General features: G+C 73.3%; 49 protein-coding genes and 5 pseudogenes (1 of these 54 only partly in view). 35 read left to right on the top strand and 19 right to left on the bottom strand.

Going from position 1 to position 55,992, the window contains the following annotated elements; genetic code table 11:
- A protein-coding gene (locus tag AB0I68_RS18685) for a YcaO-like family protein (RefSeq protein WP_363178516.1) crosses the window boundary here: on the top strand, positions 1-280 show its 3' portion. Its footprint begins 260 nt before the window's first position; the window shows 280 of its 540 coding nt (coding positions 261-540); its start codon lies beyond the left edge, outside the window; the stop codon is at positions 278-280.
- Here AB0I68_RS18685 and AB0I68_RS18680 read toward each other — a convergent pair.
- Positions 240-647 (bottom strand): annotated as a pseudogene (locus AB0I68_RS18680) (penicillin acylase family protein); the annotation flags it as partial. The gene AB0I68_RS18685 and the pseudogene AB0I68_RS18680 sit on opposite strands and share 41 nt — an antisense overlap.
- Positions 648-872: 225 nt before the next feature.
- Between AB0I68_RS18680 and AB0I68_RS18675 the strand changes: the two are divergent.
- Entirely contained in the window at positions 873-2,435 is a 1,563-nt protein-coding gene (locus AB0I68_RS18675) for a fatty acyl-CoA synthetase (RefSeq protein ID WP_363178411.1), read from the top strand.
- 42 nt (positions 2,436-2,477) lie between these two features.
- Here the strand turns inward: AB0I68_RS18675 and AB0I68_RS18670 are convergent, their stop codons facing one another.
- The 3 genes from AB0I68_RS18670 to AB0I68_RS18660 all read right to left on the bottom strand — a co-directional run bounded on the left by AB0I68_RS18670 (position 2,478) and on the right by AB0I68_RS18660 (position 4,414).
- Positions 2,478-3,299 carry a YhjD/YihY/BrkB family envelope integrity protein gene (locus tag AB0I68_RS18670; RefSeq protein WP_363178410.1) on the bottom strand — a complete coding sequence of 274 codons (822 nt, stop codon included), beginning with the start codon at positions 3,297-3,299 and terminating at the stop codon, positions 2,478-2,480.
- Positions 3,300-3,404: 105 nt separating this feature from the next.
- Positions 3,405-3,611 (bottom strand): 4-oxalocrotonate tautomerase family protein, encoded by a 207-nt coding sequence (locus AB0I68_RS18665; protein WP_363178409.1) that lies wholly within the window; start codon positions 3,609-3,611, stop codon positions 3,405-3,407.
- Between the two features lie 47 nt (positions 3,612-3,658).
- Complete coding sequence (locus AB0I68_RS18660; protein WP_363178408.1) at positions 3,659-4,414, bottom strand: SDR family oxidoreductase; 756 nt, start codon at positions 4,412-4,414, stop codon at positions 3,659-3,661.
- A 144-nt stretch (positions 4,415-4,558) separates the two neighbouring features.
- On the opposite strand from AB0I68_RS18660, the gene AB0I68_RS18655 reads away from it, so the two are divergent.
- The gene (locus AB0I68_RS18655; protein ID WP_363178407.1) at positions 4,559-5,509 is read left to right on the top strand and encodes a LysR family transcriptional regulator; all 951 of its coding nucleotides are present in this window, start codon (positions 4,559-4,561) and stop codon (positions 5,507-5,509) included.
- On the opposite strand, the gene paaK is transcribed toward AB0I68_RS18655, so the two are convergent.
- Positions 5,475-6,776, bottom strand: coding sequence for a phenylacetate--CoA ligase PaaK (paaK, locus tag AB0I68_RS18650; RefSeq protein WP_363178406.1), 1,302 nt, complete (start codon positions 6,774-6,776; stop codon positions 5,475-5,477). The two genes, AB0I68_RS18655 and paaK, sit on opposite strands and share 35 nt — an antisense overlap.
- Before the next feature lie 102 nt (positions 6,777-6,878).
- On the opposite strand from paaK, the gene AB0I68_RS18645 reads away from it, so the two are divergent.
- Positions 6,879-7,751, top strand: a complete 873-nt coding sequence (locus tag AB0I68_RS18645) for an alpha/beta hydrolase (protein WP_363178405.1) — start codon at positions 6,879-6,881, stop codon at positions 7,749-7,751.
- Between the two features lie 143 nt (positions 7,752-7,894).
- Positions 7,895-8,110 carry a hypothetical protein gene (locus tag AB0I68_RS18640; RefSeq protein WP_363178404.1) on the top strand — a complete coding sequence of 72 codons (216 nt, stop codon included), beginning with the start codon at positions 7,895-7,897 and terminating at the stop codon, positions 8,108-8,110.
- Positions 8,111-8,314: 204 nt separating this feature from the next.
- Here the strand turns inward: AB0I68_RS18640 and AB0I68_RS18635 are convergent, their stop codons facing one another.
- Positions 8,315-9,988 (bottom strand): acyl-CoA synthetase, encoded by a 1,674-nt coding sequence (locus AB0I68_RS18635; RefSeq protein ID WP_363178403.1) that lies wholly within the window; start codon positions 9,986-9,988, stop codon positions 8,315-8,317.
- A gap of 188 nt (positions 9,989-10,176) precedes the next feature.
- Between AB0I68_RS18635 and AB0I68_RS18630 the strand changes: the two genes are divergently transcribed.
- From AB0I68_RS18630 to AB0I68_RS18610, 5 genes are all read left to right on the top strand, one after another.
- A complete protein-coding gene (locus tag AB0I68_RS18630) occupies positions 10,177-10,977 on the top strand; it encodes a crotonase/enoyl-CoA hydratase family protein (RefSeq protein ID WP_363178402.1) in 801 nt (266 codons plus the stop codon).
- Positions 10,978-11,409: 432 nt separating this feature from the next.
- A complete protein-coding gene (locus AB0I68_RS18625; RefSeq protein ID WP_363178401.1) occupies positions 11,410-12,387 on the top strand; it encodes an OB-fold domain-containing protein in 978 nt (325 codons plus the stop codon).
- Complete coding sequence (locus tag AB0I68_RS18620) at positions 12,387-13,457, top strand: thiolase domain-containing protein (RefSeq protein ID WP_363178400.1); 1,071 nt, start codon at positions 12,387-12,389, stop codon at positions 13,455-13,457. Before AB0I68_RS18625 ends, AB0I68_RS18620 begins: the two co-directional genes overlap by 1 nt.
- The gene (locus AB0I68_RS18615; RefSeq protein ID WP_363178399.1) at positions 13,454-14,629 is read left to right on the top strand and encodes a thiolase domain-containing protein; all 1,176 of its coding nucleotides are present in this window, start codon (positions 13,454-13,456) and stop codon (positions 14,627-14,629) included. The genes AB0I68_RS18620 and AB0I68_RS18615 overlap by 4 nt, the downstream gene beginning before the upstream one ends.
- A 120-nt stretch (positions 14,630-14,749) precedes the next feature.
- Positions 14,750-14,989 (top strand): DUF397 domain-containing protein, encoded by a 240-nt coding sequence (locus tag AB0I68_RS18610; RefSeq protein WP_363178398.1) that lies wholly within the window; start codon positions 14,750-14,752, stop codon positions 14,987-14,989.
- 544 nt (positions 14,990-15,533) lie between these two features.
- Here the strand turns inward: AB0I68_RS18610 and AB0I68_RS18605 are convergent.
- On the bottom strand, positions 15,534-16,739 hold the full coding sequence (locus AB0I68_RS18605; protein ID WP_363178397.1) for a low temperature requirement protein A: 1,206 nt from the start codon (positions 16,737-16,739) through the stop codon (positions 15,534-15,536).
- A gap of 26 nt (positions 16,740-16,765) precedes the next feature.
- Between AB0I68_RS18605 and AB0I68_RS18600 the strand changes: the two genes are divergently transcribed.
- The 5 genes from AB0I68_RS18600 to AB0I68_RS18580 all read left to right on the top strand — a co-directional run bounded on the left by AB0I68_RS18600 (position 16,766) and on the right by AB0I68_RS18580 (position 21,526).
- The gene (locus AB0I68_RS18600) at positions 16,766-17,185 is read left to right on the top strand and encodes an ACT domain-containing protein (RefSeq protein ID WP_363178396.1); all 420 of its coding nucleotides are present in this window, start codon (positions 16,766-16,768) and stop codon (positions 17,183-17,185) included.
- A 102-nt stretch (positions 17,186-17,287) separates the two neighbouring features.
- Positions 17,288-20,113, top strand: a complete 2,826-nt coding sequence (locus AB0I68_RS18595; protein ID WP_363178395.1) for an AAA family ATPase — start codon at positions 17,288-17,290, stop codon at positions 20,111-20,113.
- A gap of 33 nt (positions 20,114-20,146) precedes the next feature.
- Entirely contained in the window at positions 20,147-20,737 is a 591-nt protein-coding gene (locus AB0I68_RS18590; protein WP_363178394.1) for a maleylpyruvate isomerase N-terminal domain-containing protein, read from the top strand.
- Positions 20,701-20,835 (top strand): hypothetical protein, encoded by a 135-nt coding sequence (locus AB0I68_RS18585; protein WP_363178393.1) that lies wholly within the window; start codon positions 20,701-20,703, stop codon positions 20,833-20,835. Before AB0I68_RS18590 ends, AB0I68_RS18585 begins: the two co-directional genes overlap by 37 nt.
- A gap of 190 nt (positions 20,836-21,025) precedes the next feature.
- Positions 21,026-21,526 (top strand): hypothetical protein, encoded by a 501-nt coding sequence (locus AB0I68_RS18580; protein ID WP_363178392.1) that lies wholly within the window; start codon positions 21,026-21,028, stop codon positions 21,524-21,526.
- Between the two features lie 32 nt (positions 21,527-21,558).
- Here AB0I68_RS18580 and kstD read toward each other — a convergent pair whose 3' ends face one another.
- Together kstD and AB0I68_RS18570 are read right to left on the bottom strand one after the other, a co-directional pair.
- Positions 21,559-23,265: a 3-oxosteroid 1-dehydrogenase gene (gene kstD / locus AB0I68_RS18575; RefSeq protein WP_363178515.1), complete on the bottom strand. Its 1,707-nt coding sequence runs from the start codon at positions 23,263-23,265 to the stop codon at positions 21,559-21,561.
- Positions 23,266-23,602: 337 nt separating this feature from the next.
- Positions 23,603-24,727, bottom strand: a complete 1,125-nt coding sequence (locus AB0I68_RS18570; protein WP_363178391.1) for an aminoglycoside phosphotransferase family protein — start codon at positions 24,725-24,727, stop codon at positions 23,603-23,605.
- Positions 24,728-24,956: 229 nt separating this feature from the next.
- On the opposite strand from AB0I68_RS18570, the gene AB0I68_RS18565 reads away from it, so the two are divergent.
- Positions 24,957-26,438, top strand: a complete 1,482-nt coding sequence (locus AB0I68_RS18565) for a hypothetical protein (RefSeq protein ID WP_363178390.1) — start codon at positions 24,957-24,959, stop codon at positions 26,436-26,438.
- 124 nt (positions 26,439-26,562) lie between these two features.
- Here the strand turns inward: AB0I68_RS18565 and AB0I68_RS18560 are convergent, their stop codons facing one another.
- Positions 26,563-27,990, bottom strand: a complete 1,428-nt coding sequence (locus AB0I68_RS18560; RefSeq protein ID WP_363178389.1) for a SpoIIE family protein phosphatase — start codon at positions 27,988-27,990, stop codon at positions 26,563-26,565.
- A 219-nt stretch (positions 27,991-28,209) separates the two neighbouring features.
- Positions 28,210-28,458, bottom strand: coding sequence for an SCO4226 family nickel-binding protein (locus AB0I68_RS18555; RefSeq protein WP_363178388.1), 249 nt, complete (start codon positions 28,456-28,458; stop codon positions 28,210-28,212).
- Positions 28,459-28,781: 323 nt separating this feature from the next.
- On the opposite strand from AB0I68_RS18555, the pseudogene AB0I68_RS18550 reads away from it, so the two are divergent.
- The 4 genes and pseudogenes from AB0I68_RS18550 to AB0I68_RS18535 all read left to right on the top strand — a co-directional run.
- A pseudogene (locus tag AB0I68_RS18550) lies at positions 28,782-29,363 on the top strand (molybdopterin cofactor-binding domain-containing protein); the annotation flags it as partial.
- Positions 29,364-29,514: 151 nt separating this feature from the next.
- Positions 29,515-29,799: pseudogene (locus AB0I68_RS18545) on the top strand (2Fe-2S iron-sulfur cluster-binding protein); the annotation flags it as partial.
- A 300-nt stretch (positions 29,800-30,099) separates the two neighbouring features.
- A complete protein-coding gene (locus AB0I68_RS18540; protein WP_363178387.1) occupies positions 30,100-31,503 on the top strand; it encodes a helix-turn-helix domain-containing protein in 1,404 nt (467 codons plus the stop codon).
- Between the two features lie 51 nt (positions 31,504-31,554).
- Positions 31,555-32,058 (top strand): annotated as a pseudogene (locus AB0I68_RS18535) (amino acid permease); the annotation flags it as partial.
- 31 nt (positions 32,059-32,089) lie between these two features.
- Here AB0I68_RS18535 and AB0I68_RS18530 read toward each other — a convergent pair.
- Complete coding sequence (locus AB0I68_RS18530; RefSeq protein WP_363178386.1) at positions 32,090-33,328, bottom strand: helix-turn-helix domain-containing protein; 1,239 nt, start codon at positions 33,326-33,328, stop codon at positions 32,090-32,092.
- A gap of 159 nt (positions 33,329-33,487) precedes the next feature.
- Here AB0I68_RS18530 and AB0I68_RS18525 point away from each other — a divergent pair, with 159 nt between their 5' ends.
- The 9 genes and pseudogenes from AB0I68_RS18525 to AB0I68_RS18485 all read left to right on the top strand — a co-directional run bounded on the left by AB0I68_RS18525 (position 33,488) and on the right by AB0I68_RS18485 (position 41,893).
- Positions 33,488-34,051, top strand: a complete 564-nt coding sequence (locus AB0I68_RS18525; RefSeq protein WP_363178385.1) for a TetR family transcriptional regulator — start codon at positions 33,488-33,490, stop codon at positions 34,049-34,051.
- A gap of 52 nt (positions 34,052-34,103) precedes the next feature.
- Entirely contained in the window at positions 34,104-34,715 is a 612-nt protein-coding gene (locus AB0I68_RS18520) for a DUF6461 domain-containing protein (RefSeq protein ID WP_363178514.1), read from the top strand.
- A 166-nt stretch (positions 34,716-34,881) separates the two neighbouring features.
- Positions 34,882-35,091, top strand: a pseudogene (locus tag AB0I68_RS18515) (helix-turn-helix domain-containing protein); the annotation flags it as partial.
- A gap of 242 nt (positions 35,092-35,333) precedes the next feature.
- Positions 35,334-35,738, top strand: coding sequence for a hypothetical protein (locus tag AB0I68_RS18510; protein WP_363178384.1), 405 nt, complete (start codon positions 35,334-35,336; stop codon positions 35,736-35,738).
- A complete protein-coding gene (locus AB0I68_RS18505) occupies positions 35,735-36,520 on the top strand; it encodes a transcriptional regulator (RefSeq protein ID WP_363178383.1) in 786 nt (261 codons plus the stop codon). The genes AB0I68_RS18510 and AB0I68_RS18505 overlap by 4 nt, the downstream gene beginning before the upstream one ends.
- 92 nt (positions 36,521-36,612) lie before the next feature.
- On the top strand, positions 36,613-37,026 hold the full coding sequence (locus AB0I68_RS18500) for a roadblock/LC7 domain-containing protein (RefSeq protein ID WP_363178513.1): 414 nt from the start codon (positions 36,613-36,615) through the stop codon (positions 37,024-37,026).
- A gap of 92 nt (positions 37,027-37,118) precedes the next feature.
- Positions 37,119-37,493 (top strand): hypothetical protein, encoded by a 375-nt coding sequence (locus tag AB0I68_RS18495; RefSeq protein ID WP_363178382.1) that lies wholly within the window; start codon positions 37,119-37,121, stop codon positions 37,491-37,493.
- A gap of 179 nt (positions 37,494-37,672) precedes the next feature.
- Positions 37,673-41,251, top strand: a complete 3,579-nt coding sequence (locus AB0I68_RS18490) for a bifunctional glycosyltransferase family 2 protein/CDP-glycerol:glycerophosphate glycerophosphotransferase (RefSeq protein WP_363178381.1) — start codon at positions 37,673-37,675, stop codon at positions 41,249-41,251.
- Positions 41,252-41,407: 156 nt separating this feature from the next.
- On the top strand, positions 41,408-41,893 hold the full coding sequence (locus AB0I68_RS18485; protein ID WP_363178380.1) for a VOC family protein: 486 nt from the start codon (positions 41,408-41,410) through the stop codon (positions 41,891-41,893).
- On the opposite strand, the gene AB0I68_RS18480 is transcribed toward AB0I68_RS18485, so the two are convergent.
- Positions 41,890-42,627, bottom strand: coding sequence for a Sir2 family NAD-dependent protein deacetylase (locus tag AB0I68_RS18480; RefSeq protein WP_363178379.1), 738 nt, complete (start codon positions 42,625-42,627; stop codon positions 41,890-41,892). The genes AB0I68_RS18485 and AB0I68_RS18480 overlap by 4 nt on opposite strands.
- A 42-nt stretch (positions 42,628-42,669) precedes the next feature.
- A complete protein-coding gene (locus tag AB0I68_RS18475) occupies positions 42,670-43,200 on the bottom strand; it encodes a GNAT family N-acetyltransferase (RefSeq protein ID WP_363178378.1) in 531 nt (176 codons plus the stop codon).
- A 193-nt stretch (positions 43,201-43,393) separates the two neighbouring features.
- Here AB0I68_RS18475 and AB0I68_RS18470 point away from each other — a divergent pair, with 193 nt between their 5' ends.
- Together AB0I68_RS18470 and AB0I68_RS18465 are read left to right on the top strand one after the other, a co-directional pair.
- Positions 43,394-43,819, top strand: coding sequence for a hypothetical protein (locus AB0I68_RS18470; RefSeq protein ID WP_363178377.1), 426 nt, complete (start codon positions 43,394-43,396; stop codon positions 43,817-43,819).
- Between the two features lie 32 nt (positions 43,820-43,851).
- A complete protein-coding gene (locus AB0I68_RS18465) occupies positions 43,852-44,724 on the top strand; it encodes a GNAT family N-acetyltransferase (protein WP_363178376.1) in 873 nt (290 codons plus the stop codon).
- A 125-nt stretch (positions 44,725-44,849) separates the two neighbouring features.
- Here AB0I68_RS18465 and AB0I68_RS18460 read toward each other — a convergent pair whose 3' ends face one another.
- The 3 genes from AB0I68_RS18460 to AB0I68_RS18450 all read right to left on the bottom strand — a co-directional run bounded on the left by AB0I68_RS18460 (position 44,850) and on the right by AB0I68_RS18450 (position 46,466).
- Complete coding sequence (locus AB0I68_RS18460; protein ID WP_363178375.1) at positions 44,850-45,293, bottom strand: SSI family serine proteinase inhibitor; 444 nt, start codon at positions 45,291-45,293, stop codon at positions 44,850-44,852.
- A 236-nt stretch (positions 45,294-45,529) separates the two neighbouring features.
- Complete coding sequence (locus tag AB0I68_RS18455) at positions 45,530-45,991, bottom strand: cyclic nucleotide-binding domain-containing protein (RefSeq protein WP_363178374.1); 462 nt, start codon at positions 45,989-45,991, stop codon at positions 45,530-45,532.
- A gap of 172 nt (positions 45,992-46,163) precedes the next feature.
- Positions 46,164-46,466, bottom strand: a complete 303-nt coding sequence (locus AB0I68_RS18450) for a hypothetical protein (RefSeq protein WP_030864982.1) — start codon at positions 46,464-46,466, stop codon at positions 46,164-46,166.
- A gap of 401 nt (positions 46,467-46,867) precedes the next feature.
- On the opposite strand from AB0I68_RS18450, the gene AB0I68_RS18445 reads away from it, so the two are divergent.
- Entirely contained in the window at positions 46,868-48,787 is a 1,920-nt protein-coding gene (locus AB0I68_RS18445) for a cellulase family glycosylhydrolase (protein WP_363178373.1), read from the top strand.
- A 102-nt stretch (positions 48,788-48,889) separates the two neighbouring features.
- On the opposite strand, the gene AB0I68_RS18440 is transcribed toward AB0I68_RS18445, so the two are convergent.
- Positions 48,890-49,567: an HAD family hydrolase gene (locus tag AB0I68_RS18440; RefSeq protein WP_363178372.1), complete on the bottom strand. Its 678-nt coding sequence runs from the start codon at positions 49,565-49,567 to the stop codon at positions 48,890-48,892.
- 165 nt (positions 49,568-49,732) lie between these two features.
- On the opposite strand from AB0I68_RS18440, the gene AB0I68_RS18435 reads away from it, so the two are divergent.
- Complete coding sequence (locus AB0I68_RS18435) at positions 49,733-52,465, top strand: DNRLRE domain-containing protein (protein WP_363178371.1); 2,733 nt, start codon at positions 49,733-49,735, stop codon at positions 52,463-52,465.
- Between the two features lie 70 nt (positions 52,466-52,535).
- Here the strand turns inward: AB0I68_RS18435 and AB0I68_RS18430 are convergent, their stop codons facing one another.
- Positions 52,536-52,940, bottom strand: coding sequence for a DUF3224 domain-containing protein (locus AB0I68_RS18430; RefSeq protein WP_363178370.1), 405 nt, complete (start codon positions 52,938-52,940; stop codon positions 52,536-52,538).
- A gap of 106 nt (positions 52,941-53,046) precedes the next feature.
- Here AB0I68_RS18430 and AB0I68_RS18425 point away from each other — a divergent pair, with 106 nt between their 5' ends.
- Both AB0I68_RS18425 and AB0I68_RS18420 read left to right on the top strand, forming a co-directional pair.
- Positions 53,047-54,027, top strand: coding sequence for a WYL domain-containing protein (locus tag AB0I68_RS18425; protein WP_363178369.1), 981 nt, complete (start codon positions 53,047-53,049; stop codon positions 54,025-54,027).
- A 122-nt stretch (positions 54,028-54,149) separates the two neighbouring features.
- Positions 54,150-55,901, top strand: a complete 1,752-nt coding sequence (locus tag AB0I68_RS18420; RefSeq protein ID WP_363178368.1) for a hypothetical protein — start codon at positions 54,150-54,152, stop codon at positions 55,899-55,901.
- The last annotated feature ends 91 nt before the right edge of the window (positions 55,902-55,992 follow it).

Genomic DNA, 55,992 nt, shown 5'->3' with positions numbered 1-55,992 from the left:
GCGGCGCAGCAACCGCGCGAATCCCGAATCGTGGGCGATCAAGCCATCCGCCCATTCCGTCCGGCTCCAGGACGTCGCCTCGCACCCCAGCACGGATGTCATGGCCGACGTCCAGCTGCTGCTGCAACGGCTGCGGGCCCGCGGACTCGACCAGGCCATCGTCGTCGACCTCTCTGCGCTCGGCGTTCCCGCCACAGTCGTACGGGTCATCGTGCCTGGCATCGAGTCCTGGACGTGGCGAGGAGCTTCTCGGCGGTGCCGGACTCCCGCACCCCCTTGAAGTACAGGTCGCTGGACAGGTTCCTGGTCGCGGAGGAGAGCGAGCCGTCGGGCGCCGCGTCGGCGCCGAACCAGCGCGAGCGCTCGCCGGCCACGGTCACGAACCCGTCGGCGAGCACACAGACCTGGTCGGCGGCCTGGGCCCAGCCGGTGCCGAAGCCGAAGTGCGCGTAGTCCTGGGCCAGGATGTGCGGGATGCCGTTCTCGGTGTACCGGATGACGGCGGACAGGCCGCCGCCGGACGGCCCGCGGTCGGCGGCGGCCGCCCCCGCCCGCGGCCGCGGGGGCGCGGGCCCGGCGGCGCGCCCGAGCGGGGGGGCGGCCCCCCGGGCCGAGGCCTGCGGGGCCGCGGCCGTGGCGGCGAGCAGGGCCCGCCGGTGAGAGCGGCGCGCCGGAGCAGCGGGCGGGTGCGGAAGTGTCCGTCGAGAAAGCGCAACGTGCCTTCCAAGTAGCCTGCGGATGGGCGTGGTTGCCCGTGATGCAGGCGGTGCTTGCGTGCCCCCGCACTCATGCAGGCAGTCTGATGATCTGTCAACATCCCGTTTGGTATCCGGTTATTGACCTTGGGCGTACGCGGAGACGAGGATCGCGCCATGACGGCAGCACGGGCAGCGGTGCAGGCAGGGCAGGCGGTGCGGCGGAACACGGTCGACGGGCTGGTGCGCGACAGCGCGCTGCGGGTCCCCGACCGGGTGGCCGTCCGCTACCGCGAACGGACCTGGACGTACGCGGAGCTCGACGCCGCCGTCTCCACCGGCGCCGCCGTCCTGCGGGAGCGGTACGGGCTGGCCGCCGGCGACCGGGTCGCGACCTTCGCCCACAACTGCGACGCCTACCTGTTCGCCTTCCTCGCCTGCGCACGGGCCGGGCTCACGCACGTCCCGGTCAACCAGAACCTCACCGGCGAGGACCTCGCGCACATCCTGGACGACTGCACGAGTTCGCTGGTCCTCGCCGACCCGGACCTGGCCGCGCGGATCCCCGAGGGCCACGCCGTACGGCCGCTGCGCGACGCGCCCGGCTCCTTCCTGGCGGAGCTCGCCGATCCGCGGCCCTTCGCGGCGGACCGCGACCCGAAGGCCGTGGTGCAGCTGCTCTACACCTCGGGAACCACGGCGCTGCCCAAGGGCGCGATGATGACGCACCAGGCGCTGGTCCACGAGTACGAGAGCGCGATCGAGGCGCTGGACCTGGCCGAGGCGGACCGGCCGGTGCACTCGCTGCCGCTCTACCACTCGGCGCAGATGCACGTCTTCCTGCTGCCCTACCTGGCGGTGGGCGCGCAGAACACCATCCTGGACGCGCCCGTCGCCGAGGAGATCTTCGGTCTGGTGGAGGCGGGGCGGGCGGACAGTCTCTTCGCGCCGCCCACGGTGTGGATCGGGCTCGCGGGCCACCCGGACTTCGGGCGCCGCGAACTGGGCGCGCTGCGCAAGGCGTACTACGGGGCCTCGATCATGCCGGTGCCCGTTCTGGAGCGGCTGCGGGCGCGGCTGCCCGGGCTCGGCTTCTACAACTGCTTCGGGCAGAGCGAGATCGGGCCGCTGGCCATGGTGCTCGGACCGGACGAGCACGAAGGGCGGATGGATTCGTGCGGGCGGCCGGTCCGGCACGTCGAGGCGAAGGTCGTCGACGAGGACGGCGCGGACGTGCCGGACGGCACGGCGGGCGAGGTGGTGTACCGCTCACCCCAGCTCTGCCTGGGCTACTGGAACGACCCGGAGGCGACGAAGAGGGCCTTCCGGGACGGCTGGTTCCGCTCCGGGGACCTGGCGGTGCGGGACGCGCAGGGGTACTTCACCGTCGTCGACCGGGTGAAGGACGTCATCAACTCGGGCGGTGTGCTGGTGGCCTCCCGGCAGGTCGAGGACGCGCTGTACACCCACCCGGGGGTGGCCGAGGCGGCGGTGGTGGGACTGCCCGACGAGCGGTGGATCGAGGCCGTCACGGCGATCGTGGTGCCGCGCGGCGAGGTGACGGAGGCGGAGCTGCTGGCGTACGCCCGGGAGAAGCTGGCCCATTTCAAGGCCCCCAAGCGGGTGCTGTTCGTGGACGACCTCCCGCGCAACGCCAGCGGCAAGATCCTCAAGCGTGAACTCCGGGACCGGTTCGGGCAGCAGGACCGGCCGGAGCAGGAGGGCCGCCCGGACCGTTGACGTCGTTCGGCGGGCACGGTTTCCTGCTGCGTCCTGCGGGCTTCATCCGGGCCGCAGCCCGGTGTCCCGGAGCCGGCGGAGGGTGAGGTGTTCGTGGACCAGGCGGCCGACCAGGGCGCCGCCGTAGACGACGAAGCCGACGCCGACCAGCCAGGACTGGACGACCAGCAGGGTGCCGAAGGGGCCGTACGTGACGGCGTTGGACGCGATCAGCGGGGAGAACACCAGTTGGGAGAAGACCCGCAGGCCGAGCAGGCCCAGGCTGGTCGCCACCGCCCCCGGCAGCAGGGCCCGCCACCGGACCCGGCCCCCGAGCAGCAGCCGCTGGGAGCCCCAGAAGAACAGGCAGGTGCCGACGAGATCGCCGGTGGTGCCGAGGATCGTGCCGGACGCGTCGTGCGACGGCGCGGGGATCTCGACGAGCAGCGCGAGATAGCAGACCAGCAGGGCGAGCCAGACGACGTGCCGCCACATGGTGTGCCAGCGTGCGGTGGGCAGGTCCCAGACCTTCTCGTACCCGGTCTGTACGGCCGAGCCGAAGGTCAGGCCGAAGACGGCGAGGGCCGCGAGCCCGAAGGCCGTGGTCCGTTCGAGCGCCAGGTCGGCCGCACTGAACAGCATCTCGACCCGGGCCCGGGAGGACTCGGTGACCCCGAGTGCCTGGCCGAGCCAGCGGCCGAAGCCGGAGCCGCTGCCGGGGGCGGCGGCCGCGACGACCACCAGGAGCGGCACCAGGGTCAGGAAGCCGAGGGCGGCGAAGCCCATCGCCCGGTGCATGAGCTCCATCTCCCGCCCCCGGCTCCACGCCAGCCCGGCCGGGGAGGCCTGGAGCCGGTCGTGGAGCTGTCGGAAGATCGAGGTCACGCCTCATGAACTACCCGGACGGACCCGCCGGCTCTCGGAGGCTCCCCCGAAGTAGGCCCGAAGGGGTGGTTTCGCCTGCCCGCGCGGCAGCTTGCGCGGATGCGCTCAGCCCTTGGCGCGGCGGCGGCGCTCCCCGGTCGGGACGCCCCCGACACCCCAGTCCTCCAGGGCGACCTCGTCGATGAGGACGAAGGTGGTGGCGGGGTCCTTGTCGAGGACCCGGACCAGGAGATCGGTGACACCGGAGATGATCTCGGCCTTCTGGGCGGCGGTGGCGCCTTCACGGGTGATCTTCACGTTGACGTACGGCATGACGGGTCCTTCCGGGAAACGGGTGGGCGGGGCCGGGGCGGGCACGGTCAGGAGCGGCCGGTGACGTGGCCGCCGTCCACGCGCAGGGCGTGGCCCGTCACGAACTCGGCGTCCGCGAGGTAGAGGACCGCCTGGGAGATCTCGGAGACCTCGCCGACCCGGTTCAGGAGCGCGAGGCCGCCGAAGGAGTCCACATCGGAGCCCGCGTGCAGCGGCGTGCGGATGATGCCGGGCGAGACCAGGTTGACCCGGATGCCGTCGGCCGCGAGTTCGGCGGCGAGGCTCGTGGTCAGCCCGTGCACACCGGCCTTGCTGACGACCGGTGCGGAGGCCGGGAAGCCGGCCAGGCCGTGGTCCACCAGGACGGTGCCGATGTTGACGATGCCGGCGCCGCGCCCCTGCGCGCGGACGGCGCGCACGAAGGCCTGGGTGGTGACGTACGTGCCCTTGAGGTTGTGGGTCAGGAAGCCGTCCAGTTCCTCCTCGGTGACCTCGGTGAAGGGCTTCGGAGCGAAGGTGCCGGCGTTGTTCACGAGGACGTCGACGCTGCCGAACCGGTCCAGCGCGGTACGGACGAGGTCCTCGCCGGTGGCGCGGTCGGCGATGGTGCCCGCGACCCGGGCGACGCGCTCCGGATGGCCGAGCGAGGCCGCGGCCTTGGCGAGCCGGTCGGGGTCGCGGCCGTTCAGGACGACGTTGGCCCCGTCGGCCAGGAAGGCGCGGGCGATGTCCAGGCCGATGCCACTGGAGGAGCCGGTGATCAAGGCGGTGCGGGTGCGGGTACGGGTGCTGGTGTCGGACATGGTTCGGCCTTTCGGGCTCAGTCGGTTCGGCGGCCGGGCGGACGGTCCGGCCGCTTGCGTCGTTCGTCGAGCGACACCAGCAACGTATGAGCCCTGAACTCATAACACCACGACGGAGTTTGAAGCATGTGATAATCCAGTCTTATGGATGTGGATCTGCGTGACCTGGAGCTTCTGGCCGCCACCGCCGACGCCGGATCGCTGACCGCGGCCGCCGAACGGCTCTTCGTGAGCCAGCCCGCCCTCAGTCAGCGCTTGACCCGTCTGGAGGACCGGCTGGGCATGCAGCTGTTCGACCGGCAGGGCCGCCGCCTCGTTCCGAACGCGGCCGGCCGCAGGATGCTGGTCGCAGCGCACCGGATCCTCGGCGAAGTGGATTCGGCCACCCGCGATCTGCGGGAGATGCGTGACGGCCGGGACCGCCGGGTCCGCTTCGCCGCGCAATGCAGCACCACCTTCCAGTGGCTGCCTCCGGTGCTGCGCGCCTTCCGCGAGCGCGAGCCCGATGCCGAGGTGCGGATCGAGGCGGTCGCCGACGACGCCCCCATTCCTGCGCTGCTCGCCGACCTCGTCGACGTCGCGCTGGTCACCAAGCCGGACGTGCAGATGGACCGGGTGGACCTGATCCCGCTGTTCGAGGACGAGATGGTGGCCGTCGTGCCGGCCGGGCACCCCTGGGCGTCCCGCAAGCACGTGACGGCCGCCGACTTCACCGGTGTGGACCTGGTCCTCTACGACGTCTACGACCAGAGCCGGATCCCGTCGTTCCCGCTGCCGATTCCCCCCGGGGCCCGGCCCGCCCGGATCACCACCATGCCCCTGGTCACCGACCTGGTGATCGAGATGGCGGCGGGCGGCCAGGGCATCGCGGTCCTGCCGAACTGGGTGGCCGCTCCGTACGCGGCCTCCCACGGCCTGGCGCTGGTCCCGATCGGTGCCCGGCCCCTGACCCGCACCTGGTTCTGCGCCACCCGCCCCGGCCCCAGGCCGCCGCACGTGGACGCCTTCGTGCAGGAGCTCGTGGCCCGCCTCGGGCGTCCCGAGGCGGGTTCGCGGCGGGCTACCGGGCTTCTCGCAGGTCCACCAGCCGCTTGATCTTGCCCACCGAGCGCTCCAGGGTCTCCGGGTCGACCACCTCGACTCCCACGGAGACCCCGATGCCCTCCTTGACCGCCCGGACCACGGCGGCGGCCGCGGACTCCCGCTGACCGGCATCCGCCTCCCGGCGCGCCTCCACCCGTACGGTCAGGGCGTCCATCCGGCCCTCCCGGGTCAGCCGCAGCTGGAAATGCGGGGCCAGGCCGGGCGTGCGGAGAAGGATCTCCTCGATCTGGGTCGGGTAGAGGTTCACCCCCCGCAGGATGATCATGTCGTCGCTGCGGCCGGTCACCTTCTCCATCCGACGGAACGCCGGCCGGGCCGTGCCGGGCAGCAGCCGGGTCAGATCCCTGGTCCGGTAGCGGATGACCGGCATGGCCTCCTTGGTGAGCGAGGTGAACACCAGCTCCCCCAACTCGCCCTCCGGCAACACCTCGCCGGTGAACGGGTCGACGACCTCCGGATAGAAGTGGTCCTCCCAGATGTGCAGGCCGTCCTTGGTCTCCACACACTCCTGCGCCACACCCGGGCCGATCACCTCGGACAGGCCGTATATGTCGACCGCGTCGATGCCGAGCCGCTGCTCGATCTCCCGGCGCATCTCCTCGGTCCACGGCTCCGCGCCGAAGATGCCCGTACGGAGCGAGGTGCTGCGCGGGTCGATCCCCTGGCGCTCCATCTCGTCCAGCAGCGTGAGCATGTACGAGGGCGTCACCATGATGATCTCCGGCCGGAAGTCCTGGATCAGCCGGACCTGGCGGTCGGTCATCCCGCCGGACGCGGGGACGACCGTACAGCCGAGCCGCTCCGCGCCGTAGTGCGCGCCGAGGCCGCCGGTGAACAGGCCGTACCCGTACGCGATGTGCACGATCTGGCCCGGTCTGCCGCCCGCCGCCCGGATGGACCGGGCCACGACGTCCGCCCAGGTGGAGAGGTCCCCGTCGGTGTACCCGACGACGGTGGGGCGGCCGGTGGTGCCGCTGGAGGCGTGGATGCGGCGCACCTCGGAGCGGGGCACGGCGAACATGCCGAACGGGTACTGATCGCGCAGGTCGGCCTTGGTGGTGAAGGGGAAGAGGGAGAGATCGGCGAGGGACCGGCAGTCGTCGGGGTGCACTCCGGCCTTGTCGAAGGCCTGCCGGTAGTGGGGCACCCGGTCGTAGGCGCGGCTCAGGGTGGTGCGCAGCCGCTTCAGCTGGAGTGCGGCCAGCTCGTCGCCGCTCAGCCGCTCGCTGTCGTCGTGGACATCCGCGTACGCCGTCATGCCGTCACCTCATCGTGAGCCGAGCGAACCGACCGATCATTCGGTAGATTGCCTCAGCCCGGCGGCTAAATCAATGACTCGAACGAGTGATCGCATGATGGGATGGACCCCATGTCGATCTTCCACACCCACGACGGAACCGCACTCGCCTACCACGTCCGGGGGGAGGGCGAGCCGCTCGTCTGCCTCCCGGGCGGCGCCATGCGGGCCTCGTCCTACCTGGGCGACCTCGGCGGGCTGGCCGCCGGGCGCCGGCTGATCCTCCTCGACCTGCGGGGCACCGGCGACTCGGCGATCCCGGCGGACGAGTCCACGTACCGGGTCGACCACCAGGTCGCCGACGTCGAGGCGCTCCGGGTCCACCTCGGCCTGGAGCGCATGGACGTGCTCGCCCACTCGGCTGCCGGAAACCTCGCCCAGTTGTACGCGGCCGCCCACCCCGACCGTGTCCGTCGCCTGGTCCTGGTCACCCCGACCTGCTGGGCCGTGGACCTCGACGCGACCCCGGAGCAGCGCCTGGAGGTCGTCCGGGTGCGGTCGGGCAGCGAGCCGTACGACACGGCCATTGCCGCCTACGAGCGGATCCTGGGGGTCCTGGCGGACGGCGGCACCCCCACCCCGGCGGACTGGCGCCAGGCGATGCCCCTGGCGTACGGGCGCTGGGACGAGGAAGTGCGTGCCCACATCGACGCGAGCGACCGCGAGAAGAACGCCGCGGCCGCGGCCGCCTTCGCCGGCCCCGGAGCCTTCGACCCGCCCGCCACCAGGGCCGGGCTCCGCCGGGTCGCCGGAGAGGTGCTGGTACTGGCCGGGGAACTGGACAGCAACCCCACCCCCGCCCTGGCCGCCGAACTCGCAGGGCTCTTCCCGCAGGGCGTCGTCGACGTCCAGGCGGGCGGCGCGCACTTCCCCTGGCTGGACGACCCGCAGTGGTTCGCGGCCCGCGTGGAGCGCTTCCTGGCCACCGGGTCCTGAGCACCCGGCCTGGCCGGGCGGGCCGGGGCGGGGCGGGGCGGCGGCGGGGCTGCGCGGGCCGGGCGGCACGAGGCGGCCCGGCCGCCGGCGTACGGTCGAAGGAGACGTCCCCGCCGAAGGAGGCGCGAAGGGAGGCGGCGGTGATGTCCGTCATCGACCCCGCGGTATCGGTACGGCTCGGCGCCTCCGGTGCCCGCCGCCTGGTCGGGGTGCTGGCCGAGGTGGCCCTCCTGCTGGAACACCCCGGTCCGGTGCGGATCTCCGACGAGCAGGCCGACGTACTGGGCCAGGGCGCGGACCGCGACGAGCTCGCGGCCTGGACCCGCACCCTGGCGGCCGAACTGCGCGACCAGCTCTGAGCGGCCCGGGCGGCCCGGGCGGCCAGGGAAGGCTCGGGCGGCTCGGGATGGCTCGGGTCAGGACGGCCGCGGAGGGCCCGGAGGCCGAGGCCGCCGGCGCCAGGGCCGTCACGTGCCGGCCCGGGGCCCCGGAGCGAGCCGCTCCGGGGCCCCGGAGCGAGCCCGTACAGGTGGGTCCCGGTCCCGACGATCGCTGCCTGCGGGCTACCGGGCGGCGCTGCCTCCCGGAACCGTCCGGTGCTCCCCGCGGACTGCGGCGTCCGCCTCCGTCGCCACCGACTTCGCCCAGCGGTAGTCCGCCTTGCCGCTCGGGGAGCGCTGGACGGCCGGCGTGACGACCAGCTGGCGCGGGATCTTGTACCCCGCGAGCCTGGTCCGGCAGTGGCTCTGTATCTCCTCCAGGGTCGGTTCCGGGGCCCCCGCCCGGACCTGGACCACCGCCGCCACATGACTGCCCCACTTCGGGTCCGGCACCCCGGCGACCAGGGCGTCGTACACGTCCGGATGGGACTTCAGCGCCTGCTCGACCTCCTCCGGGTAGACCTTCTCGCCGCCCGTGTTGATGCACTGCGAGCCGCGCCCGAGGACCGTGACGATGCCGTCGTCGTCCACCGTCGCCATGTCCCCGAGCAGTACCCACCGCTCGGAGCCCTTCCGGAAGAAGGTCTCAGCGGTCTTCGCCGGGTCGTTGTAGTAGCCGAGCGGGACATGGCCGCGCTGTGCGAGCCGCCCCGGTACGCCCACCGGCACGGGCTCGTGCGTCACCGGATCCACCACCTGCGTACGGTCGTTGACGACGAGGCGGAAGCCCTTCTCGGGACTCGAGTCGACGGCCGCCCTGCCGTTGGACCCGGACTCCGAGGACCCGAAGTTGTTCAGGAGCAGCACGTGCGGCACCAGCCGCTGGAAGTCGGCCCGTACCGTCTCCGACATGATCGCCCCGGACGAGGAGACGCTGAACAGCGAGGACAGGTCGGTCCCCTCGAGCGGGCCGTTCAGGGCGTCGATGAGCGGCCGGAGCATCGCGTCGCCCACCAGCGACACGCTCGACACCTTCTCCTTCTCGATCGTGCGGAGCACCTCCTCCGGCACGTACTTGCGGTGGATGACCACCCGCTGGCCGTAGTTGAAGGCGATGAACGAGGTCAGCGTCGAGGTGCCGTGCATCAGCGGGGGAGCGGGGAAGAAGGTGAGCCCGGCGCCGCGCGCCGCGACCCGCTCGGCCAGCTCCTCCGGGCGCTTCACCGGCTCGCCCGAGGGTTCGCCGCCGAAGAGCCCGGCGAAGAACAGGTCCTCCGCGCGCCACATGACGCCCTTGGGCATACCGGTGGTGCCGCCCGTGTAGATGATGAACAGATCGTCGGGGGAGCGGGGCGCGAAACCGCGCGCGGGCGAGCCGGCCGCCTCGGCGTCCGCGTACGCGACCGGCGCGATCGAGGGCTCCGGAGCGCCCTCGGGGGCGGCCCCGACGCGGATCAGGTGGCGCAGCCCGGTCGTCTGCGGGAGGGCGGCGGCCACCCGCTCGGTGAACTCGCCCTCGAAGACGAGCGCCGCGAGGTCGGCGTCGTTGTAGAGGTAGACCAACTCCTCCTCCACGTACCGGTAGTTGACGTTCACCGGTACGAGGCGGGCCTTGAGGCAGGCCAGGACGGTCTGGAGGTACTCGATGCCGTTGTAGAGGTGCAGGCCCAGGTGCTCGCCGGGCTTCAGGCCGCTGTCCAGCAGGTGGTGCGCGATGCGGTTCGCCGCCGCGTCCAGCTCCGCGTACGTGAGGCGGCGCTCGGCGCCGGTCCCGGGGTGGTCCACGTACACGAGGGCCTCGCGGTCCGGGACCACGTCGACGACCGACTCGAACAGGTCGGCAAGGTTGTACTCCACCGTTCCTCCTCACCCCCGAGGTTGCCCGTTGCCGGGCCCATGACTGTTTCGCCCGGCGGTCATTAGAGCTCCGCTCAGCACAAGTGGGAAGGGTGCGGCCCAAGAAATCTGACTGTGTGTCAGGAAACTATTGAACTGCACCCGCCCCTCCTGCAACCTGTTCTAGGTCTTGAGACGGGAGGACGGCAATGGGTGGGACGGAACACCTCACCGTGGAGCGCCACGGCGCCACGCTGGTGCTCACCATGAACAGGCCCGAGGCGAAGAACGCGCTCTCGCTGCCGCTGCTGGTGGGGCTGTACGACGGCTGGCTGGAGGCGGACGCCGACGACACGATCCGCTCGGTGGTCCTGACCGGCGCGGGCGGGGACTTCTGCGCCGGGATGGACCTCAAGGCGCTGGCCGGGAAGGGGATGGCGGGCGCCCCGTACCGGGACCGGCTGAAGGCCGACCCCGACCTGCACTGGAAGGCGATGCTCCGCCATCACCGGCCGCGCAAGCCGGTGATCGCGGCGGTGGAGGGGTACTGCGTGGCCGGTGGGACCGAGATCCTGCAGGGCACGGACATCCGGGTCGCGGGCGCAGGCGCCACCTTCGGGCTGTTCGAGGTCAAACGGGGCCTCTTCCCGATCGGCGGCTCGACGGTACGGCTGCCGCGGCAGATCCCGCGGACGCACGCCCTCGAGATGCTGCTGACCGGCCGCCCGTACTCCGCGCAGGAGGCGGCGCGGATCGGACTGGTCGGGCAGGTCGTCCCCGAGGGGACCGCGCTGGCCAGGGCCTTGGAGATCGCCGAGCAGGTCAACGCGTGCGGGCCGCTCGCGGTCGAGGCGGTCAAGGCCTCGGTCTACGAGACGGCGGAGTTGACGGAGACGGACGGGCTGGCCGCGGAACTGGTACGCGGCTGGCCGGTCTTCGACACGGCCGACGCCAAGGAGGGGGCGCGGGCGTTCGCGGAGAAGAGGCCGGCGGTGTACCGGCGGGAGTAGCCGGGGCGGGGTGGTGCGGGGCGGTGCGGTGCGCTGCCGCTGCCTTGGCGGCTTCTGCCGGGCCCGCTGCGCCTGGCGGGCCCGCCGCGGCTGGCGGGTCGAGTGCCGGTGCCGCGCCGCTGCCGGGGGCTCTGCCCCCGGACCCCCGCGCCTCAAACGCCGGCGGGGCTGTGATGCCCCCCGCGCCTCAATCGCCGGCGGGGCTGTGATGCCCCCCGCGCCTCAATCGCCGGCGGGGCTGTGATGCCCCCCGCGCCTCCATTGCCGGCGGGGTTGGAGATGCCCCCCGCGCCTCCATTGCCGGCGGGGTTGGAGATGCCCCAAGCCGCGGCGGTGATGCCGGCGGGGCTGGGTTTCTGCCGGGCGGGCGTCGTCCCGGACTCTCGCTGGACGTGCACGTTTTTGACCGTTCTGGACATCGGAGAACCGCTCATGACAACAGCCGCGTCCCCGCCCGAGGTGCTGCGCGCACCCCTCGTCGTCGAGTTCCCCTTCACCCGCTCCCTCGGACCCGTCCAGAGCGCCTTCCTCACCGGGCTGCGCGAACGCGTCGTCCTCGGCGTCAGGACCACCGACGGCACGGTGATGGTCCCGCCCGTCGAGTACGACCCCGTCACCGCCGAGGAGATCCGCGAGCTCGTCGAGGTCGGCGCCACCGGCACCGTCACCACCTGGGCCTGGAACGGCGAACCCCGCCCCCACCAGCCCCTCGGCACCCCCTTCGCCTGGGTACTCGTCCGCCTCGACGGCGCGGACACCGCGATCCTGCACGCCCTCGACGCCCCCGGGCCCGAAGCCGTCCGCACCGGCATGCGGGTACGGATCCGCTGGGCCGGGGAACGCACCGGCGCCATCACCGACATCGCCTGCTTCGAGCCCCATGAGTTCGAGCCCCATAAAGGGGACGCGCCCGCGCAAGCCGCCCCGCACGACGGGCAGTTCGCCGACGCCGTCACCGGCATCGTCGCCGAGGCCCGCCTCGACTACACGTACAGCCCCGGCCGCGCCCAGACCGCGTACATCAACGCCCTCGCCGAGCGGCGGACCGTCGGCGAGCGCTGCCCCTCCTGCCACAAGGTGTACGTGCCGCCGCGCGGCGCCTGCCCCACCTGCGGGGTCGCCACCACCGACCAGGTCGAGGTCGGCCCGGCCGGCACCGTCACCACGTACTGCATCGTCAACATCAAGGCCAGGAACCTCGACATCGAGGTCCCCTACGTCTACGCCCACATCGCCCTCGACGGCGCCGACCTCGCCCTCCACGGCCGGATCGGCGGCATCCCGTACGACCAGGTCCGCATGGGCCTGCGCGTCGAACCGGTGTGGACCGAAGGCGGCCGCCACCCCGACCACTACCGCCCCACCGGCGAGCCGGACGCGGACTACGACGCGTACAAGGAGCTCATCTGATGCCCGGGACCGGACCCGTACGTGACGTCGCCGTCGTCGCCTTCGCGCAGAGCGACCACCTGCGCCGCACCGACGAACTCAGCGAAGTCGAGATGGTCATGCCGGTCCTGCACCGGGTGCTGGCCCAGACCGTTCTGAAGGCCGACGAGATCGGCTTCACCTGCTCCGGATCCAGCGACTACCTCGCCGGCCGCGCCTTCTCCTTCACCATGACCCTCGACGGCGTCGGCGCCTGGCCGCCGATCTCCGAGTCGCACGTCGAGATGGACGGCGCCTGGGCCCTCTACGAGGCCTGGGTCAAGATCCAGACCGGCGAGGCCGACACCGCGCTCGTCTACGCGTACGGCAAGTCCTCGCCGGGGTCCGTACGGGACGTCCTGACGCGGCAGCTCGACCCGTACTACCTCGCGCCGCTCTGGCCCGACTCGGTGGCCCTGGCCGCCCTTCAGGCCCAGGCGCTGATCGACGCGGGCGAGACCGACGAAGGCGCCCTCGCCGCCGTCGGCGCCCGCAGCCGTGCGGCCGCCGCCGAGGCCAACCCGCACGCCCAGCTGCGCGGCGCCGCCGTCCCGCAGGGCGACTACCAGGTCCGGCCGCTGCGGACGGGTGACTGCCCGCCCATCGGCGACGGCGCGGCCGCCGTCGTCCTCGCCGCGGGCGACACCGCGCGGCGGCTCTGCGAGCGGCCCGCCTGGATCACCGGCATCGACCACCGCATCGAGGCCCACAGCCTGGGCCTGCGCGACCTCACCGACTCCCCGTCCACCCGGATCGCCGCCGAGCACGCCGGGGTCTTCGCGCGCCCGGTGGACACGGCGGAACTGCACGCGCCGTTCTCCTCCCAGGAGGTGGTCCTCCGCAAGGCACTGGGACTCGGGGAGGGCGTCACCGTCAACCCGTCCGGCGGGGCACTCGCCGCCAACCCGGTCATGGCCGCCGGCCTGATCCGGATCGGCGAGGCCGCCGCCCGGATCCACCGCGGCGAGTCCGACCGGGCCGTCGCGCACGCCACCTCCGGCCCCTGCCTGCAGCAGAACCTGGTCGCCGTCCTGGAAGGGGACCGAGCATGAGCACATCGGGGAAGGAGCCCGTGGCCGTCGTCGGCATCGGCCAGACCAAGCACGTCGCCGCGCGCCACGACGTCTCCATCGCGGGGCTCGTCCGCGAGGCCGCGACCCGTGCCCTCGCCGACGCCGAGCTGACCTGGGCGGACATCGACGCGGTCGTCATCGGCAAGGCCCCCGACTTCTTCGAGGGCGTGATGATGCCGGAGCTGTACCTGGCGGACGCCCTCGGCGCGGTGGGGAAGCCCATGCTCCGCGTCCACACGGCGGGTTCGGTCGGCGGGTCCACCGCGCTGGTCGCCTCCAACCTCGTCGCGGCGCGGGTCCACCGCACCGTCCTGACCCTGGCCTTCGAGAAGCAGTCCGAATCCAACGCCATGTGGGGCCTGTCGCTGCCCGTCCCCTTCCAGCAGCCCCTGCTGGCGGGCGCCGGCGGTTTCTTCGCCCCGCACGTGCGGGCGTACATGCGGCGCACGGGCGCGCCCGACACGGTCGGCTCGTTGGTGGCGTACAAGGACCGCCGCAACGCGCTGAAGAACCCGTACGCGCACCTGCACGAGCACGGCATCACCCTGGAGAAGGTCCAGGCCTCGCCGATGCTGTGGGACCCGATCCGGTACTCCGAGACCTGCCCCTCCTCGGACGGGGCCTGCGCGATGATCCTCACCGACCGGGCGGGCGCGGCCCGTTCGCCGCGGCCGCCGGCCTGGGTGCACGGCGGGGCGATGCGCAGCGAGCCGACGCTCTTCGCGGGCAAGGACTTCGTCTCCCCGCAGGCGGGCAAGGACTGCGCGGCCGACGTCTACCGGCAGGCCGGGATCACCGACCCCCGGCGGGAGATCGACGCCGTGGAGATGTACGTCCCGTTCTCCTGGTACGAGCCGATGTGGCTGGAGAACCTGGGCTTCGCCGAGGAGGGCGAGGGATGGAAGCTCACCGAGGCCGGGGTCACCGAACTCGACGGCGACCTCCCGGTGAACCCCTCCGGCGGGGTGCTGTCCACCAACCCGATCGGCGCCTCCGGCATGATCCGCTTCGCGGAAGCGGCCCTGCAGGTCCGCGGCCAGGCCGGTGAACACCAGGTTCCGGGCGCCCGCCGGGCGTTGGGCCACGCGTACGGCGGCGGCGCGCAGTTCTTCGCGATGTGGCTGGTGGGGGCGCAAGAGCCCGGTTCCTGAACGGAATTCCTCTTCCGGCCGTGGTGCCGGACCGGCCACGGGTGACTCACCGTGGCCTGTGCGGCACCCCCCGCGATGGTTACTCTGGCCCCCGGACGACGTACCGGGAGGAGCACGCACGTGGCCGAGAGCATGATTTCGCAGCCTCTGGCCGGCTGGGGCAAGCCGGACCTCGATCTCAGCGAGGCGGACTGGCAGTCGAGCAGCCGGGGAGCGGGCGACGTCCAGATCGCCTTCGTCGAGGGGTTCATCGCGATGCGCAACAGCGAGCGCCCCGAGAGCCCCTCGCTGATCTTCGCGCCGGACGAGTGGCGGAAGTTCGTCATGAACGCGCGGGGCGGGGAGTTCGACCTGACGTAGCCGGACCTGGCCCGGTCCTGGCCGGGCCCGACCGGCACCGGCCACCGGTCACCGGCCGGCCGTGGGCGGTACGGGAATGGGCCGGGCATCCCTGCGGGTGCCCGGCCCTCCGTCTGTTCGGCCGGTGGGGTCCTGGGGTTCCGTCTGTTCGGCTGGTGGGGTCTGGTCTGGTCTGGTCTGGTCTGCTGTCTGTTCGGCCGGTGGGCGTCTGGGTCTCCTTCTGTTCGGCCGGTGGGGGCTGGTCTTCCGTCTGCTGGACTGGAGGTGCTCGGCCTTCCGTCTGGCCAGTCGGAGGCCAGGTGTCGAGCTTCTGCCGGACACCCGCCGCGCCGGCGTTGCCGGGTCGGTGGCCCGCTTTGTTGCCCGGCGGTGATGGCGCTGGTTCCGGCGGGCCGGTGCCGGTGGGGTGCGGGGCATGCCCCGCAGGCAGGCCCGCAGCCGCCGCTGCCCGCCGGGCCCGCTGCCGGATGCGGCCTGCGGCCCGTCGTCTGCGCAGGTCACGACGCCCACACCGTCGTCCTGCCCCATGTACCCGCCGTACCGGTCACTTCCATTCCCTGGCCGCCTCGTCGTGGCCGCTACCCGCCCCGCGGCGGCCCAGCAGTACCCGCGGCCACGCGGCCGCCAGCACCAGCAGCCACACCAGTTGCACGGCCGCGGCCTCCCGGGCCACCGTCCCCGCCACGAGCACGGCGGCCAGCGAAGGCCCCACCAGCAGCAGTGCCTCGCGCACCCCGCGGCCCGAGCCGGCCGCCGCCACTCCCGCGATCGCCAGGTACACCGCGAGGCTCCCGCACAACAGCCACCGCACCGACTCCGGAACCGGGTGGTCCGTGTACTCCACCGCATTGCCGAGCGCCGCCGCCAGCGCCGCCACCGAGCCCGCGACGAAGCAGTGCAGCGGCAGGATCAGCCGTACCGGGAGGACGTCCCACGCCAGCAGCGGTACGCCGTCCGCCCCGTGCCGCAGCGACAGCGACCACAGCAGGAGCAGCAGCAGGAACGCGCCGGTGCCGACCGCGTAGAGCGCCGCGTCCCACTCCACCTGCGACGCGGCGGCCACCACCTGCGCGATCGCCTCGCCCAGCACGATCAGCTGGAACAGGCCCAGCCGCTCCCCGAGATGCGGTGCGTCCATCAGCGCGGCCACCGGCTTGGGCGCGGCCCGCCTCCTGCGCGCCGCCTCCTGCGCGTACTGCGCGTCCACCCGGGCGGCCAGCCTCTTGCCGGAGACCGTGAACATGACCGCCAGATCGATGGCCAGCCCGAGCGCCCACAGCGCGTACCGGGCCGTCCCGTCGAACCACATCGACACGATCCACGGCGTCAGCCCCAGCCCCAGCTGCGTGATCGGCAGGTCCGGCACGTACTCCCCGCGCCGTTCCCACGCCTTGCCGGCGAGCGACCGCACCAGGATGTAGGCCAGCGCGAACGCCCCCGCCCGGTCCTCCCGTACGCCGTGCACCGAGGCCGCCATCACCGCCATGCCGAACATCCCCGCCAGCACCGTCCACGTGCGGGCCTCGTCCCCGCTGACGTTCCCGTACACCGTGAACAGCATCCAGCCCGTCCAGAAGGCCAGGAACATCACCACGTACAGCGCGACATCGTCCCAGCCGGGCTCGCCGCTCAGCAGATGAGCCAGCTGGGCGACACCCGCCACCGCCGTCAGATCGAAGAACAGCTCCAGCCAGGAGGCATGCCGTTCGCCCTCCGCAGGCGCCGACGCTGCCGGCACGGAATCGGTCATGACGGGATGATAGGTACCGTGGCCGCATGAGCGGCGAGAGCGACCTGAGGAAACTGCTGAGCGGCATGCGCCCCGAGCTGAACGAGGGGCGGTACGTCTTCTGCACCGTCCCGGGAGCCACGGCACCCCCCGCCGGAACCACCCCCGTCGCCACCGTCCTGGAAGCCGAGGGGCTCACCCTGGTCCTGCGCCAGGAGGACGCCGACGCCGCCGGCCTCGGCTACGCGTACACCGCCGGGTGGATCACCCTGCGCATCCACTCCGCCCTCGACGCGGTGGGCCTCACCGGTGCCTTCGCCGCCGAGCTCGCCGCGCACGGACTCAGCTGCAACGTCATCGCCGGGTACCACCACGACCACCTCTTCGTGCCCGCCGACCGGGCGGCCGAAGCCGTCGCCGTACTGGAGGAACTGGCGACCAGTTCGGCGCAAGAGGGGCACCCGTAAAGGCCCGATACCAAAGATTCCGATCTTTCGCGGCCGAGGGCCTTCCCCCGTGTGTGCGCGGGCGTACGCTGATGCCCCGAACAGGCCTGGGGGGTACCAGCCATGACGGAACGCCGGACCCGCAGACGGCGAAGAATGTTCGAACGCGAGGCGGAAATCGCCAGCGTGAACGAAGCCCTGGACCAGCTCACCGGTCCCGGCGCGGGCGGCACCCTGCTCGCCTTCTCCGGCCCCGCCGGCCTCGGCAAGACCACCCTCCTCGCCGAGGTGCGCCGCCGCGCCATCGTCCGCTCCTGCACCCTGCTGGCCGCCCGCGGCGGCGAACAGGAGCAGAGCCAGCCCTTCCACGTCGCCCGCCAGCTCATCCAGCCCCAGCTGGCCGGCCGCTCCGAGGCCGAACTGCGCGCCGCGCTCGGCAGCTGGTACGCCATCGTCGGCCCCGCGCTCGGCCTGTGCGCCCCCGAACAGGGCGCCCCGCCCGACCCCCAGGGCCTGCGCGACGGCCTCGACTGGGTCCTCACCCACCTCACGGTGCAGCGCGCCCCCGTCGCCCTCGTCCTCGACGACGCCCACTGGGCCGACCCCGAATCCCTCTCCTGGCTCGCCGCCTTCGCCCCGCGCGCCGAACACCTCCCGCTGCTCCTCGTCGTCGCGTACCGCCCCGAGGAACTGCCGGCGCACGCCGAGGCCTTCCGTACGCTGCCCGGCCGCGCGGGACACCGCCCGCTGGCCCTCGCGCCCCTCACCGAGGCCGCCGTCTCCACCCTGGTCCGCGAGGCCGTCGGCGTCCACGCGGACGACGCGTTCTGCCGGGAGGCCTGGGCCGTCACCACCGGCAACCCCTTCGAGGCCGTCGAACTCACCGCCAAGGTCCGCGACAAGGGCCTCGCCCCCACCTCGGTCAGCGCCCCGCTGCTGCGCGACCTCGCCGCCGCCCAGCGCGGCAGCGGACTCATCGCCCGCCTCGAACGCCTCGGCCCCTCCACCGTCCGCTTCGCCTGGGCCTGCGCCGTCCTGGGCACCGCCATCCCGCAGGAGCTCGCCGCCCGCGTCGCCGGAATCGGCCCCGAGGAGGCCGCCGACGCCACCGGGCGGCTGCGGGAGGCCCGCATCCTGTCCGGCCCCGGCGAAGAGCCCGACGCCGGGCTGGAGTTCGTCCACCCGCTCATCGCCACCGCCCTCTACCGGGCCATCCCCGACGCGCTGCGGGTCGCCCTCCACGGACAGGCCGCCGTGGCCGTCGTCGACGCCGGACTCGGCGCCTCCGCCGCCGCCCGGCACCTGCTGGAGACCCACCCCGAGAACGACCCCTGGGTGGTACGGACCCTGCGCGGGGCCGCCGCCGAGAACCTGCGGGCCGGCGCCCCCGAGGCCGCCCGCCGCCAGCTCGCGCGTGCGCTGCGCGAGCCCCCGGGCTTCGACGAGCGCGCCGCCGTGCTGTACGAGCTCGGCTGCGCCTCCCTGCTCACCGAACCCGCGAACACCGTGAACCACCTGCGGGCCGCGCTCGCCGAACCCTTCGACGACCCCGCGCTGCGCCAGGGCATCCTCATCAGGCTCGCCCAGGTCCTCGCCCACAGCGACCGCCTCGCGGAGGCCTCCGACTCGCTCGCGCGGGAGATCCCCCACACCCCGGACGTCCGGGCCCGACTGCGCCTGCAGTCCGAGCAGTTCATGTGGGACGCCTTCGACGCCGTCGAGCCCGACTCCCCGGCGCGCTCGCGCCGGCTGGCCCGGCTCGCCGACCGGCTGACCGGCCGCGACCTCACCGAGCGGTACATCATCGGGCTGCGCGCCTGGGACGCCTGCCTGCGCGGCGAGCCGGTGGACGTGGTCCTGCACCACGCCGTACGGGCCCTGGGCACCGAGTTCAGCTGGGCCCACGAGGACCGCGGCTTCGAGGTGCCGGTGCTCGCCGCCATGGTCCACATGTACGCCGACCGGCCCGGCCGGGCGGAGGAGCTGTTCGAGGCGGGCACCGCCGAGTTCGAGCGGCAGGGCTGGCGCGGGGCCCACCTGTCCTTCGCGTACAGCCTGCGCGCGTACATCCGCTACCGGCGCGGGCGTCTCGCGGAGGCCGAGGAGCTGGCCCGGGCCGGGCTGCGCCTGGCCGAGCGGGTGGGGCGCGGCACGCCCGTGCACTGGTACAGCATCGCCATCCTCGCCACGACCCTGCTCGCGCGGGGACGGGTGGACGAGGCCTGGGAGCTGGCGCGGGAGCACGCGCTCGGGGAGTCCGTCCCGGCCGCGGTGGTCTTCCCCGACCCCCAGACCGTCTACGCCGAACTGCTGCTGGCCCGCGGCCAGACGAAGGCGGCAGCGGCCGAACTGGAGGCCGTGGACCGCAGACTCAGCCCGCGCGGAATCCAGAACCCGTCCTGGTGCCCGTGGCAGCTGCACCTGGCCCGGGCGGTGGCGGCGGAGGACCCGGCCCGGGCGCGCGCCCTGGCCGCCGACGCGGTACGGCGTGCGCGCGCCTTCGGGGCCCCGTCCGGCATCGGGCAGGCGCTGCGGGTGGCGGCGGAGGTGGCGGCCCCGGACGAGCGGGTGGCACTGCTGACCGAGGCGGTGGAGCTGCTGTCGGCCTCGCCGGCGGGGTACGGGCTGGCGTGCGCGCTGGCCGCGCTGGGTACCGAGCTCGGGGACGCGGAGCTGCTGGCGCGGGCGGTGGTGACGGCGCGGGAGTGCGGGGCGGACGGGCTGGTGGCGAGCGCGACGGAGGCCCTGCTCGGCCTCGGCGGTTCCGTGCCGTGCGGCGCGATCCGGGAGGACAGGCTGACCGGCGAGGAACTCCGGATGGCGGAACTGGCCGTACGGGACGATCCGGCGGCGCAGGGCCGGGACCTGTCCCCGGTCTACCGGAAGCTGGGCACGGACCGGTCCGGACTGGCCGACGCGCTGGAGACGTTCGCCCGCAGCCCAAGGTGATACGGACGGTGCCGACGGGGGCAGGGTGACCTCATGGACCACAGCCGGAGCCTCTCCCACTTCCGCAACGAGACGCTGGCCTTCGAGAACGCGATCCGGCGTGCGATCGCCGAAGCCGGCGACGGACCGGTCCCGCTGGTGCCGTCCTGTCCCGGCTGGTCGGCCGCCGACCCCCTCGGGCACCTGGGTACGGTGCACCGCTTCGTCGGCCGCATCCTGCGCGACCGCCTGTCCGAGCCCCCGGACCACTCCGATCTCACGATCTTCGGCATCCCGGACGACCCGGCGGTACGGGCGGCCTGGCCGAAGCCGGAGACCGAGCCGAACCACATGCAGACCATCGAGCCGGCGGTACACCGGTGGGACGCGGAGTCCGCGACCGGGACGTCGGGGCCGATCGACGCGGAGATCGCCGTGGACGCGGTCCCGCAGACCTTCGAGACGATGGCCCCGTTCCGGCGGGCCGGGACCGGGCCCCCGGCCGGGGCAGGGGAGCGGTACGGCTTCCGGCGGACGGACGGCCCCGAGTCCTGGACGGTCACCTTCTCCGGGGAGCGGGTCCTGATGGAGTACGGGGTCACGGCCCGGTGGACGTCGAGGCCGCGGGCACGGCGTCGGACCTGATGCTGTTCCTCTGGCGGCGGATCACGGCGTCCGCCCTCCGGGTCACGGGCGACGCGGACCTGATGCCGCACTACTTCACCCTGGTCCCGCCGGTGTAGGCGGGTGCCGCCGCCGCGCGGAGCCGTTCCCCACCGCGCCCCTTCCCGCAACCGGGGCCGGCACCCGGGGCGCGGCCGGTCCCGGCCGCGCCGTCCCGGGGCCGGGTGCCGAGGGGGTGGCTCCGGGGGGATGGGGGCGGCGGGGCGGGCCCGGGACCGGAAAACGCGGGCGGGCACGTACCATGGCGGCATGTCCTTCCTCCGCCGCAACCGCGCCGCCACACCCGCCGGCCCGGACTTCGACGTCCTGGCCATGGACCCGGGGGACTGGCCGGGCAATCTCGGGGCCGGGCTGCTGCCCGCGCCCGACGGCAGCTGCCAGGGCGTCTTTCTCCGCTACGACCTGTTCGGCGGACGCGGCCCCGCAATGATCATCGGAAACCTCCCCGAGGGCTCCCCGGCCCGGGAGCTCGCCGAGGGCCAGGTCCCCTTCGAGGTGGCCCAGCTCCTCGACGCCCTCGAGAACGACGAGGACGTCGAGGTCACCGGTACCGAGGACTGCCCCGTCATGCAGGGCGACAACCTCCTCATCGTCCGGAAGATCAAGCTCTCCGAGGGCCGGATCAGCTGCGTGCAGTTCGACCGCAGCGACAACGTGCTGGTCACCATCGCCAGCTGGGACCGCCCCATCACCGACGACCTGTACGCCCTGCTGAAGCCGCTCCCCGCCGAGCTCTTCCAGCAGGGCTAGGCCCGGGCTAGGCCCGCAGGTACGGCCGGCGGTTACGCGTCCGCGATGTCGTTCGCCGCCACATGGCCGAACGTCATCGCGGGGCCGATCGTCGATCCCGCCCCCGCGTAGCTGTGGCCCATCACCGCCGCGCTCGCGTTGCCCGCCGCCCACAGGCCCCGGATCACCGAGCCGTCCGGCCGCAGCGCCCGCGCCCGCGCGTCCGTGACGATGCCGCCCTTCGTGCCCAGGTCACCCGGCACGATCTTGAAGGCGTAGAACGGCGGCGCCCAGATCGGGGCCAGGCACGAGTTCGGCTGCACCGCCGGGTCCGTGTAGTAGTGGTCGTACGCCGTGTCGCCCCGGTGGAAGTCGGGGTCGGTGCCGTTCCACGCCTGTGCGTTGAACCGGTTCAGGGTAGCCCGCAGCGCTCCCGTCGGCACCGCGATCTGGCCGGCCAGCGCGTCCCAGGTCCATGCCTTCTTCGCCGCACCCGCCTCGTACCAGGCGTCCGGGAAGACGATCGTCGGCAGGATGTCCTTGAACAGGTACTTGTTGCGGTAGTTCTGATCCACGATCAGCCAGGCGGGGATGTGCGAGCCGGCCGCGCCCCGGTCCTTCTCGTACATCACGTGCACCACATCGCTGTACGGTGCCGCCTCGTTGACGAACCGCGCCCCCGCCCCGTTGACGATCAGGCCGCCCGGCAGGGTCCGTTCGGCCAGGCAGAAGTACGGCTCCCCGGGCAGCGGGATCGACGGACCCCACCAGGCGTCCTCCATCAACGCCAGGGCCGCCCCGGCCCGCTGCCCCGCCCGGATACCGTCGCCCGTGTTCTCCTTGGCGCCCACCGACCACTGGGTGCCGATCGGCTGCTGCTGGTACTGCGCCCGCATCTCCGCGTTGTGCTCGAATCCGCCCGAGCCGACGACCACGCCCCTGCGGGCCCGTACCACCCCCCGCACGCCCTCCTTCTGCACCACCACACCGGTGACCGCGCCCGCCTCCTGCACCAGGTCGACCAGCGGACTGTTCAGCCACACCGGCACCCCCGCCTGCATCAGCCCGGCCCGCAGCCCGGCCGCCAGCGCCTGGCCCATGGTCAACGGCTTCTGCCCGCACAGCGCGGCCTTGGTGCCACGCGCCAGGCACTCCGTGGACACCGCCAGCCCCTTGGCGTTCACGGCCGCCAGGTTCAGCCACTTGTAGTCCTGGCTGAACACCACCATCCCCGCCGGGACCGGCATGTACGCCGGGTTCAGACGGGACAGTTCGGCGCCCAGGAGATGGCCGTCGAACTGGTCGGGCTCGATCGACCGGCCGTTCGGCAGCCCGCCCGGGAGGTCCGGGTAGTAGTCGCTGTACCCGTCCATGTACCGGAAGCGCAGCGGGCTGTTGGCCATCACGAAGTCCAGCATCCGAGGACCGTTGGCGAGGAAGGCCGCCTGCCGGTCCGCCGACGAGCCGTTGCCGACCACCGCCGCCAGGTACGCCGCCGCCTTCTGCGGGGTGTCCGGCACCCCCGCCGCCAGGATCACCGAGTTGTTCGGCAGCCAGATCCCGGCCCCGGAACGCGCCGCCGAACCGCCGAAGGTCGGCGCCTTCTCGACCACCAGCACGCTCAGACCCCGCTTGGCGGCGGTGAGCGCGGCGGTCATTCCGGACGCCCCGGACCCGACCACGACGACGTCGTACTCGCCGAGCGGAACCCCGTCAGCGGCCCGCGCGCCGGCCGGCGGCAGTACGGCGGCGGCGAGCACCCCCGCCCCGGCCCCGGCGAGGACCGTCCGGCGGGACGGCAGGGCAGGGCTCGCGGGACCGGCCTGCACGGGACCGGCCTGCACGGGACCGGGGCTCGTGGGACCAGGGGGTACGGGAACAGGGCTTGCGGACATGGGCGGGCTCCAACGGAGTGGGGAGGGCGGGGGCGGCGGCTCCAGCATTTCTGATGCTGAGTCAGAAAAGGTGTTCGGGGGATCATGTGATGTCAAGGCATGTGCAGGGGTGGCGAGAGGCCCCCGAACGCACGAAATCCCGTGGTACGCACAGCAAGTGCGTACACCACGGGATTTTCGTACGGGGTGCGGGCCGCCGGGATCAGCGGGTTCCGACCGCCGCGCGTACCGCCCTGCGGGCCATGCCGCAGTCGTCGTGCAGACGGCGGAGCAGCAGCCGCTGCTCCTCGCCGCAGGACAGGGCGCCCATCTGCAGGGGCTGGGTCGGGGCGGTCGCCAGCATGGAGCGCTGGACCGCCGTCTCACACATCCGGATCTCCCGGGTCAGCACCAGCATCAGGTTGACCAGGAAGGCGTCCCGCGAGGCCGGGCCGGCCGACTGGGCGAGCCGACTGATCTGGCTGCGGGCGGCCGGGGCGTCGCCCAGCACCGTCCACAGCGTCGCCAGGTCGTAGCCGGGCAGGTACCAGCCCGCGTGCTCCCAGTCGAGCAGCACCGGCCCGGCCGGGGACAGCAGCAGGTTCGACAGGAGGGCGTCACCGTGGTTGAACTGCCGCTGCACGCCGGACAGTTTCAGCCCGCACAGCAGCTTCTGCAGATCACCCAGGTCCCGGTCGGTGAGCAGTCCCAGCTCGTGGTAGCGCGCCACCCGCTGCGGGTAGTTCATCGGGTCCCCGAAGAGATCAGTCGGCGGACGCCACTGGTTCACCCGGCACACCGCGCCCAGGGCGGCTCGTACGTCGGCCCGCGGCGGAGCCTCCACGGGGTGCCGTTGCAATGCCGCGACCCGGCCCGCCATCCGTTCGACCACCAGCGTGCAGTTCTCGGGGTCCGCGGCGATCAGCCGCGGCACCCGGACCGGCGGGCGGTGCCGGACGAACGTCCGGTACGTCGCTATTTCGTGCCGGTACCGCTCGCGCCATTCCGGCGAGTGGTCCAATAACACCTTGGCGACGGCGGTCATCCGGCCCGTCGTTCCGACCAGGAGGACCGACCGGCCGCTGCGCCGCAGCACCTGGACCGGCGCGAACTCCGGACAGATCCGCTGCACCGAGGCGAGCGCTGTGCGCAACTGCGCACCCTGCGGCCCCGACAGGTCGATTCTTCCGCTGAGCGGCTGCGATCCGGCCCCCGGCAGCCGCCGCGCCCGTACGGCGCCCTGCGCCGGTGCCGCCGGGCGGCCGGGATCGAGGTAGGGGCCGCCGCCCGCCTGGAGCGTGCGGTGCGGCCGGACCGGGGCGGACACGGAGGTCGTTGCTGCGTACATGGCGTTACGGATCCCTTCGTGCGCCGACGAGTTGCGTACGCCACCCCGCCGATCCCGTACTTCACCCTGGGGAGTTCCGCCGGTGACCGGGTCGGGGAGGCGCATTCCTACCTGACACCCGGCCGTGGGTGGCGGACCATCTTGCGTGCCCTGGCGAAGCCTGGCGAATAGTCGCTGGGCATCTGACTGCGGGCTACTGTCAAATCAGCCGAGAACCTGGGGGCTTGACGTGAGCAAAGGACCAAACACCCGCCTGAACGACCTGTTCGGCCTGGCCGGCTGGTCGAAGGGTGAGCTGGCGAGGATGGTCAACCGGCAGGCGGCGGCCATGGGCCACCACCAACTGGCCACCGACACCTCGCGGGTACGGCGCTGGATCGACATGGGGGAATCCCCGCGCGAACCGGTGCCCACCGTACTGGCAGCCCTGTTCACCGAGCGGCTCGGTCGTGTCGTGACCATCGAGGACCTCGGGTTCGTACGGCAGCGGCGCACCACGAAACGGCAGCCGGACGGGGCGAAGGACAACCCCGACGGAATGCCATGGGCGCCCGAACGCACAGCCGCGGTCCTCACCGAATTCACGGGAATGGACCTCATGCTCAACCGTCGCGGTCTGATGGGCGCGGGTGTCGCGCTCACCGCAGGCTCCGCCCTCACCCACGCCATGAACGACTGGCTGCACACCGATCCCGCCCCCGCCAAGGATCCTCAGCGCTTCGGCGACTCCTTCCAGGCCGACCCGGCGGGCTACGACCGCTACGAGGCCGCCCCCATCGGCTCCCTGGAGATCGAGGCGCTCGAGCGCTCCGTGGAGGTCTTCCGGGCCTGGGACGCCTCCCGAGGAGGAGGACTGCAGCGCAAAGCCGTGGTCGGCCAGCTGAACGAGGTCGGCGGCATGCTCGCGTACCACCACCCCGACCACCTGCAGCGGAGGCTGTGGGGGGTCGCGGCGAACCTGGCGGTGCTGGCGGGCTGGATGTCCCACGACGTGGGACTCGAACCCACCGCGCAGAAGTACTTCGTCATCGCCGCGCACGCGGCCCGCGAGGGCGGGGACCGGCCGCGGGCCGGCGAGGCGCTGTCCCGGGCCGCACGCCAGATGGTCCACCTCGGCAAGCCGCACGAAGCCCTCGACCTCATGAAGCTGGCGCAGTCCGGCTCCGGCGAGCAGACCCTGCCCCGCACGCGCGCCATGCTGCACACCATCGAGGCCTGGGCGCAGGCCGCCATGGGCAAGGGCCAGGCCATGCGCCGCACCCTCGGCGAGGCCGAGGACCTGTTCGTGTCGGACACGGGCGACGTGCCCCCGCCGTCGTGGATGCAGAACTTCGACGAGGCGGACCTGCACGGCATGCAGGCCCTGGCCTTCCGCACCCTCGCCGAACACGACCCCTCGGCCGCGCCGATCGCCCAGCGGCACGCCCGCGAGGCGCTGCGGCTGCGGTCCGGCGGCCACCAGCGCTCGCAGATCTTCGACTACATCTCCATGGCGTCGGCCTGTTTCATCGCCGACGACCCGGAGCAGGCCGACCGCTACGCCCGGCTCGCGCTGGTCTCGATGAACGAGACCTCCTCGCACCGGACCTGGGACCGGCTGCGCGAGATGTACCGGCTCACCGGCCAGTACGCCGGGTACTCGCGCATCGAGGACCTGCGCGCGGAGATCAAGCTGGCCCTGCCGAACAGCCCGGCACAGCGCAGCGTCTAGGCCTTGCGCGTGCACCCCGCGCCGGTGCGTGCACCGGCACCGTCATCGGCACCCGTACGGAGACGAGAAAGGCCGCGCCTGCGGCGCGGCCCTGAAGCGGTACCTGTCGGCCGGTCGTCGGCGCTCAGCCCCCGACCCTGGCCACCAGGACGCAGGCGTCGTCCTCGCGTTCGTTCTCGCCGAACTCCTCGACCACCATCCGCACGCAGTCCTGCGCCGACCGCGCGGCCGTGAACCGCGGGGCGAGGGCCAGCAGCCGCTCGGTGCCGTCCGCCCGGCTGAACTCGATGCTGCGCGCCGTCAGTCCGTCCGTGTGCAGCACGAGTACGTCGCCGGCCTGCAGCCGTTCCTCGGCCTGCCCGTACGCCGCCCCGGAGGTCGCACCCAGCAGTACGCCCTCCGGCGGCTGCAGGGTGCGGCCCGAGCCGCCGCGGAACAGCAGCGGGGCCGGATGACCGGCCTGCGCCCAGGAGAGCACACGGCGCGCGGGATCGTAGCGGCAGCAGACGGCCGAGCCGAGCGCGGGCTGTACTGAGGTCTCCAGGAGTTGGTTGAGCCAGCCCATCAGGGGGCCCGGTTGGATGCCGGCCATGGCCATCCCGCGCAGGGCGCCGAGCATCATGGCCATCCCGGAGGTGGCCGTCACCCCGTGCCCGGTCAGGTCGCCGACCGTCAACAGGGAGCATCTGTCGGGCAGTTCGAGCGCGTCGTACCAGTCGCCGCCGACCAGGGCGCCGGTCGCCGAGGGCAGGTAGTGCGCGGCGACGTCGAGCGCGCCGGTGGTGTGGTGCGGGAACCGCAGGGAGCCGCGCCACGGGGGGAGCACGGCTTCCTGCAGCTCGACCGCCAGCCGGTGCTCGGTCTGCGCGATCTCCCGCCGGCGCTGCAGCGAGTCACGGGACTCGCGTACGGCGCGCTGGCTTCGGCGCAGCTCACTCACGTCCCGGAGCACGGCCCACATGGAAGCCGTGCAGCCGTCGGAGTCGAGTACCGGCTCGCCTCGCATGTGCAGCGTCCGGACGCGGCCGTCGGCCCGGACGATGCGGAACTCGCCGTCGATCGGCTTGCCGTCGACCAGGCAGGCCGTCACCATCGAGGTGAGCAGCGGCTGGTCCTCGGAGAAGAGGGTGGAGCCGAGTTCGTCGAGGGGGAGCGGGCCGGCCTCGGGCGACCGGCCGAAGATCTGGAACAGCTCCTCGGACCAGTTGACTTCGTCGGTGAGCAGGTTCCACTCGGCGCTGCCGACGCGGGTCTGCTGGGCCTCGGCCCCGGCCTCGGGCGCTGGCCCCTCGAGGAGCTCGTCGAGTTCGGGAGCGGGCGGCAGGCCCTCCTTGAGCTGGCCCAAGTGCTCGCGCAGGTCGTCGAGGTGGTGGACGGCGAGGTCGCACAGGGCGCGCTGCCAGCGGCCCTGGGCGTCGTCGTCGTCGACGACGGTGTCGCGGCGTACCGCGTCCACCTCACCGCGCAGCCGCCGGGTCTGCGAGATCAGTGCGTCCACCGAACCGGGCTCAGGAGGCTGCGCGGGACGGTCCGCGAAGAGGTGGGACGGCATGAGAACTCCGATACAGGCGGCGCGGTACGGCCAAGTCTGAAGGAAGGACCGGTTACGACTGTTGCACAGGCGGCGACAGTCCGTAAGCCGTTTGGCAACATCCGATACGTCCTTGCTTCTGGCATATACCAAGGGCCTCCCGGCCCCCCTTTTGCCCGTACGAACGTTTCCGGTCGGCCCTGTTCCGGCCCGTCGGCGGTTTCCGGCCGCCCTCCGGTGTCACACGCTGAGCGGCACCGGGTGTATCTCGCTGGCCGGGTGCCCCGTGCGCTCGTGGATCCGCAGCACCGCGTCCGCCGAGGGCGCCTCGGACAGGCAGTAGACCGTGCCCGACGAAGGGTCGGCCCAGGCGCGCTCGAAGTGCACCTTCTCCTCGCTCTCGATCGCCAGGTCCGCCTTGTGGGCGGCCTGCAGCTCGGCTTCCGTGATGCCCTTCATGCCGTGGTGGACATCCATGTACATCGTCACCGCCGCACACCTCCTCACGTGTTCCGGCGAGTACCGCCGTCTCTCCTCCCATCGTCCTCCCGTGGCCGGAAACCGGCCCTCCGGAGGAGGCGGATCGATCGTACGGGCGAGATATACGAGACCTCCGTGCGGCAGAACCCGTGTCCGAGCCGGGATCATCGCCCCCGCGGGGGGTACCCCCCGAACGAAGGACCCCGTCCCGTGGGGCTGGTACCGCCGCCCCGCTTCCCACCCCACCTGGGCGATCGCTACTCTACGTGTCGGTAACGATCCGGGGGAGGGCCGCGAACGCGGGCCCGCGCAGGGTTTGGGGACACAGCAACATGACCGGGCAGAGCCGCCGCTCCTTCCTCACGTACCTCGTCGCGGCACCGACGCTCGCCCTCGTCACCCGGGCCGGGGCCGACGCGCTCGCCCCGCAGCCCGCCCACGCGGTGGTCCCGAGCCTGCCCGCCCCGGCCGATCTGGTGGACCTCGGCGACCTGTTCATCCTGGCCGGCGCGCCCACCTCCGCCCTGCTGGCGCTCGCCGTGGACGCGGACGGGACCATCCGCTTCCGGCTGCCGCGCGAGGAGGTCGGCCAGGGACTCACCACCGCCGTGGCCATGCTCGTCGCGGAGGAGCTCGACGCGCCGCTGGCCGCCGTGCGCGTGGAACTGGACGACGCGCGGCCCGAACTGCTGTTCAACCAGCTCACCGGGAGCTCCAACTCCATCCGCTCCCTCTACGGGCCGGTCCGGCAGGCCGCCGCCACCGCCCGGGCCCGGCTGGTCGCCGCGGCCGCCCGCCGGTGGAACCTCGCCGCCTCCTCGCTGACCACCGCGAACGGCGCCGTACGGGCCCCCGACGGACGCACCGCCGACTACGGCAGCCTTTCCGCGGCCGCCGCCGACCCCGCCCTGATCGTCCGCGGCGCCACCCCGAAGAAGGCGGCGCAGCACTCCCTCGTCGGCAGGCCCACCGGCCGGATCGACGCCCGCGCCATGGTGACCGGCGCCCAGCAGTACACCCTCGACCTCGACGTGCCCGGCGCCAAGCCCTGCGTGGTACGCCGCCCGCCCGTGCGTGGTGCCCGTCTCCGCGTGCGCCGGGAAGACGGTGACCACCATCGAGGGGCTGGCGAACGGGGAGGAGCTGCACCCCGTGCAGGAGGCCTGGCTCGAACAGGACGTCGCCCAGTGCGGTTTCTGCCGGCCTGGCCAGATCATGGCCGCCGTCGCCCTCCTCAAGCGCACCGGCACGCCCACCGAAGAGGACATCGACGCCATCGCCAACATCTGCCGCTGCGGCACCTACTTCCGCATCCGGGAGGCCATCCGCAGCGCGGCCGCCCGGATGTGAGCGCCCGGATGTGAGCGAGAGGGGCCCCGGCGACTCCCCCGTCGATCCCGGGGCCCGTCCGCTCGCGGTCAAATCTAGGCCGACGGCGGCCGGTTCGCAGGGTTCGCCCTGCCCAGTGAGCGGACGAGACGGGTGTCACTGCGCACAGTGTGCGCCGGGGCGGAGCCCTGGAGGAGAATGCGGTGGAGTGACCCGGACCGAAGGGAACCCACCATTTCGCACCCTCCCTCCCCGCCGGCGCCCGGGGCCGCGCCCCTGCCCGCGGACCGGTTACGCAGCCGGTCCGAGGACGTCCTCAAAGTGCACCGGCTCGCCCACTCCGGCGGCTCGGCCGCGCTGTTGCAGTGGCTCGCCGCCCGGCTGGGCGGCTGGACCGGCGTGGTGGACGCGGAGGGACCCGCGGGTCCGGAGCTCGCCGTCCGCGGGGCCGCTGAGCTGAGCGCCCGGGGCGTGCGCTCGGCCGTCCTGCACGGCGAGCGCTCGGTCGCACTGCTGTTCGCGCTGGACGGGAGCCGCGCGCTGGCCGCCGTACTGGACCTGCCGCACCACCCGGGAGCGTCCTCGCTGCTCGCGGACGCCGTCGCACCGCTGGCCCTCGTCCTGCGCGCCGAGGAGGCCGAGCGGCGCGAGGAGCGGGCCGAACTCGCCGAATCGCGGGCCCGCGAGGCCGTCCTGCACCTGCTGATGAACGGCCGGCTCTCCACCGCCCACCAGATCGCCGAGGCGCTCTGCCCCTCGCTGCCCGAGCCGATGCGGATGTACGTCGTGGAGTGCCGGGACGGGCAGCGGGGTGAGGTGGCCCGGCTCTGCGAGGAGCTGACGGACGGCCGGGCCTGGATCGTGCGCTGCCCGGTGTACGTGCGCCACCTCATCGTCCTGGTCCCCGGCGACCTCGCGGCGACCGCGGCCGAGCACGATCCGCTGGCCGAGGCACTGGTGGCAGTGGCCCGTGACTGCACGGTCGGGGCCAGCGCGGAACTGCGGCTGCGCGAGGCTCCGGCCGCCTACCGCCAGGCCTTCCACGCTCTGGCCGTCGCCCGCGGCCGCGGCGGGCGGCACGCCCGCTTCGGTCCCGGACCCGAGCTGGAGCTGGCCGCCCACGCGGCCGGGACCGGCTGGGCCGAGGCCCTGCTCACGCCCCTGCACACGTACGTGCCCCGGCGCCCCCAGGACCCCGGCGCGCAGGAGCTGCGGGCCACCGCCCACGCCTGGCTGAACTTCGGTGCGCACGCCACGCGGCTGCTGAAGATCCACCGCAACACCCTGGCCACCCGGCTGCGCCTGATCGAGTCGGTGCTCGGCGTGGACCTCGAGCGGCTCCCGGAGCAGGCGGCGCTCTCGCTCGCGCTGCGGCTGACTCCGGGCGGGCCGGGCGGTGGCGCCCCCGGCCGGGCCGGCGGTCCGGCCGATCTGGACGGCGTACTGCGCCACCCCGATCTGGTGGCCTGGGCCCGCGCGCAGCTGGCGCCCCTGACCGGGCGGGAGGCCCCGCCCGGAGCCCGGGAGACCGTGGCGGCCTGGCTGCGGCACGACGCGCACCTGGTTCTGGCGGCGGCGGCGCTCGGCATCTCGGTGCCGGGCACGCGCAAGCGGCTGACCCGGATCGAGGCCCTGCTGGAGCGCTCGCTGCTCCGGTCGCCCAGCGCCCGCCACGACCTGTGGCTGGCTCACCGGGCCGAGGAACTGGCCGGGTCCGCAGCATGACACAGCACCGATAAGGGGCAATATGCATGAAATGTGCACGATCATTCCGGGATGAGGCGTATCAATCTGAAGCGCGTGCTGGTGGGTGAACCGCTCGACACCGCACGACTGGGCGAGACCCTGCTGCCCAAACGGCTCGCGCTGCCGATCTTCTGCAGCGACCCGCTCTCCTCGGTGGCCTACGCCACCGAGGAGATCCTGCTGATCCTCGCCCTCGGCGGCGCGGCGCTGCTCCACCTCGCCTGGTACGCGGCCGCGGCCATCGTCTTCCTGTTGATCGTGGTCGTCGCCTCCTACCGGCAGAGCTGCCACGCCTGTCCCGGCGGCGGCGGTGCCTACATCGTCAGCTCCGAGAACCTCGGCCAGAACGCCGCCCCTGACCGCCGCCAGCGCGCTGCTCGTCGATTACGTACTGACCGTCGCGGTCTCCGTGGTCTCCGGCGTGGCCGCCATCACCTCCGCCACCCCCTCCTCAGCGACCACGAAGTCGCCCTGTCGGTGGGGTTCGTGGTGCTGCTGATGCTCATGGACCTGCGCGGCGTACGGGAGTCGGGCCCTATCGACGGCGTGACCCGGGCCCCACCGCTCACCCGTTGCGGCGCGGGGCGCGGCCGGCCGGCTTCGCGCCCGCCGGTGCCGGCTCGCCCGCGGCCCGCTGGAGCACCGCCGCATGGGCCAGCGCCAGCTCCACCACGTGCGCCGGGTCGGACAGCGTACGGCCGGTCAGCTGCTCCAGGCGCCGCAGCCGGTTCGAGACGGTGTTGCGGTGGCAGTACAGCCGCTGGGCGGCGTACGTCGTCGAGCCCTGGCAGGTCAGCCAGGTACCCAGCGTGTTCAGCAGCACCCGGCAGTCCTCCGCGGGCAGCGCCAGCACCGGCCCCAGCACCACCTGCCGCAGCCGGCCCGCGAGTTCGGCCTGGGAGGCGACCAGCGCCGTCGGCAGCCGCTCGTCCAGCAGGGCCGTGCACGGACCGCCGGACGCCGCGACGGTGCGCAGCGCCAGCGCGGCCAGCCAGCGCGCCCGGGCCAGGTCGCCGGGGGTCTCCACGACCGGGCTGACCCCGGCGCGGGCTCTGAGCGGGCCGAGCAGCTCCCGTACGGACTCCAGCGGATGGTGGCCCAGCTCGACCAGGCCGGTCTCCCCGTCGGCGCGGATCCGCCACAGCACGCGCAGGCCGCTCGCGGCCGGCTCGGCGGCGAGCCGGCCGAGGTCGCCCGGACCCCCGGAGCCGCCCGGGCCGAGCACGACGACCGCGAACCGGCCGCGCTCCGCAAGCCCCAGCTGGGCCGCAGCCTCCGAGGCCGCGGGCCCCTCCGACGGGCCCGCGCCGTCGAGCAGCGCGTCCAGGAGGGCAGCCCGGCGCTCCCGGTCGCGATCGCAGCGCGCGGCCTCCGTGCAGCGGTACGCGTCGGCCACCGCGTCCGTCAGCTGGTCCACCACGTCCCACAGCACGGCCGCGGCCGGCAGCAGCCGGGGCAGTTCCGACGGGTCGTGCGCGGCCACGGCCTCGCCGAGGGTCTGCCACACCAGCCGGCCCCCGCGCCGGTAGGTGCGCAGCAGCGAGGCGAGCGGCAGGCCCTGTTCGGCACGGAGCGTGCCGGTGGCCCGCGCGTCGGCGAGCTCCAGGGGCAGCCCGCGGATGCCGCGGACCAGGCCCTCGACGGACTGCCGCAGGTTGTGGTGGATCCGCTCGCGCAGCTCGGCCCGTCCGAGCAGGGCGGCGTACGCGGGATCCTCGGCCAGCGTCCGGTCGGCGAGCCGGTCCGCCGTCACGGCGATCCGGCGGGACAGGTCCTCTCGTATCTCCTCGATGATCCGTTCCATGACGGGCAGAGTGACACGTGAGAGGGGCTGGTGGGGAGGGCCCGGACCGTGCCGCGTCCGCTAGCGTGTCCGAATCACTGCATGTGGAGTGGCCACCGTGCCGTGCTCCGCACACCCCCCGCACCCCCCCCGCACGCCCACACCGTCAGGGAACCGCCCATGCGCCAGAATCCGGAGCGCCGCGCCGCGCTGCTCGACGCCGCCATCGAAGTCCTGGCACGCGAGGGCTCCCGCGGCCTGACCCTGCGCGCGGTGGACGCGGAGGCCGGCGTACCGACGGGCACCGCCTCGAACTACTTCGCCAACCGGGCCCAGCTGCTCGTGCAGATCCTGCACCGCACCCGGGAGCGGCTGGTCCCCGACCCGGCGGACCTGGCCGGCCCGCTGGACACCAAGGTGCTGCTCGGGCAGCTCCTGGAGCGGATGCGGCGCGAGCGCAGCGTGCACATCGCGATGCTGGAACTGCGCCTGGAGGGCATCCGGCGCCCCGAACTGCAGGCGGAACTGGCCGCGTTCCAGGGGGCCGAGCTGGAGGCGAACGTGGCCTGGCACCTGGAGGCCGGGCTGCCGGGAGACCGGCAGGGCGTGGTGCTGCTGTACCTGGCGATGCTGGGCCTGATCGTGGACGACCTGACCGCGCCGGCGCTGCTCGAACCGTATCCGGTGGAGGGGCTCTTCGAGACGATGGTCGAGCGCCTCCTCCCGGAGCGCCCCGCACACTGACTATCGTGCCGGCGGGGGAGTGCCGGTACGAGGCGCGGAGGGAACCGTGGAGATGACCGGGGGCTCGGGCAGCGGCATCCAGTGGCTGGCGGACTGGGACGGCTGGTACGTCGGCCTCACCTTCGCCCGGGGCATAGCACCCGGCGAACTCGCACTGCGCCTCGGCGCGCTGCCGGGCATCCGGCCCGGTCCGCTGGGCGCGACGGACGCCTGGAGCATGGCGACCGAGACGATGGACGGCGACGGCGTGGCCCGCGTCGGCAGCTGGGGCGGCTGGTCCTTCGCCGTCGAACACGGTATGCCGGCCGGGGCGGAGCGGCTGGCCGAGGTCTCCCGGTCCGGCGTCGAGGCCGTCCACCTCGACCCGCAGCCGGACCACCCGCCCGTGCAGTTCGCGTACGCCCGCGACGGCGAGATCGTGTGCTGCTTCGGCGTCGGCGAAGAGGGCTGGCGCGGCGGCCACCAACCGGACTTCCTGCTCCCGGAACTGGTCGCGGCCGGGATCCTCGCCCCGGACGGCTCCCACGCCCGCCCCGAGGACGAACCGTGCGCGGACCGCGACCGCCGCACCCTCGCCGTCCTCGAGCACCGCTTCGCCCTGTCCCTGCCGCGCCGCCTGATAGAGGACGCCCCGCTCCCGGCCTTCGTGACGTGCACGCAGTAGGACCCCCGAAGCCGGGCCGGCGTGCGTCGTTTTGTGCGAGTGCGGGGGGACCGGACGCGAAGCGTGGTGATCTTATGCCCGGAAGTGCGCGAGTCAGCTGGGATTGAGGGCGGTAAGCGACTTTTATGGGGGTGCCAGGACTCGTACCGGAGCAGGGGGAGTATTCATGGGCACCGCCGGCAGCCAGAAGGACAGCGCACCCACCCTGATCGGATCCGTGCAGCGGGCGCTGCGCCTCGTGGAGGCGATGTACGCGGAGGGCGGGGCCACCGCGAAACGGCTCGCGCGGGTCACCGGCATTCCGCTGCCCACCGTGTACCACCTGCTGCGCACCCTCACCCACGAGGGATATGTGGAGCGCGAGGGCGGCGCCTTCCGGCTCAAATCCCATCTTCCGCTTGCTTCGTGAGCCCCCGTGCGCCCTCTTCCGTGATCGGCTGCCGTGATCAACATTCGTGATCAGAAGTCGACGGGTTCCGGCCAAGCTGTCGCGTGGTTCTGTGCATGTTCCCGCGGAAAATGCCAGAAGCCCCATCCGTGCTGTGGAACGTGAGTAAGTTCCCTCCTGTCGCGCCATAGACCGTGCACCTCGCACGTCTGGCCGGGAGGGGAGCCCGCGTGCCCGGGATCGACGAATGCCTGCTCGAAGCCATGGCCCTGCCTGGTGCGCGGGGGGCCGCGCTGGTCGACTGGAGCAGCGGACTGGCCCTCGGCACCGCCGGGGACTCGCCGGTCGGCGACCACGAGACCACCGCCGCCGAGACCGCCGAGCTGGCCCGGGCTGCCGCCGAGTACGAGTCCTTCGCCCAGCCGGCGTCCGACTCCATACCGGGTGACCCCGCGGGCCAGCCCGTGGAGGACCTGATCGTCACCACCCGGACCGGCTACCACGTCCTCCGCTTCGTCGAGACCAGCTTCGACAGCAGCGTATTCCTCCACCTGTGGCTGGACCGTGCCGAAGGCAACCTCGCCCTCGCCCGGCACAGACTCCGCGTCCTCGCCGAGGGGCTGGTCCTCAGATGACCGGCACTCAGGTGAGCGCCCTCGCCGCAGTCTCCCCCCTGCTCACCCGGCTCGCCGCCGAGCGCGCCACCGGCGCCCTGCTCCGCGACCGCGGCACGCTCTTCCTGGAGGACGGCCGCATCGTGCACGCCGAGAGCCCGGCCACCCCGGGCCTCGACGTACTGCTCACCACCGGCGGCGGCCTCGCCCCCGAGCGCTGGCGCGAGGCGGTGGACCAGGCCGGCGCGCGCCGCCAGGTCGCCCGCTTCCTCGTGGACAGCGGGGGCCTCGCCGACGGCGAACTGGAGATCTGCCATCTCGCCGCCATTTTCGACGCAGCCTTCTTCGCACTGTCCCCGGGCACCGGGCCCTCCCGGTTCCGCCGCGGGGCCACCCACTGGATCGGCTCCGTCCGCTCGGTCCCGGCCGCCGCCGTCGAGCGGGAGACCCGGCGCCGTCGGGAGCTCCTCGACGCCGTGTGGCCGTACCCGCTGCTGGACACCTCCCCCGTGGTGCCCCGGACCGCCGCCCCCGGCCAGACCGTCACCGCACGCCAGCGGATCCTGCTGGCCCAGGCGGACGGCGTACGGACCCCGGCGGACCTCGCGTGGGCGCTGGGCCGCCCGGCGTTCCACACGCTGCTCGACGTGAGGCGCCTCGCGGCGGCCGGACTGGTCGAGACCCCGCACGCGCCGGTCCTGACACCGGTCGAACCACGCCTGCCCGACTGGATGACCCAGACCCAATCCCCGGACGTGGCGCTGCTTCGCCGGTTACGCGACGCACTGGAGGCAAGCCTGTGAGGCTCCCGCTGCGACCGGCTCTGCGGACCGAGCGCGCCGACCGCTCCGAGCGGAGGCAGCCCGAAAGGAGAAAGGCCGACATGAGCACGGCGATGGTGCCCGCCGAGGCCGAAGCCGACATACTCGCCGAGCTCCGCAGGCTGCGGGCCCGGGTCCCCCAGCTCACCGGCGCCCTCGCCGGCAGCGCCGACGGCCTGGTGCTCGCGCAGGACAGCGCCGCCACGGAGGTGGAGGCCATCGCGGCACTGACCGCCGCCGCCCTCGGGGTCGCCCAGCGGCTCAGCGACAGCACCGGCCAGGGCGGATTCCGCGAGCTGCTGATACGTGGCGAACACGGATACGTGGCCACCTACGCGGCCGGGGACGCGGCCGTCCTCACCCTCATCGCGGAGCCCCGCGTCAACGTCGGCCGGCTCCACCTGGAGGCCCGCCGCTCCAGCCTCCGGATAGCGGAGCTCATCGACCACATCCTCGGGCGCCGCGGCCCCGAGATCCCGTCGGCCTGAGCCGCCCGCCGGCCTGAGCCGCCCGCCGGCCTGCCGAACCACACCCGTACCCAACACCGTAGAAAACCGCAGAAGAAAGAGGAGGGCCTCTCATGGCCAACGTGGAAACCGCACTCAAGGAAGCCACCAGCACCATCGACGGGGCGATCGGCGCGGCCCTGGTCGACTACGAAAGCGGCATGGCCCTCGGCACCGTCGGCGGCGGCAAGGAACTCGACCTCAGTGTGGCCGCGGCGGGCAACACCGACGTGGTCCGCGCCAAGGTCCGCACCATGGAGATGCTCGGGCTGAAGGACGAGATCGAGGACATCCTGATCACCCTCGGCGGCCAGTACCACCTCATCCGGCTGCTGAAGGGTCGCGGGGCCAAGGGATTCTTCCTCTACCTCGCGCTCGACCGCGGCCGGGCCAACCTGGCGATGGCCCGGCACCAGCTCAAGACGATCGAAGCCGAGCTCGAAGTCTGAGCAAACGTTCGGTCCGATCCCGACGCCGAGGTGGCGGGCGGCTGAATTCTTTGCCGTCCGCCCCGGGGGACAAGGGCTATATGTCCATGATGGGGGGACTTTATCATCCCGTTACCGAGTAGGATGCTGTCATCACCTGATCATCGAAATAGCTTGAATCGCTGGAGAACCCGCCACCCATGCCCCCGCGCCTGAGCATCGTCGTCCCCGTCTACAACGTCGAGCTCTACCTCGACGAGTGCCTGGAGTCCATTGCCGCCCAGACGTTTGACGACTTCGAGTGCGTCCTCGTCGACGACGGGTCCACCGACACCAGCGCCGTCATCGCCAAGGCCTTCGCCGCGCGGGACAAGCGTTTCCGGGTCGTCATGCAGGAGAACGCCGGACTCGGCGCCGCCCGCAACGTCGGCGCCCGCCACGCCTCCAAAGACAGCGAGTACCTGGCCTTCGTCGACAGTGACGACACGATGCCGGACTACGCCTACGAGCGCCTGATCGCCGCCCTCGACGAGACCGGCTCGGACTTCGCCGGCGGCAACGTGAAGCGTTTCCGCTCCGTCGGCATGCAGCAGTCCTGGGGCCACCGGGCCGCCTTCGCCAAGACGCAGCTGAAGACCCACATCTCCAAGTTCCCGGCGCTGGTCACCGACCGCACCGCGTGGAACAAGGTCTACCGGCGCAGCTTCTGGGACGAGCACGGCTTCCAGTACCCGGAGGGCATCCTCTACGAGGACGCCCCCGTCAGCATCCCCGCGCACTACTTCGCCTCCAGCGTCGACATCATCAGCGACTGCGTCTACCACTGGCGCGTCCGCGAGACCGGCGAGCGCTCGATCACCCAGCGCTCCACCGACCCGGTCTCCCTGATCGACCGCGTGACCTCGGTCCGCCTGGTCCGCGAGGCCCTCAAGGCCAAGGAGGGCGCGAAGTACGCCCGCTACCTCCGCGACTACGACCACAACGTGCTGAGCGAGGAGCTCCCGCTCATCTACAAGTACGTCGGGGAGGGCGGCGCCGACTTCCGCGCAGCCTTCGTCAAGGAGGTCGGCGGGCTCGTCCGCGAGATCGGCACCGGCTCCTGGTCGGACCTGACCGTCGCCGACCGCCTCAAGGCGTACCTGGCCCGCGAAGGCCGCGTCGAGGACTTCATCGCCCTCACGCACCACCAGCGCGACTACTCCTACAGCGTTCCCGTCAAGGGGCTGGCCCGCCCGCAGGCCGACTACCCCTTCCTGCACGGCCGCCCGCCGGTCCCCGCCAAGATCCTCACCCTCGGCCCGCGCGAGCGCCGCGTCGTCAGCCGCCTCGAGCAGGCCGTCTGGAGCGACGGCAAGCTGCTGCTGCGCGGCTACGCGCTGCCCGGCCACCTCGGCGCGGAGAGCCGCCTCGGCTCGCGCAAGGTGCTGGTCTTCCGCGAGGGCGGCAAGCGCCGCCGCACCGTCGTCAGCACCCGTACGGTCGCCTCCCCGATGGCCACCGTGAACTCCGCGCACCTCGCCCTGCGGCACGCCGACTGGGCCGGCTTCACCGCCGTCGTCGACCCCACCGTCTTCCAGTCGGGCGGCAAGTGGAACGACGGCATATGGACCACTTCCGTCGCCGTCACCGGCGCCGGCGGCCTGCACCGCGCCCGCCTCAAGGGCGGCGAGTCCGACACCGGCCAGAACCCGCCCGCCCACTGGGTGGCCCCGGACGTCCGCGTCGTCCCGAACGCCACCGGCGCCCTCACCATCCAGGTCGAGGTCGTCCGGGCCCGTGCCCTCGACGTCCGCCCGGCCGGTGACGACGCCGTCGAGGTGGCCGGCGAACTCGCCGCCGAGATCGGCGCCGACGCCACCCTGCGCGCCGAGCACGTCTCCACCGGAACCGTCCTCACCTTCCCGCTCGAGACCGCCGCCTCCAGCGCCGGGCGGATCCCGTTCACCGTGCGCGTACCGCTGGCCGAGCTGGCCGCCGTACCGGACGCCGCATCCGAGCCCGGCGAGTGGAACCCCGAGCCGTGGAGCCTGACCGTGGTCGGCGCCGACGGCTCCGACCACCGGCTCGCGCACGACGAGCGCGGTGGCTTCGCCGGCCTGGTCGTGCCCCTGACCGGCGGGGACACCGGCCGCGCCCTCTTCGCCAAGCGCGGCAACACCGGACACCTGACCCTCTCGGTGCAGCCCTCGCCGCCGCTGGTCGACGAGGTCGCCGCCCAGGACGGCACCCTCACCCTGAAGGGCCGGTTCGTCGCACCCACCGACGAGCCGTACGAGCTGGTCCTGCACGACGCGCACGGCACCGAGTTCAGCTACCCCGTCACCCGGGACGGCGACCGCTTCGAGTCCGTCTTCGAGCCCGTGCTCGACGAGGCCTACGGCGGCCGCACCACGCTGCCGAAGGGCCGCTGGTGGCCCACCCTGCGCCCGGTCGCCGAGGGCGGCACCACCGCGGGCCTGCTCGGCGTCGACCGCGGCGCCCCGGTCCAGTTCGCGCCCACCGCCCTGCACGCCGGACCCCACCCGCTGACCGTGGAGGGCCGCCGGATGCGGGTCGAGGCCCGCTTCTACGACCGCATGGTGCTCGTCGCCGACCCGCTGCTCAGCCCGCACGACCGCTCCCGGTACGCCCAGCGCGTCACCCGGTTCGAGACCTACCCGGCGCAGCGCGCCCTGCCGGTCAAGGACATCGTCGTCTACGACACCTTCCAGGGGAACGGAGCGGGCGACTCGCCGCGCGCCATCCACGAGGAGCTGGTGCGGCGCGGCGAGAAGCTGGACCACGTCTGGCTCGTCCGCGACGGCCGCGCCGAGGTCCCCGCGACCGCCCGCGCCGTCCAGTACGACAGCGTCGAGGCGTGGGAGGTCCTGGCCCGGGCCCGCTTCTACGTCGTGAACGACAGCGTGCCGGGGCACTTCCTCCGTCGCACCGGCCAGATCGTCGTCCAGACCTGGCACGGGACGCCGATCAAGGAGATCGGCCACGACTTCATCCACGACTACTACACGAGCCCCGAGATCCTCGAGGCGCTGGAGCACGACAGCGCCCAGTGGTCGCTGCTCGCCTCCCCGAGCTCGTACGCGACGCCCCTCCTGAAGCGGGCCCTCGGCTACAACGGCGAGGTCATCGAGTCCGGCAGCCCGCGGGCGGACGCGCTCGTCAAGCCCGACGCGCAGCGGATCGCGGAGGTCCGCCGCCGGCTCGGCCTGCCCGAGGGCAAGAAGGTCGTCCTCTACATGCCGACCTGGCGCGAGAACCGCGAGGGCTGGTCGGGCGGCTACAAGCTCGACCTGCAGATCGACCTGGACGCGGCGCGGCGCGAGCTCGGCGAGGACCACGTCCTGCTGGTCCGCGGCCACCACCACGTGACCGAGCAGGTCCGGGACAGGGTGCGCGACGGCTTCGTCGTCGACGTGTCCCGCTGGCCCGACGCGACGGACCTGCTGCTCGTCGCCGACGTGCTGATCTCGGACTACTCCTCGGCGCTGTTCGACTTCGCGCTCACCGACCGGCCGATCCTGCTCTTCACGTACGACCTGGAGCACTACCGGACCACGCTGCGCGGCTTCAACTTCGACCTGGAGGAGAAGGCCCCCGGCCCGCTGCTGGCGGACTCGGCGAGCCTGATCGAGGCCGTGCGGGGCGCGGATGCGGTCGGGGCGCAGTACAAGGAGGCGCGGGCCGCGTTCCGCGCCGAGTTCTGCGACCTGGACGACGGCGGCGCCGCCGAGCGCGTCGTCGACCGGATGCTCGGCATGGCGGCCAAGCCCGCGGTGTAAGCCAAGCCCGCGGTGTAAGCCGTAGGAGTGCATTCAGGACGCGTTACGGACCGGCCCCGGGCCCACCGATGAATTTCGGGCCCGGGGCCGGTCTGTATAGGAGCGAGACTGCGGCGACCCGCACGTACTCGACCACTCACCCGCCCGGAGGCAGTCATGAGCAGCAGCAGCGGATTCACCACGTGTCTGTGGTTCGACGGCAACGCGGAGGCCGCCGCCGACTACTACCTGTCCGTCTTCAAGGACGGGAAGATCGGACGGATCGCCCGGTACACCGAGGCGGGGCCCGGCCCGGCCGGTGAGGTGATGGTCGTCGAGTTCGAGATCAACGGCCAGAAGTTCATCGGGCTCAACGGCGGCCCGCAGTTCCCCTTCACCGAGGCGATCTCGTTCCAGATCCACTGCGCCGACGAGGCGGAGTCGGACTACTACTACGACGAGCTGACGAAGGACGGCGGCCAGGAGTCCGCCTGCGGCTGGGTCAAGGACAGGTTCGGGGTGTCCTGGCAGGTCATCCCGCCCGGCGCCATCGACCTGATCGCCGACCCGGACCCGGGCAGGGCCTCCCGCGCCACCGCGGCCATGATGAAGATGAAGAAGCTGGACGTCGCGGAAATGCGGAGGGCGGCCGACGCCGGCTAGACGGTACCGAGGTCGCCGATGCGGGCCAGCAGGGCCGGGAGGGCCGTCCCGATCGGCTCGCGGATCACCTCGTCGGCGAGGGGGTCGTACGGGGTCTCCTCGGCGTTCACGATGATCAGGCGGGCCCCCGCCTCGGCGGCCATTGCGGCCAGCGAGGCGGCGGGCTGCACCTGGAGCGTGGTCCCGACGGCGATGAAGACGTGAGCGCCCTTGGCCACGGCCACGGCCTGCCGCAGCACCTCGGGGTCGAGCCGCTCGCCGAACATCACGGTCGCCGACTTGAGGATCCCGCCACAGGCCAGACACGCGGGATCCGGCTCCCCGGCGGCGACCCGGGCCAGCGCCTCGTCCATCCCCGACCGGGCGTGGCACGCCGTGCAGACCACCGCCCGCGCGCTCCCGTGCAGCTCGAACACCTTGCGCGGCGGCATCCCGGCGAGCTGGTGCAGCCCGTCCACGTTCTGTGTGATCACCCGTACCGGGGTGCCGCCGCGCTCCAGCTCGGCCACGGCCCGATGCGCGGCATTCGGCTGCGCCCCGAGGGCCCCGACCTCGGCGCGCATCTGCCAGGACCGGCGCCGGATCTCCGGATCCGCCATGTAGTACGCGTATGTCACGAGCTTCTCGGCCTCGGGATCCCGGCGCCACAACCCCTGCGGCCCCCGATAGTCCGGAATCCCGGAATCGGTGGACATCCCGGCCCCACTGAACACTGCGACGAGCGGCTTCCCCATGCCCCGACCCTACGTACGGCCGGCACGGACCCGCGACCGCATTTACCGGGCGGCGGTCCCGGGGGCCGCATAGCTGCGCAGGATCACCGTTTGCCCAGGCCCCCACCGCTGCTCGGTGGTGGCCAGGAGCTCCCAGCCCAGCCGCTCGTACAGGGCCGCGGCGGCGGTGTCGGAGGCGACGACGTCGAGCACGGGATGCAGCCCGCGCTCCCGGGCCTCCCCGACCGCCTGCGCGATCAGCAGCGCCCCGGAGCCGTGGCCGCGCGCCTCCGGCGCGACGAACAGCCGGCCCACCACGGCCGTCGCGTCCGTGCCCAGGCCCCGGCGGCGGCTCCACACCCCGGGCGCCGCATCGCCGGTCTCGGCGGGGGACAGCGCGACGTGGCCGACGATCCGGCCGTCCCGTTCCGCCACCCAGGCCGCGTGCTGCGACGGCTGGGCCAGCCAGTCGCCCGGGCGGTCGGGCCAGTTCACCGGGTAGCCGTCGTGCGCGTGGACCGCGGCGAGCGCCCGGACGCACCCGCCGAGGTCGCCGGCCGTTCGCCGCCGGACGGCGGGAAGCGGGTCCCTCATGCCCCGGACTCCCCGACCCCGGTCGAGCGCCGGACCGTCACCTGATCCGCTGTTCCGAGCATGAACGCTCCCACCTCTGCGCTGCGGACCCTTCGTCCGAGAGGGCCGTTTCTGCGGTGAATCCCGCCCCCCACAGGAGTGAGATCCGGGGCCCACCCCTGCCCGTGAAGACCCCCGTGGTTACACATCCCGCATGAAGATCATGCCGTACAGCCTCGGTGCCCTGCTGCTGACCCTGCTCGTGCTGCCGGCCCCGACCCCCGCCGTCGCCGACCCCACCCCGGCCGCCGGCCGCCACCGGCACGACGCCGCCGAGATCAGTGCCTTCCTCGCCTCCTTCTACGGCCACCACGGCCCCTCCGCGTTCGACCGCGACCACCGCGTCTCGCAGCAGCTCAAGGACAAGCAGGCGCACAGCCCGTACTCCGACGTGCTGCTCTGCATCCAGCACGAACCCCAGGAGATCGCCATCGGCACGGTCACCGTCGCCCAGGCGGCGGGTGTCGGCTGGGCCACCGTCACCACCCACTGGGGTTCGAACAGCACCGACACGTTCACGGCGTACGTGCGCCTCGACTCCCGGCCGATCAAGGTCGACGATGTGATCTGCGCGGGCTGACCGCCCGGACGCCGTCTGGTACAACACCGGACATGACGGGATTCGAGATCACCGGCGCGAGCGCCGCCGACATGGAACTGATCCGTACCTGGGCCGACGAGGAGGGGTGGAACCCGGGCGACTCCGACCGGTTCGCGTTCGCGGTCGCCGATCCGGCCGGCTTCCTCGTCGGCCGGATCGACGGCGAACCGGTGGCCTGCATCTCGGCCGTGCGGTACGGGGCCGCCTTCGGGTTCATCGGCTTCTACATCACCCGCCCCGCCGTCCGCGGACGGGGATACGGGATGCAGCTGTGGCACGCCGGGATGGAGCGGCTCGACGGGCGGCTCGTCGGCCTGGACGGGGTGGTCGACCAGCAGGACAACTACCGCAAGTCCGGGTTTCGTTCGGCCTGGAACAACGTCCGCCACGAGGGCGTCCCGCAGGCGGGCGGCGCGGGCGCGGGCGCGGGCGCCGACGCCGACGGGGCCGGGGTCGAGGTGGTCGGCGCCGGCTCGCTGCCCTTCGGGCAGCTGGCCGCCTACGACCGCCGGTTCTTCCCCGCGTCGCGCGACGCCTTCCTGTCCGCCTGGACCGGCCTGCCCGGCCGTACCGCCCTCGCCGCCGTCCGCGACGGGCGGATCGAGGGCCTCGGGGTGATCCGCCCGTGCAGCGGGGCCTCCCGGATCGGTCCCCTGTACGCCTCCACCCCGGGCATCGCGGCCGCCCTGCTGCACCGGCTCGCGGAGCACACCCCCGACGGGGCGGTGGCCGTGGACGTGCCCGACGCCAATCCGGCGGCCACCGCCCTGCTGGCCGGCCTGGGGCTGGTCCCCTCCTTCGAGGCCGCCCGGATGTACACCGGCCCTGCCCCGAAGGTCGAGCTGGCCGGGATGTACGGGGTGACCAGCCTCGAACTGGGCTGACAGGACGGGGCGGTTGCCCTGGTCTGCGCGTGGCCGGGCCGCCGCGCAGGGGTGACGGCCCGCTCCGAGGCGGGATGCCGGACGGCGGTCGCACGACGCCGTCCGGCCGGTCGCGTCGTGCCGGATCAGAAGCCGAACAGGGCGCCGCTGGTGTGCCGCAGGCCGCAGGGGTTGCCGAAGGTGTACGAGTAGTGCAGCCGGCGGCCCTGCCACACCCCGTCGGCGGTCACCGTCATCGGGTTCCACTCCCGGGTACAGTCGACGCCGGCGCCGGGTGCGGTGACCGCGTCCAACCGGGTCGAGTTCGCCCGCAGTTCGGCACATGCGGCGGCCGAGGCCGGGTGCGTCCCGCCGGGGGCCGGCGCACACACGAGCGTCACCGCGCGCAGCACCGTGCCGTACGTGGTGTCCTCCCCGGCCGTGATGCTCAGGACGAGGGCGGACGGCGCGTACAGGCTCTCCGCACCGGACGGCGCGGCGTCGGCAGCTCCGGGCCAGGCCAGGGCCGTGAGAGCGGTGAGCGCCATGGCGGCGGAACCGAGGCCGAGACCCTTTGCGATGGACCGCATTTCGAACTCCCTTGAGTGGTTGTTTCGGATAGCGGACAGGAGTCTTGCCGACACGGACCGTGAACGCCCGTTCGTACCTCTATTTCTCGTCACCGATCGTGAGCGAATGTATGCAGCCCGCAGCGGTGTGGGGCGTGCTGACCTGTGGGGGAGGGGTCCGCCGAATCGGCCGAACACACGCGCTGAAACATTTCCCGGGGCGGGTCCGGACCGCCCCGGGCGACTGCGTCGGCGTCCTAGCGGTTCGTCGCGATGCGCGGGGCGTAGAGGTCCATCAGCCGGGTGCGGGTCTGCTGGAGGCGGAGCGCGAGCACGCGTCCGACCCAGTGCCCGATGGCGGAGCCGAAGGCGGGGTCGGCGTCCATCATCATCCGTACGGAGGTCGCGTCGAACTCGTACGAGCGCACCGGGGTCATCGCCTCCGCGCTCAGCTGCCACACGTACGGCGGGAAGAGCCAGGACCAGCCCACCAGTTCACCGGGGCCGAGGTTCTCGACGGGGGCGGGCCGACGGCCGGGCAGGGGGATCTGGAGCGTCACCGTGCCGGATCGCACGATCCAGAAGGCGTCGGCGCGTGCGCCCTCCGCGAAGATCGTCGTGCCTTCGGGGAAGTTGACCTCGCGGGCCTGTGACATCAGCCGTCCGCGGTGTTCGGCGGAGAGGGCGGCGGCGATTCGGATGGGGGAAGGTGTGCTCACGACGGCCTCCGATCAGGGCCCCCCATTACCCCCAGTGTCGCCGACACCCGGACGAATCCGGGCGCGACGCATCACCTGGTTGTTCGAGTACCCCGCAGGCGGCCCCGCACACGCCGGAGGGGGGCATCGCCGACGACTCCCGGAAGTCCCTCCGTGCGGTCCCGGCGCGGGGTCACTCCTCGGCGTTCGCCTCCAGGCAGGCCAGTTCCATCGCGTCGAGGACCGCCTCGTGGCTGCGCCGGCTCAGCTCGGCGACGTTCTCGATCTGTGCCGTGGCCCAGGCCGCCAGGGTCATGACCAGGACGCGCAGCCCGTCGGTGCCGTGCTCGGCCAGGATCGCGTCCGCGACGATCATCGCGTCCTCGGGAACCTGCTCCGGCGGCTCCAGCCCGGCGAGACCGCGCAGCATGGTGAGGGTGCGGCGGGAGATCTCCGGCGTCATCCTCGCCAGCCGCAGGTCCTCTTCTTCGTCCATCTGCCCCACCCTCCCGAACGGTCCCGTCCCCCCAGGGCACGGTAGGTGCTCCGGGCCCCGCGCGGGGCGGTTTCGCCAGGGTGGCCGCACGTAAAGGGCCGGCCCACGCCGCCGGCGGTGGACAGGACCGACGGCACGCCCGTGCGCACCGACTCCGTGAGCCCCCGTCGACGGGGGCCCGCATCCCGGCGCCCGCGGCACGTCCCCGCACTGCGGCTGCCGGGGGAGGGCGCCCCGCCGACGCGGGGCGCGGAGCTCGCGACGCTTGCCGCACCCGCGCCGCGCCGGCCGGAAAGTCGGCGCTCCTTTGGGTTCCCTGGTCGGCGACCGGCCGGTAACTTGACCGCGGCACTCGTCCCTTGGCCGACCGGCCCCGGACGGCCCGACCCGGCGGGAGCGACATGAAGAGCCTGATCCGCGCGCTGTTCGGCGCCCTCCTGCTGCTGGCGGGAGCCCTGCCGGCAGCGGCCGCGGCGGAGCCCGCCCTGGCCGGGCCGGCCGCGCCGTCCGGGGAGGCCGCGCAGGCGTGGACTCCGCCCCTGTCCACCCGCGGCCGCTACATCGTCGACGCACAGGGCAACCGCTTCCGCCTGCGGTCCGGCAACTGGGACGGCGCCCAGGGATCCTGGAACGGCAGCGGCGACCGCAACGACCCCGCCACGCACCATGCCGGCCAGAACTCCTCCGGCATCCCGATCGGCCTGGACCGGGTGCCGCTGCCCACCCTGCTGGCCGACTTCCGGGCCCTCGGCCTCAACAGCATCCGGCTGCCCTTCTCCAACGAGATGCTCCGCACCACCGCCCCCGTCCCGGACGCGGCCGTCGCCGCCAACCCGGCCCTGCGCGGCCGCACCCCGCTCCAGGTCTACGACGCCGTCGTCGCCGCCCTCACCGACGCCGGGTTCGCCGTCATCCTCAACAACCACACCGTCACCACGCGCTGGTGCTGCGGACTCGACGGCAACGAGCGCTGGAACAGCGGCCGGTCCACCGCCCAGTGGGCCGACGACTGGGTGTTCCTGGCCCGCCGCTACCGCGACAACCCGCGCGTCGTCGGCGCCGACCTCTACAACGAGGTCCGCCGCGACACCCTCGACGACCCCAACTGGGGCCTCGGCGACGGCCACGACTGGCAGGCGGCCGCTCAGGAGGCCGGTGACCGGATCCTCACCGAGGCCAACCCGAACCTGCTCATCGTGGTCGAAGGCATCAACTGGACCGGCATCCCCGTGGACGGCTTCCCGCACGGCCGCCCCACCCTCACCCCCGTGCGCACGCTGTCCCACACGCTCGTGGTCTCCGACAAGCTCGTGTACTCCGCCCACTTCTACGGGTACACCGGCCCCCGGCACAGCGGCGCGACCGGCCTGGGCGAGACCCATGACCTCCGCTACCAGGACATGAGCCCGGCCCAGCTCGAACAGGCCCTCTACGACCAGGCGTTCTACGTCTCCGCCGAGACCGGCACCCACTTCACCGCGCCCGTCTGGGTCAGCGAGTTCGGCATCGGCGCCGACGAGAGCGGCGCCGCCCCCCGCGCCTGGTTCCAGCACCTCACCGGCTACCTGACCGCCGCCGACGCCGACTTCGCGTACTGGCCGCTCGTCGGCTGGAGCACCACCGCCCAAGGCGCCCCGGGCGGCGACACCTGGGCAATGCTCCGCTACGACGCCTCCGGCCGCCGGTCCGGCGTGCTCGACGCGGCCGACTGGCGTACGCAGCCGTGGGCCGCCCTCGTCGCCACCCCCGGACGCACCGGGCAGGTCCCCGTCACCCCCGCCTGGTACCAGCTGACCACCGACCACCGCGACCACAACGCCTCGCTGCGCACGCTGGCCACCGGCGACTGGGACAGCGGGGCCCGCAAGGCGGTCTGCCCCGACGGCGCCCGCCTGGCCGGACTCGGGCACACGGGCGGGCGCGGCCTGTGCAGCACCTCCGACCTGCGGGCCCCGGCGGGCGGGCACACCGTGGTCCGCGACGAGGCGTACGTCCCGGCGGGCGGCGACTGGGCCACCGGTTACACCAAGTTCCAGTGCCCGGCCGGCCAGTTCCTGATCGGCTACAGCCTGCGGGGCGAGCGGGTCTCTGCGGCCCTGTGCGCACCGGCCCGGACGGGTCTCCCCGCGGGCGGCCGCACGCTCTGGTTCGACCGCGGCGACAACCGCCCGCCGGGCGCCCCCGGCGGTGAGTTCGCGTACGGCGACTACAAGGGCCAGTGCCTGCCCACCGAGTACGCGGCGGGGATCGCCTTCACCACCCGCGCGGCCTCCCGCCCGGGCCCGGCGGCCCTCCTCTGCCGTCCCCTGCCGCCCGTCTGACGCGGCACGGGGGGGGGCTCCACGCCCCCGACCGGCGCCATCGCCGAAGCCGCGGTCTCCCCGATGGCTCACCGGCCGTGCGGCCGGTCGTTCTTCGCGTCGTCAGCGACCGCCGCCGACGACGGCGCCGCCGACCAGGCCCGGGAGTTCGCGCATGTCGGTGAAGAGGACCGTGCCCGGGCCGGCGAGGTGGGACGCCGGCGTCAGCCCGCCCGCGTAGCCGAAGGAGCGCATGCCCGCCGCGCGGGCCGCCTCGACGCCCGGGCGGCTGTCCTCGACCACCACGCAGGCCGACGGGGCGACGCCCATGCGCTGCGCCGCGTACAGGAAGAGGTCCGGGGCGGGCTTGCCGCGGGAGACCTCGGTGGCGCTGTGGATGCGGCCCGCGAAACGCTCGTAGAGGCCGGTGCGGCCGAGGGTGTGCCGCATCTTCTCGTGGGTTCCGCTGGAGGCGACGCAGGTCGGCAGGGTGATCGCGTCGAGCGCCTCGGGCAGGCCGTCGACCGGGGTGAGCCCGGCGTCCACCGCCTCCGTGTGCATCCGCGCGAAGCGCTCCTCCCACTCGCGGGCCGCCTCCGCGCCGAGGCGGCCGGCGACCAACTCCCGGTTCGAGGCACTGGAGCGGCCGATGAACAGGCTGATCGCCTCGTCCTCCGTGAGCGGCCAGCCGAGTTCCGCGCCGAGGGCGACGTTCACACGGGTCGCGATCCGCTCGGTGTCGACGAGGACCCCGTCGCAGTCGAAGATGACGAGTCCGAACGGTTCAGTGGAAGTGATCATGGGGGAAGGATAGGCGGGCTCCGCGTCCGGCGAATTTGGCATCCGATGCGTCAAGTGTGGTGAACAGGTGCGCAAAGGGGCTTAGGGTGCGCCCGTACGCACGGTCGCGAACGGTTGTACGCCTGTTTCGGCCACACCGCACAGTGATACCGAACTGGGGGGCTCATGCGTAGATCCAGAGGGCTGGCGGCCGCTCTCGCCCTGTCCTTGGCCGGAACCGGCGCGGGCATAGGCCTCGGCCTCGTCCCGCAGGCGGCGGCCATCACCCCGCCCGTGGCCTTCACCGCCGACGCGCTGTCCACCTGGCAGCCCAACGGCGTCGTCTGGGCCCTCGCCGAGGCGGGCGGCACGGTCTTCGTCGGCGGCACTTTCTCCGCCGTACGTCCTCCCGACGGCGACGGCGCCGCCGAGCAGCCGGCGGTGAACTTCGCCGCGCTCGACGCCGCGACCGGCGCCCCGACCTCCTGCAACCTCTCCTTCACGGTCGGCGGCGGCACTGCCACCGTCCGTGCCCTCACCCTCTCGCCGGACAAGAAGACCCTGTACGCAGGCGGCTACTTCGGCGCCGTCAACGGCACCCCGGTCTCCAGCCTCGCCGCCATCGACGTGGCGACCTGCACCGTCAAGACCTCCTTCCGCCCGGCCTTCGCGGCCACCGTGCGCGCCCTGGCCGTCACGAACGACACCGTCTACGCGGGCGGCGACTTCCTCACCGTCGCCGGCCAGCAGCGCGAGCGCTTCGCCGCCGTCGACGCGACCGACGGCGCGCTGCGGCCCTTCAGGGCCGACGCCGACGAGCCGGGCCGCGCCGTCGAGGTCACCCCCGACGGCAACAACGTCGTCCTCGGCGGTGACTTCTTCACCGTCAACGGCGCGGACACGCACGCGCTGGCCGTCGTAGACGCCACCAGCGGCGCGCTCACCAAGACGTACCCCGGCTTCATCGAGACCAACTCCGTCGTCAAGGACATCGCGACCGACGCGACCGGTTTCTACACCGCCAACGAAGGCACCGGCGGCGGCGTCTTCGACGGCCGGATCGCGCTCAACCTCAGCGATTTCAACCAGCGCTGGCGCGACACGTGCCTCGGCGCCACGCAGGCCGTGCTTCCGTACCAGAACGTGCTGTACAGCGCCTCCCACGCGCACGACTGCTCCAGCGTGGGCGAGTACCCGGACGGACAGCGCCACCACCTGCTCGCGCAGCCGACCACCAGCGTCGGCAAACTGGGCTGGGCCCCCGACACCAACGACGGCATCGGCGAGGGCATCGGCCCGCGGGTGATGACGGTCGGCTCCAAGGGCGGCGTCCAGTACCTGTGGGTCGGAGGCGAGTTCACCACCGTCAACGGGTCCGCGCAGCAGAGCCTGACCCGGTTCGCGTCCACCGGCGACACGGGGGCGCCCACGGTCCCCGTCGCGACCGCGGCGAGCTTCAAGCCCGGCGAGGTGCAGGTGCGCTGGCGCACCAGCCTCGACCTGGACGACAGCGCGCTGACGTACCGGGTCTACCGCAACGGCGCGGCCACGCCGATCGCCACCGTCACGGCGGATTCGCTGTTCTTCAAGCGCCCGCAGGCCTCCTGGACCGACACCACCGTCGCCGCCGGCCAGTCGTACACCTACCGGGTGACGGCCACCGACGCGGCCGGCAACACCAGCGCCCTGTCGGCCACCGCGAGCGTGACCGTCCCGACCTCGGTCGACGCGTACCCGAACCAGGTCCGCACCGACGGCGCCCAGCTGTTCTGGCGCTACGACGAGTCGGCCCTGCCGAACGTCGCCGACTCCTCGGGCGGCGGCAACCAGAACGGCGTGCACCTGAACGCCCCGGCCCTGCGCCAGACGCCGGGCGCGGTCTCGGACGCGAGCACGGCGATCGGCTTCAACGGCACGGACACCCGCGTGTACGGGGACCTCCGCCAGACGGTGGGCAGCAGCTACACCATCGAGACCTGGTTCAAGACGAACACCACCCGGGGCGGCAAACTCCTCGGCTTCGGCAACAACCAGGTGCGCGGCAGCAGTCAGTACGACAAACACCTCTACATGACCAATGACGGGCGGCTCGTCTTCGGCGTCTACACCGGAGCCACCCGCACCGTCACCACCGGCGCCGCGTACAACGACGACAAGTGGCACCACGTCGTCGCCACCCAGGGACCGGGCGGCATGGTCCTCTACGTGGACGGCGCCCAGAAAGGCACCCTCGGCGTCACCACGCACGAGAACTACGCCGGCTACTGGCACGCCGGCGGCGACAGCCTCGGCGGCTGGCCCGACCGCCCCACCAGCGAGTTCTGGGCGGGCCGGCTCGACGAGACCGCCGTCTACCCGAGCGTCCTGAGCGCGGCGCAGGTGCAGAACCACTACGCGCTGGCCTCCGCCCCGGCCGACTCGGTCGTCCAGGTGCCGGCCGCCGAGGACACGTACGCCAACGCCGGTGCCCCGGACGGGAACTACGGCACCTCGTCCTCGCTCGCCGTACGGGGCACCTCGCTGTACACGAGCTACCTGCGCTTCAACCTGCCGGCCGCACCCGCGGGCACCGTACTGAAGTCGGCCGCCCTCAGCGTGAAGACCAGCACGATGAGCGGAGCCGGTACGGCGGACACCGTCTCGGTGGTCCCGGTCACCGGCACGTGGACCGAGGCCGGGACCACGTACAACAACCGCCCCGCCACGGGCACCCCGGCCCTCGGCAGCTTCGCCGGCATCCCGGACGGCTCGGCGGTGCACACCACCGGGCTGTCCCCGGCCGCCCTCGCCGGCGCACTCGGCACGAGCTACAGCCTGGCCCTGACCAGCCCCGGCACGGACGCGCTGTGGCTGTGGTCGTCCGAGGCCCCGGCGAACGAAGGCACGCCGCAGCTGACGCTGACCTTCGGCGCGCCGTAGCCCGGCAGGGACGAACGCGACAGGGGGCGCGGGCCGTTGCGGTCCGCGCCCCCTGCCTTCCGGACACCCCCTAGCCCACCGTGTAGGTGAAGTCGTACGGGACGGACGTCTCGCCCTGGCGGTACGTGAACGAGCCGGAGCCCGACAGCCCGGCCAGCTCGCCCGTCGCGGAACCGGGAACCACCTCGAACGTGCACCGGGTGCCGGCGGAGTCGAAGGTGCCGCGCTGCTCCACGACGAACGTGCCCTTGCGGCCGTCGACCGCGCCCGACAGCAACTCCATGCCGGTGTACGCGCCGACGCCCTCCCCGGTGTACGTGAACGTGTATCCGGCGTTGGTCGCCCCGGCCTCGATCCCGCCGGTGAAGGAGTTGACGACCGTGGAACGGGCGAGGCGCGGAGTGGAGTCGGCCGAACCGACCGGCTGCTCCTCCCAGTCGGCGAACGTGAAACGGCCGGTGGTACGGGCGGACATGGCGGACCTCCTGGTTCACGGCCGGGCGGGCTCGGTCCCCCCGGCGCGAGAACAGCCTGTCCGGGATACCTGACATCCTCTGACAGGTATCCCGGACAATGACCCCATGCGCGCCGACCGGCTCCTCTCCCTGCTCCTCCTGCTGCAGAACCGCGGCCGGATGACCGCACCCGAACTGGCCGCCGAGCTCGAGGTGTCGGTCCGCACCGTCTACCGGGACGTCGAAGCCCTCGGCGCCTCCGGCGTCCCGGTCCACGCCGACCGCGGACCCGCCGGCGGCTACCGGCTGTTGGACGGCTACCGCACCCGGCTCACCGGCCTCACCGACGCCCAGGCCGGCTCCCTCTTCCTCGCCGGTGCGCCCGGCCCCGCGCAGGAACTGGGCCTCGGCGCCGATCTGGCCGCCGCCCAGCTCAAGCTCCAGGCCGCACTGCCCGCCGCACTCGCCGGCCGGGCCCGCCGGCTCCAGGACCGCTTCCACCTGGACGCCCCGGCCTGGTTCCGCGACGCCGACCCCGTCCCGCACCTCGCGCGGATCGCCCAGGCGGTCTGGGACCAGCGCGTGCTGCTCACCCACTACCGCCGCTGGAACGGCGCGGAGCGGGCCGGACGCCCGCTGCACCCCCTCGGCCTCGTCCTCAAGGGCGGCATCTGGTACCTGGTGGCCCGGGCCGCCGACGAGCGCGTCCGCAGCTACCGGGTCTCGCGGTTCCTCGCCGTGGACACCGAGGCCGAAGGCTTCGAGCGCCCGGCCGGCTTCGAACTCGCCGCGTACTGGGCGGAGTCCGCCCGCCGGATGGAGGAGGCGTGCCGGCAGCAGACCGCCCGGCTGCTGCTGTCCCCGCGCGGGCGCCGGCTGCTGCCGATGCAGTTCGGCGCAGCCGGCGTACGGGCCCTCGCCGGCGCCGGTCCGGCCGGCCCCGCGGCTCCCGACGGCTGGATCCGCGTCGACCTGGAGGTCGAGTCCCAGGCTGTCGCCGTCGGCGACCTGCTCCGGCTGGGCACCGAGGCCGAGGTCCTCGGCCCGCCCGAGCTCCGGCAGGCCCTCGCGGACACCGTCGCCGCGCTGGCCGAGCGGTACGGCTGAATCCGGTTGTGCGCCGGCCCGCCGAGCAGCGATGATCACGGCATGACGACGCCGATGCGGAAGGGCGTACCGCGCCCGGGCCTGTGAGGCCCGAACCGCCGGTCCACGGACCGGCCGACTGTGTGGAGACATGGATCCGGGAGGCGCGCCGCGATCCCGCGGGGGCCGGCTACGGCGCCGCGCGGAGCGCGGTCTTCGACGCCGTACGGGCGGACCGCGGCGGAGCGGTGGCCGTCCGGCTGCTCTCCGGCACCGCCGATGAGCGGGCCGGCGTACGCCTCCTCCTGCTGCAGATCCTGACCTGGCTGAGCGGGGGCACCGACGACCCGTGGCCCGAAGCGGCGGCCGCCGCCGTGGGCCGGCTGCGGGATCCCGACGAGCCGGTACGCCGGGCCGCGGCCTGGCTGCTGGCCGAGGCGGACCGCCCGCGGGCCGTGGAACTGCTGACCGGCCCGGGGCAGGAACAGGATCCGGTGGCCCGGCTGGCGCTGGCCGAGGCCCTGCTCCTACGGCCGACCGAGCAGGACCGGAAGCTCCTGGCCGCGGACCGCGACCCGGCGATCCGGCTGAGGGCCGCCCGGCGGCCCGACACCGACCCGGTGCTCGCGGACCTCGACGCGGGCGGCGCACGGCTCGGCGGCCCCGGCGGCCGGGTGCGCTGGGGCGCGGGCACGGTATGGGGGCTGGCGGCCAGGTGGCCCGGCGGCGAGACCACCTGCTACGCGCACGTCGGACTGCTGGCCGCGCGGGACACCGCGGTGGCGCACCGCGCGGCGGTCGACATGGCGGAAGTGGCCCTGCGGGAATGGCGGGCCGCCCCGCAGGCGCTCGTCCCGCAGCTGCGGCCGCTGCTGGGCCGGGCGGCGGCCCCCGAGGTACGGGAGGCGGCCGCCGCGGTCGTCGGCGGCCTGCTGGAGACCACCCGGCTCTGCGCCGACGAACTCGCCGGCCTGCTGGACGAAGCGCCCGACGCGGCAGCCCCGGCCCTCGGCCGGATCGGCGACGTCCGGGCGCTGCCGCAGCTGTGCCGGCTCGTCACCGAGGGCAGGGCCGCGGGGGTGGTGGGCGAGGCCGCGGCCGGCCTCGCCCAGGCGGGCGCCGACGTCGGACCGCTCGTGGCGGCGGCCGCGGACCACCTCGACGGGAACGACGGCGCGACGGACCGTGCGGTGTGGGCAGCCGTGGGCGTCCTGCGTGCGTGCGGGGCCGCCTCGGCGATCGCCGTACCGCAGCTCCTGCGCCTGCTCGGCGCGGACGACTCCGCGCTGCTGCGGACCCAGGCCGTCCTCGCCCTCGGGGAGATCGGTCCCGGGGCGGGTGCCGCCGTGCCGCTGCTCGAAGGCCTCGCCGGGGACGGCGGCACCCGCTTCGACGGGCATGTCGAGACGGCACTGATCCGGATCACCGGGGACCGGCGCCGGGCGGAGCGCCTCTTCGCACGGCTGCACGCGTGGCGGCGCAACGCGAGCCTGGCCGCGGACGTGTTGGAGTGGCTCGCCGGGCACGGCGGACTGGAGCCGCAGCACGTCGCGTACCTGTGGGAGGCCGTGGGCACCGCACCCGCGGTGCACCCGAAGTGGGTCGCCGCCTTGTGGCGGCACGAGGGGGAGGCGGCCGCCGCTCTCGCCCTCGAGAGGCTGCCGGGCGCGCTGGACGGCGAGCTGTACGGCCCGTACGTCTGCACGGTCCTGGGGGACATGGGAGCGGCCGCCGCACCGGCCGTTCCCGCCCTGCGCGCGGTGGCCGAGAGGCGGGTCCGCGTTTCGCTCTGCACCGGCAGCTTCGACGAGGACGCGCGGGCCGACGAGCGCCTGGCCGCGGCATCTCGCGAGGCCCTGCGCCGGATCGGCGAGGCCGTCGCGGACCGGGGCTAGGGGGTGTCCGGCGGATCAGGGCCGGATAGCCCGGGTCGTCTGGTGCCGTGGATTGCAAGGCGGAGGAGGGAGCCAATGCGGTGGGGGCACC

Source organism: Streptomyces sp. NPDC050448, from assembly GCF_040655295.1.
GTDB lineage: Bacteria > Actinomycetota > Actinomycetes > Streptomycetales > Streptomycetaceae > Streptomyces.
This window is presented reverse-complemented; position numbering and strand designations above follow the sequence as displayed.

Excerpts from the sequence above, each read along its gene's own strand:
- AB0I68_RS18460 (WP_363178375.1), bottom strand. The coding sequence starts at position 45,293 with ATGCGGTCCATCGCAAAGGGTCTCGGCCTCGGTTCCGCCGCCATGGCG.
- AB0I68_RS18490 (WP_363178381.1), top strand. The coding sequence starts at position 37,673 with ATGCCCCCGCGCCTGAGCATCGTCGTCCCCGTCTACAACGTCGAGCTC.
- AB0I68_RS18475 (WP_363178378.1), bottom strand. The coding sequence starts at position 43,200 with ATGAGGGACCCGCTTCCCGCCGTCCGGCGGCGAACGGCCGGCGACCTC.
- AB0I68_RS18435 (WP_363178371.1), top strand. The coding sequence starts at position 49,733 with ATGCGTAGATCCAGAGGGCTGGCGGCCGCTCTCGCCCTGTCCTTGGCC.
- AB0I68_RS18620 (WP_363178400.1), top strand. The coding sequence starts at position 12,387 with ATGCCCGGGACCGGACCCGTACGTGACGTCGCCGTCGTCGCCTTCGCG.
- AB0I68_RS18485 (WP_363178380.1), top strand. The coding sequence starts at position 41,408 with ATGAGCAGCAGCAGCGGATTCACCACGTGTCTGTGGTTCGACGGCAAC.
- AB0I68_RS18430 (WP_363178370.1), bottom strand. The coding sequence starts at position 52,940 with ATGTCCGCCCGTACCACCGGCCGTTTCACGTTCGCCGACTGGGAGGAG.
- AB0I68_RS18425 (WP_363178369.1), top strand. The coding sequence starts at position 53,047 with ATGCGCGCCGACCGGCTCCTCTCCCTGCTCCTCCTGCTGCAGAACCGC.
- AB0I68_RS18470 (WP_363178377.1), top strand. The coding sequence starts at position 43,394 with ATGAAGATCATGCCGTACAGCCTCGGTGCCCTGCTGCTGACCCTGCTC.
- AB0I68_RS18580 (WP_363178392.1), top strand. The coding sequence starts at position 21,026 with ATGTCCTTCCTCCGCCGCAACCGCGCCGCCACACCCGCCGGCCCGGAC.
- AB0I68_RS18675 (WP_363178411.1), top strand. The coding sequence starts at position 873 with ATGACGGCAGCACGGGCAGCGGTGCAGGCAGGGCAGGCGGTGCGGCGG.
- AB0I68_RS18640 (WP_363178404.1), top strand. The coding sequence starts at position 7,895 with ATGTCCGTCATCGACCCCGCGGTATCGGTACGGCTCGGCGCCTCCGGT.
- AB0I68_RS18465 (WP_363178376.1), top strand. The coding sequence starts at position 43,852 with ATGACGGGATTCGAGATCACCGGCGCGAGCGCCGCCGACATGGAACTG.
- paaK (WP_363178406.1), bottom strand. The coding sequence starts at position 6,776 with ATGACGGCGTACGCGGATGTCCACGACGACAGCGAGCGGCTGAGCGGC.
- AB0I68_RS18570 (WP_363178391.1), bottom strand. The coding sequence starts at position 24,727 with ATGTACGCAGCAACGACCTCCGTGTCCGCCCCGGTCCGGCCGCACCGC.
- AB0I68_RS18600 (WP_363178396.1), top strand. The coding sequence starts at position 16,766 with ATGAGCGGCGAGAGCGACCTGAGGAAACTGCTGAGCGGCATGCGCCCC.
- AB0I68_RS18645 (WP_363178405.1), top strand. The coding sequence starts at position 6,879 with ATGGACCCCATGTCGATCTTCCACACCCACGACGGAACCGCACTCGCC.
- AB0I68_RS18450 (WP_030864982.1), bottom strand. The coding sequence starts at position 46,466 with ATGGACGAAGAAGAGGACCTGCGGCTGGCGAGGATGACGCCGGAGATC.
- AB0I68_RS18605 (WP_363178397.1), bottom strand. The coding sequence starts at position 16,739 with ATGACCGATTCCGTGCCGGCAGCGTCGGCGCCTGCGGAGGGCGAACGG.
- AB0I68_RS18440 (WP_363178372.1), bottom strand. The coding sequence starts at position 49,567 with ATGATCACTTCCACTGAACCGTTCGGACTCGTCATCTTCGACTGCGAC.
- AB0I68_RS18505 (WP_363178383.1), top strand. The coding sequence starts at position 35,735 with ATGACCGGCACTCAGGTGAGCGCCCTCGCCGCAGTCTCCCCCCTGCTC.
- AB0I68_RS18595 (WP_363178395.1), top strand. The coding sequence starts at position 17,288 with ATGACGGAACGCCGGACCCGCAGACGGCGAAGAATGTTCGAACGCGAG.
- AB0I68_RS18525 (WP_363178385.1), top strand. The coding sequence starts at position 33,488 with ATGCGCCAGAATCCGGAGCGCCGCGCCGCGCTGCTCGACGCCGCCATC.
- AB0I68_RS18625 (WP_363178401.1), top strand. The coding sequence starts at position 11,410 with ATGACAACAGCCGCGTCCCCGCCCGAGGTGCTGCGCGCACCCCTCGTC.
- AB0I68_RS18660 (WP_363178408.1), bottom strand. The coding sequence starts at position 4,414 with ATGTCCGACACCAGCACCCGTACCCGCACCCGCACCGCCTTGATCACC.
- AB0I68_RS18655 (WP_363178407.1), top strand. The coding sequence starts at position 4,559 with ATGGATGTGGATCTGCGTGACCTGGAGCTTCTGGCCGCCACCGCCGAC.
- AB0I68_RS18530 (WP_363178386.1), bottom strand. The coding sequence starts at position 33,328 with ATGGAACGGATCATCGAGGAGATACGAGAGGACCTGTCCCGCCGGATC.
- AB0I68_RS18500 (WP_363178513.1), top strand. The coding sequence starts at position 36,613 with ATGGTGCCCGCCGAGGCCGAAGCCGACATACTCGCCGAGCTCCGCAGG.
- AB0I68_RS18590 (WP_363178394.1), top strand. The coding sequence starts at position 20,147 with ATGGACCACAGCCGGAGCCTCTCCCACTTCCGCAACGAGACGCTGGCC.
- AB0I68_RS18495 (WP_363178382.1), top strand. The coding sequence starts at position 37,119 with ATGGCCAACGTGGAAACCGCACTCAAGGAAGCCACCAGCACCATCGAC.
- AB0I68_RS18615 (WP_363178399.1), top strand. The coding sequence starts at position 13,454 with ATGAGCACATCGGGGAAGGAGCCCGTGGCCGTCGTCGGCATCGGCCAG.
- AB0I68_RS18480 (WP_363178379.1), bottom strand. The coding sequence starts at position 42,627 with ATGGGGAAGCCGCTCGTCGCAGTGTTCAGTGGGGCCGGGATGTCCACC.
- AB0I68_RS18630 (WP_363178402.1), top strand. The coding sequence starts at position 10,177 with ATGGGTGGGACGGAACACCTCACCGTGGAGCGCCACGGCGCCACGCTG.
- AB0I68_RS18445 (WP_363178373.1), top strand. The coding sequence starts at position 46,868 with ATGAAGAGCCTGATCCGCGCGCTGTTCGGCGCCCTCCTGCTGCTGGCG.
- AB0I68_RS18520 (WP_363178514.1), top strand. The coding sequence starts at position 34,104 with ATGACCGGGGGCTCGGGCAGCGGCATCCAGTGGCTGGCGGACTGGGAC.
- AB0I68_RS18665 (WP_363178409.1), bottom strand. The coding sequence starts at position 3,611 with ATGCCGTACGTCAACGTGAAGATCACCCGTGAAGGCGCCACCGCCGCC.
- AB0I68_RS18560 (WP_363178389.1), bottom strand. The coding sequence starts at position 27,990 with ATGCCGTCCCACCTCTTCGCGGACCGTCCCGCGCAGCCTCCTGAGCCC.